Below are 57149 nucleotides of genomic sequence, written 5' to 3' on the forward strand. Positions count from 1 at the left end.
CCGACAGGACCATGCGCTGGCCGGCATAGTCGATGGAATAGGGATTGTCGCATTGCAGGGCCCGGGCCTCGGGCAGGTAGCGCAGCTGCAGATAGGGCGCGGTCTTGGCGCGCGCGCCGCCCATCACCGGCTCCAGGAACTGCGCCACGTCCAGCGTCAGCCGCCGCGTGCCGCGATTGGCCAGCCGCAGCCCGATCACCCGCAGGGGCGCGTCGGGAAGCAGGCTGTGCAGGGCGGTGATCTCCAGTTCGCCCGACCAGGCGGCGAATTCGGAAAAGCCGGCGCCGTGGCGGCATTGGTAAAGCGCCTCGCGCTGGCTCGACAGCACCGCATAGGGGGTATGGATGGCGCCGGTGCCGACATCGCGGATCAGGATCCCCTCGCCCGGCGGATTGCTGACCGCATCGTTCGACCAGGGCGTCAACTGGTGGTCGCGCGAATTGGCCGACCAGGAAAAGCCCGCGCCCTCGGCCGAGATGTGGAAGCCGAAATCGCTGCGGGCCACGACATTGATCCAGGGATTCGGCGTCGCCTCGCCATGGCGCAGGCGCACGACATAATTGCCCTGCGCGTCGAAGCCGCCGGTGCCGTTCCAGAACTGCAGTTCCTCGGCCGGGAAGTCGGGATGCAGCGCCGGACGCTGCAGCGGGCGCGAGGGCGGGCGGGTGATGCCGCGCCGCAGCTCGGCCGGTTCGAGCCGCTGGACCTGCTCGGCCAGGTTGCCGTTCTGGGCATAGATCACCACGCGGGCCACGGCCAGCAGCGTGTCGCGGGTCTCGGGCGATAACCCGTTGGCATCGACGGCAAAGACCGAGGGGCGCGAATGCAGCAGCTGCATGCTGTGACACAGGTTGTTCAGCGCCTCGTGCAGATGCGCGGCGTAGCTGACGCGCTGCTCGTTCAGGATCACCAGATCGCAGTCGAGGCCGCGCATCCGCAGGTATTCCTGCATGCGGATCGCCTGGCGGGCCACCGGCAGCAGGTCGGGATCGTTGATGCGCAGCACCATGATCGGATTGTCGCCCGAGACCGACATCGGCCACAGCGCCGATTGCGAGCCCATGGCATGCTCGGTCTGCGAACTCAGCGCCTCGTTGGGATAGACCAGCAGCGCGGCATAGCGGCGGAACAGCGCCGCCTCCTCGGGGGTGATGTCGGCGTGATGCAGCTGCACCTGGCTGCGGGTCCAGGCCATCTGGTGCTCGTTCTCATAGGCGGATTCGTCGCTCAGCCGGGCATGCGCCTCCTCCAGCGCCGCGCGGCTGGCGGCGGCCGCGGTCCAGAAGGTCACAACCGCCTCCTTGCCCGGGTCGATGGTTAGCCGCCGGGTGAGCGAGAAGATCGGGTCGAGCGTGTAGCTTTCCCCCGGCGCCAGCCCGGCCAGGACGCCCGGGTCGTCCAGCGCCTGCGGGGCGCGGATCGTGCGGCCGCGGCCGACGAACAGCCGCCGGTCGGTGGCGGCGCCCGCGGGCACGCCGGCGCCGGTCGCCATGTGCATCAGGTGGCGGTCGGGATCCTGCGGGTTGCGCTTGTTGCGGCGGGCGAAGATCCGGCCCTGGTCCGGCTGCGCCTCGGTGGCGACGAACATGCGCGAAAACGCGGTATGGGCGCGGTCGGCATCGTTGTTGTCCAGCACGATCTCGCCATAGCTGGTCAGTTCGATCTGGCGCGGCCGGTCCGAGCTGTTGCGCAGCTTCACCCGGGCGCCGCGCGCGTCCAGGTCGTCGGACAGGATCACCTCGGTCTCGCAGAAGATGCCCTCGCCGCTGGCGATGAAATTGGCCTTGTAATCGAACAGGCGCGCGGAATAGGCGATGCCGGGGTCGAAGCCGGGCGCCGCCGTCGCCGACCACCAGCGCCCCGAACCGGCATCGCGGATGAACAGGAACTCGCCCCAGGCATCCGCCGCCGGGTCGGGGCGCCAGCGGGTGATGGCGGTGCCGTCCAGCCGCAGCCGGCCGGCACCGCTGGCATCGAGCAGCATCGACAGCCGGCCGTTCGACATGACCGCGACGGTATGCGGGGCCGAGGCGGCATCCGCGACCTCGACGATCTCGGTCTGGCCCAGCTCGGACGGGCCGGGCAGCCGCCGCCGCACCGTCTCGCGCCGCAGGGGCGAGACCTCGCGCGGGGTCTTCTGCTGCAAGAGCGTCGAGACGCTTTCGATCACCGGGTCGGCGTTGAAGCGGTCGCGGTGCAGCCCGTCCATCAGGCAATTGGCGATGGCCAGCAGGCTCATGCCCTGGTGATGCGCCATGACGCTGCGCACCACGGCGGATCTGCGTCCCTCGGGCAGCCGCGAGGGGGTGAAGTCCACCGCGTCGAAAAAGCCGTATGCGCCGCGCGCGCCCAGCCGCGCCAGCCGACGCAGGTTCTTCAGCGCGCTGCGCGGGCGGAAAGCGGCGGCGATGAAGCTGGCATAGGGCGCCACCACCTGATCGTCGCGCAGCCAGCGCCGCAGCGCCAGTTCCGGCACGCCGAAGGCGTAATACTGATAGTTCATCTGCGCGTCGCGGGCGTTGTAGGCGCTTTCCGACACGCCCCAGGGCCGGCCGGCACGCCAGCCGTCGCGGATCTGCGCCTCGACCGCCACATCGCAGGAGCTGTAGAGGATCGAGCCCGGCGGCTCGTCCATGATCAGCGGCGCCATCAGGTATTCGAACATCGAACCCGACCAGCTGACCAGGGTCGAGCCATAGGGCATGGCGGTCATCGGCCGGCCGAGCCGGTTCCAGTGCTCGGTCGGCAGGTCGCCCTTGGCGATGGCGAAAAGCGAGGCCAGCCGCGCCTCGGAAGCCAGCAGGTCGTAGAAGGACTGGTCCAGCGCGCCCTCGGCGCAGTTGTAGCCGATGGCGAGCAGCTGGCGCTCGGGGTCGTAGAGGAAAGCGAAATCCATCTGGAAGGCGACGGCCCGGGCGCGCTCGGCCAGCGCCGCCATGCGCCGGGCCGAGACGGCCACCTCGTCGGGGTCGATGCGGCCCAAGCTCTCCATCTCGTCGCAGGTGCCGACCAGCCGGCTGGCCCACCAGTCCAGCTCGCGCGCGGCGTCGGTCGGCACCTCGGTCACCAGGCCCTGGATCAGCACCTGCAGGTTGGCGGCGGCGCGGGCATAGCTTTGCACATGCAGCGGTGCCAGATGCGGCGCGTCGGCGCAGGCCATGCTGCGCCACAGGCCGGTGATGCGCTCGTCGATGCGGTTGCGCAGCGGGTTCAGGCTGCGCCGCTCGCGCGGGATCGCCGCATGCAGCCGGCGCATCACGGAGAGGATGTCGACCGCGCCCGACAGTTCGGGCAGCAGATACAGCGCCGGACTGCGCGCCCATTCCTTCAGCGTCGAGGACAGGGTGATCAGCTGCCCGGCCAGGTTGCCGCTGTCCACCGCCGAGATGTAGCGCGTGCCCAGCGGCTCCAGCGTGTCGGTCGCATACCAGTTATAGAGATGGCCGTGGTGCCGCTCCAGCCGTTCGACGGTCGAGAGCGTCGCCTCGATGCGGTCCAGCGCCTCGCCCAGGGTGATCCAGCGGAATTCATGCGCGGTGACGGTCGAGAGCAGGTAGAGCCCGATATTGGTCGGCGAGGTGCGCTCGGCCAGTTTGGGCTGCGGATCGTCCTGATAGTTGTCGGGCGGCAGGTGGTGGGTGCGCCCGGTCACGAAGGTCTCGAAGAAGCGCCAGATCAGCCGCGCCTCGGCCCGCCATTCCAGTTGCTCGTCGCCGGTCAGGGCGCGCGCGCCCTCGTGCTTGATCGGGCGGGCGCTGACCCAGGCGATCAGCGGCGCCCCCAGCCACAGGACGCCGAGCGCCAGGGCCGGCGCCAGATTCTCGGGGCGCAGCAGCGCCACCAGCGCGACGAAGCCCAGCCCCAGGACCAGCCCGCCGCGCATCAGCGCCAGATAGCCCAGCGGCGTCTCGTGCCCGCGGCTGGCCACGGCATCGGTGGTGGTCCATTCCAGCAGGCCGCGCCGCGACAGATAGACCCGGCACAGGCTGCGCGCCGTGGCGTCCACCATGCTGAAGGCCATCTGGGGCAAGAGCGTCAGCCGCATCATGAAGGCCATGACCTGGTCGATCAGCTCGTTGCCGATGACCAGCATGTGGCGCAGCGGCGCCACCCCGGACTGCCGCGGCATCAGCCCCATCAGCCAGCCCAGAAGCTGCGACAGGCCGGCCGAGACGCCCAGCAGCCCCAGCCAGAACATCGCATCGGCATGCGGCAGGCCGATCAGCGCCACCAGCGCCGCCAGCATCAGCCCCACCGGCAAGAGGCTGCGGCGCAGGTTGTCGACGATGCGGAACCGCGCCAGCGCGTCCAGCCCGTTGCGCAGATCCAGAAGATAGGGCAGCAGCTGCCAGTCGCCGCGCGCCCAGCGGTGCTGGCGCGACAGGTCCACGTCGAAGCGCTTGGGATAGTCCTCGATGAAGTTCACGTCGGTGGCCAGCGCCGCGCGCAGCCAGGCCCCCTCGATCAGGTCGTGGCTCAGCACCGAGTTCTCGCGGATGCCGTCCTGCGCGGCGGCGATGAAGGCATCGACGTCATAGATGCCCTTGCCGGTATAGGTGCCCTGGTCGAACAGATCCTGATACAGGTCCGAGACGGTAAAGACATAGGGGTCCAGCCCCTTGTCCTGCGACAGGATGCGCTGGAAGGGCGAGGTCTGGCTGCCGTGTTTCAGAAGCGAGGTCACGCGCGGCTGGATCAGCCCGTGGCCGCGGGCGATGCGCTGCCGCGCCGGGTCATAGACCGGCCGATTGACCGGATGCGCCATCATGCCCACCAGCATCCGCACGGTGTCGCGCGGCATCCGGGTGTCGGCGTCCAGCGTCACCACATAGCGGATGGCCTCGGGCGGGCGCGGGCCGGTATCGACGAAGCTGGTGTCGTGGCTGCCGCGCAGCAGCGCGTTCAGCTCGACCAGCTTGCCGCGCTTGCGCTCCCAGCCCATCCAGATGCCCTCGGCCTCGTTCCATTGCCGGCGGCGGTGCAGCAGGTAGAAGCGCTGCCCGGTATGGGCATATCGCCCGGACAGCGCGGCGATGCCCTGGCGGGCATAGGCCAGCAGTTCGGCGTCGCGCGGCGTCGTTTCCTCGGTCGCGTCGGTGAAATCCGCCAGCAGCGCGAAGCTCAGCGTCGGGTCCGGGTTGGCCAGGTAATGCACCTCGAGATTGCTGAGCAGGTCGTCGATGGTGTCCAGGCTGGTCAGCAGGCAGGGCACGGCCACCAGCGTCGCATGTTCGGGCGGGATGCCGTCCTTGAACCCATAGGCGGGCAGTTGCGACGGCGCGATCAGCCGGCTGGCGACGAAGCGCAGCAGCGCCAGCGAGGCGTCGAGGAACGGCGCCAGCGACAGCAGGATCAGCGCGGCGGCCAGAAAGCCCCCGGTCTGCGAGGGCACATAGGCCAGGCACAGCCCCAGGGCCAGCGCCATCAGCGCCGCCAAGGGCACCACCAGGGCAAGGACGCCCTGACGGCGCAGCAGCCGGGCCAGCCGCTCGCGCCAGACCGGGCGATAGCCGCATTCGGCCTCGAAGCGGGCCGCGTCGTCGCCCAGCAGCACGACCGAGGCCGGGATGCCGCGCCGCACCGCCGCCGCCAGCGCCCGCTCGGCCACCTCGGGTTCGGACAGCTCCGAATGGCGCGCGATCATCTCGATGCGGTTGCGGGTGGCGTTGCGGCTCTGCGGGGCCAGCCGCCGGTGGTCGGGATCCTCGCGCAGGATCGCCTCGGTGCGGCTGGTGGCCTCGAACCATTCGCGCCAGTTGATCTCGTCCAGCCGCTTCAGCGCCCGGATGACATGCGCGGCGGTGACGTTGTTGGCGGTCTGGCGCAGCTGCTCGCCGGTCATCATCTGCTCGGCGGTGTGGCCCTGCGCCTCGAGCCGCCGGGCCAGTTCGGCGGTGATGGCATGGGTGCGGTCCAGCCCGGCATGGATGCGATAGATCACATGCGCCACGAAGGCCGGATTCTGCAGCGAGGCGCCGGGCACCACCAGGTCGAAATCCGCCGGGCCGGGATCGTCCTTGGCCATCAGCCGGTCCATGGCGGCATTGGCCTCGCGCCGGCCACGGCGGGCCTGCTCGGCCTCCTCGCTCAGCCGCAGCATCCGCAAGAGCAGCGCATAGCGCAGCATCGAGGGCAGCGACCACAGCTCGCCGATGGTCAGCCATTCGACCTGCTGCGCGCCGGCGATGAAATCGGCGAAGCTGCGCTCGCGCAGGTCGCCGTCGGTCATCGCGACATAATCCCAGGCCAGCGCCAGCACCCGCGGAATCGGCTCGGCCGCCGGCCGGAAGCGGCCGCGCGGCAGCGAGCGCAGGAAATCCGGACGCAGGTCGCGATGCAGGTGGCGATAGGTCTCGGCGATGGTGTGGTAATTGTCGAGCAGCCAGCGCGTCGCGGTGGTGATGTGCTCGTCCTCGGCCTCGGCCCGCAGCGCGGCCTGGTAAAGCATGCGCTGGTCGCTGTCGGCCTGTTTCAGGTCGAAGCGCGCGGCGCGTTCGTCGAAATGCGCCGCCTGCAGCGCCCCCCGCCGCAGCACCTCGCGGCCCGCGGCCTCGAAAACCGAGGCGGCGGTCATGCCGGTCCGGCCGCCTTCCGCGATGCCACCCCCGTCGGGCGCGCCCCCGTCTGGCTGCATGGTTTCGCTCTCCCCTTGCCGGGCCCCCTTCATGAAAAGGCTGCGGCCGGGCAGAGGTTCCCAAAAACTCGCGCCGTCTCTTTCGCCGGTTTCCGGGCGCCGGCCTGCGGGGTCTGGGTCTGGGCCGCGGTCAGGCCCCGCGTGGCCGGCCGATCCGCGGGGGACGGCCTGGTGTTCATCCTTTCTCCCCTGGCTCCTCCGCGCGGCCGGGGCGGGCCGACCCTGCCGCCGGGCCGGATGCTCCAGCTTTTGCCGCGCGTCGGACCCATGGCGGTGTCGGGATGCGCGGGCATGGACGCCGCCCTCGACTCGTCCCGTCCCGACGGCTAGACTGCCGCCATGACCAGTTGCTTCCCCCCGCGCAGGAGCCGGTGCCATACCGGTGTGCTGCTGACGCGCCTTCTGCCCCGGGCAGAGGCGTTGCCGCGCTGACCTCGCGCCCGGGGTTCCCCCATCCAGCCCCCCCTTGCCCGAACGGCCGCATTCCGGCCGGGGCGCCGCATGAGATTGCCTGAAGGAGCCGACATGGCCAAAACATCGCGACCGCCGGTCATCATCGCCAGCGAAACGCTCGACCGGCTGGAACGCCTTGCCGAGGCGGCAATGGCGCGCAACCCCGAGCTTGCCGACCGGCTGCTGACCGAACTGGCCCGCGCCCGCACCCTGCCGCAGGCGCGGATGCCCGAGGACGCGGCCGGCATCGGCAGCGCCGTCACCTTTCGCGACGAAAGCACCGGGCGCGAGCAGACGGTGGTGCTGGCATGGCCCGAGGATGCCGACATCGCCGCCGGCCGCGCCTCGGTGCTGACGCCCATCGGGGTGGCGCTGATCGGGCTGCGCACCGGCGCGCGCTTCACCTGGGACACCCGCGCGGGCGAAACGCGCGAGTTGACGGTGCTGGCCGTCGATCCGGCCGCGCCGGCAAGCCCCGCCGCGTGACGGAGCCGGCAGGATGCGACGGAACCCCAGGTTTTCGCTTCCGGACCACGGCCCCGCGCCGCGGCCGGCGCTGCCGCATCCTTCGGCGATCTTTCCCCTGCTGATCGGTTTCAGGGCCAACAATGTGCCGGGGTTGTCCGCGCGCTGACGCCGGGCAACCCGAGGCCATCTTCCGAAACCGTCACGCAATCGCCGGGCGGCCGTCGGCCGGCCCGCTGTCAGGGAACGATCATGCCCCTCTGGAATACTCTGGCCCGCGCCGCGACGGCGGCGGGCGACGAAATCCTGCTGCGCCAACGCGGCGCCCTTTACGAGATCCGCTTCAACGGGCTGGAGCTGATGTCGAATCTCAACCACCAGTCCGAGACCGTGCTGGCCGAGCGCAGCCTGCGCCTGCATGGCCGCCCCGAGGCGCGCGTGCTGATCGGCGGGCTGGGCATGGGCTTCACCCTGCGCGCCGCGCTGGAGCTGCTCGGGCCGGCGGCGCGGGTCACGGTCTGCGAGCTGATCCCCGAGGTCGCCGCCTGGAACCGCGATCGCATCGGCCATCTGGCCGGCGATCCGCTGCGCGATCCGCGCGTCGATCTGCGGGTCGCGGATGTGATGGAGGTGCTGCTGGAGCATCGCGCCGGTTTCGACGTGATCCTGATGGACACCGACAACGGCCCGGATTTCACCGTGCGGCCGGCGAATGGCCGGCTTTACGGCGATGGCGGCCTTGCGGTGTTGCGCCGGGCGCTGCGGCCCGATGGCCTCGCCGCCTTCTGGTCCGCCACCGCCTCGGAGCCGTTCGAGCGGGTGCTGGACGCCCAGCCCTGGCATTGGCGGCGCGACGACATCCAGCTGATCGGCGGCCGGGTGGATGCCTTCCACCACATCTACCTGGCCAGCGCCGTGCCGGAACGGGTGGGCGCGCGTCGGGCGGCGCCCGTGCCTGCGCTGGCCGCGCCCTGACCGCATAGGCGGGGCGCGCGGGTGCGCTGCCCCGCGGCATGCGGCATTTTCGTCGCGGCGCCCCGCCGGCATGGCGGCTATGGTGGGGTGCTGCGCATCGATTCGCGCCGCCGTTCCCATCGCGGAGGTCGTCCATGGCAAGCAAGGCAGGATCCTGGTGGGGCATCGCCGCCGCGGCGGCGGTGCTGGCCGTCATCGGCTGGCTGGCCTGGCAGGGCTTCGCGCGCGAGGATCGGCTGGTCGGCATCGCCTCGGGCAACGGCCGGATCGAGGCGACCGAGATCGACATCTCGGCCCTGTCCGCCGGGCGCATCGCCCGCATCCATGCTGCCGAGGGCCAGGTGGTGCGCAAGGGCGAAATGCTGGTGCAGATGGACACGCTGCAGCTCGACGCGCAGAAGCGCCAGGCCGAGGCGCAGTTGCGCCGCGCCCGCATCGGGGTCGAGACCGCGCAGAGCCTGGTGACCCAGGCCGAGGCGCAGCACCGGGCGGCCGAGGCTGCGGTCGAGCAGGCGCGGGCGGCGGCGGATGCGGCCTCGGGCCGGCTGGCGCGCACCGAAAGCCTGGCGCGCAGCAATGTCGCTTCGCAGCAGGCGCTGGACGACGTGCGGGCCTCGGGGCGCGAGACGCAGGCGGCGCTGGCCTCGGCCGAGGCCAATCTGGCCGCCGCCGAGGCCGGGATCGGCACCGCCCGCGCCCAGGTCGTCGATGCCGAGGCGGCGGTGGACGCGGCCCGGGCGGCGATCGAGGCCATCGAGGTGCAGATCGGCGACGCCACCCTGGAATCGCCGCGCGACGGCCGCGTGCAATACCTGATCGCGCAAGAGGGCGAGATCGTCGCCGCGGGCGGGCGCATCCTGAACCTGATTGATCTGGAGGATGTCTACATGACCTTCTTCCTGCCCACCTCGCAGGCCGGTCGCGTCGAGGTCGGGGCCGAGGCGCGGCTGGTCATGGACGCCGCCCCGCAATCCGTGATTCCGGCGCGCATCTCGTACGTCGCGGATGTGGCGCAGTTCACGCCCAAGACCGTCGAGACCGCCGAGGAGCGCGAAAAGCTGATGTTCCGCGTCCGCGCCCAGGTCGATCCGGGGCTGCTGCGCAAATACAGCAATTACGTCAAGACCGGCCTGCCCGGCACCGCCTATCTCCGCATCGACGCCGAGGCGGGCTGGCCCGACAGCCTGTCCAACCTTGTGGAATGACCGCCCTGCCCGACCCTGCCGACGGCCCGCCGGTCGCCGAGATCGCCGGCGTCTCGCTGCGCTATCGCCAGGCGGTGGCGCTGGACGGGGTGACGCTGGCCATTCCCGCCGGCCGCATGGTCGGGCTGATCGGGCCGGACGGGGTCGGCAAGTCCAGCCTGCTGTCGCTGGTCGCCGGGGCGCGGGTGATCCAGCAGGGGCAGGTCCGGGTGCTGGGCGGCGACATGGCCGACGGCCGCCACCGCGCCCGTCTCTGCCCGCGCATCGCCTATATGCCGCAGGGGCTGGGCCGGAACCTTTATCCCACGCTTTCGGTGGCCGAGAACCTGGATTTCTTCGGCCGGCTTTTCGGCCACGGCCCGGCCGAGCGCGCGCGCCGCATCGACACGCTGCTGGCCGCGACCGGCATGTCGCCGTTTCGCGACCGCCCCGCTGCCAAGCTCTCGGGCGGGATGAAGCAGAAGCTGGGCCTGTGCTGCGCGCTGATCCACGACCCGGACCTGCTGATCCTGGACGAGCCGACCACCGGCGTCGACCCGCTGTCCCGCCGCCAGTTCTGGGAGCTGATCGGCCGCATCCGCCGCGACCGCCCGGGCATGAGCGTGATCGTCGCCACCGCCTATATGGAGGAAGCCGCCGGTTTCGACTGGCTGGTGGCGATGGATGCGGGCCGGGTGCTGGCCACCGGCAGCCCGGCCGAGCTGCTGGAGCGCACGGGGGCCGAGGATCTCGACCGCGCCTTCATCGCGCTGTTGCCCGACAGCGAAAGGCGGGGGCATGAGCCGGTCCGGATCCCGCCGCGCCGGGCCGACGACGGCGAGACCGCCATCGAGGCGCGGCACCTGACCATGCGCTTCGGCGATTTCACCGCCGTCGATGACGTCAGTTTCCGCATCGGCAAGGGCGAGATCTTCGGCTTTCTCGGCTCGAACGGCTGCGGCAAGACCACGACGATGAAGATGCTGACCGGCCTTCTGCAGCCCAGCGAGGGCACGGCGCAGCTGTTCGGAATGGAGGTCGATCCGTCCGACATGGCGGTGCGGCGCCGGGTCGGCTTCATGAGCCAGTCCTTCTCGCTTTATGCCGAGCTGACGGTGCGGCAGAACCTCGACCTGCACGCACGGCTGTTCGGCATGGCGGCCGGGGCGATCCCGGATCGTGCCCGGCAGATGATCGAGCGGTTCGGGCTGGCGGGCGTCGCGGACGAATTGCCCGACGCCCTGCCCCTGGGCATCCGTCAGTGCCTGTCTCTGGCCGTGGCGATGATCCACGGTCCCGAGATCCTGATCCTGGACGAGCCGACCTCGGGCGTCGATCCGGTGGCCCGCGACGCCTTCTGGCGCGTCCTGGGCGAGCTGTCGCGCCAGGACGGGGTGACGATCTTCGTCTCGACCCATTTCATGAACGAGGCCGAGTGGTGCGACCGCATCTCGCTGATGCATGCCGGCCGGGTGCTGGTCAGCGACACGGCCGGGGCGATCAAGCGGGTCAAGGGCGCGGCGACGCTGGACGACGCCTTCGTCGCCTATCTGCAGGAGGCGATCGGCGACGAGCCCGCGCCCGCCCCGCTTGCCGATGCGGCCGAGACGGCGGCCCCGACCGGTGGCTGGTTCAGCCTGCGGCGGATGCTCAGCTATTCCCGGCTGGAATCGCTGCAACTCGGGCGCGATCCGATCCGGCTGACGCTGGCGCTGGTCGGCAGCCTGATCCTGATGTTCGTCATCGGCTACGGCATCAACATGGATGTCGAGGATCTGAGCTTCGCCGTGCTCGACCGCGACCAGACCGCGACCTCGCGCGACTATGTTCTGGACATCGCCGGCTCGCGCTATTTCACCGAAACCGAGCCGCTGGCAGATTACGACCAGATGGACGCGCGGATGCGCAGCGGCAACTTGGCACTGGCCATCGAGATCCCATCCGGCTTCGCCCGCGACCTGGCGCGGGGCGGCGCGGTGCAGGTCGGCGCCTGGATCGACGGCGCCAACCCGACACGGGCCGAGACGGTGCGTGGCTATGTGCAGGGCATGCATGCCGACTGGATCATGCGCAAGACCCGCGAGGCGCAGGGCGATGCCGCCGTGCAGGGCAGTTTCGAGCTGGTGACGCGGTTCCGCTATAACCCGGACGTGAAAAGCCTGGTCGCCATGGTGCCGGCGGTGATCCCGCTGCTTCTGCTGCTGATCCCGGCGGTGCTGACCACGCTCAGCGTGGTGCGCGAGAAGGAGCTGGGCTCGATCATCAATTTCTACGTCACGCCCGTCACCCGGTTGGAATTCCTGATCGGCAAGCAGCTGCCCTATGTGGCGCTGGCGATGCTGAACTTCGGGCTGATGACGGCTTTCGCGGTCTTCGCCTTCCGGGTGCCGCTGACCGGCAGCTTGCCGGCGCTGGCGCTGGCGGCGGCGCTGTACGTCACCGCCACCACGGCGATGGGGCTGCTGATTTCGTCCTTCATGCGCAGCCAGGCGGCGGCGCTGTTCGCGACCGTGCTGCTGACCATGATTCCCGGCGCGCAATTTTCGGGGCTGCTGGACCCGGTCTCCTCGCTGCAGGGCGTCGGCCGCGCCATCGGCGAGGTCTATCCGACCGCGCATTTCATCACCGCCTCGCGCGGGGCCTTTTCCAAAGGGCTGGGTTTCGGCGACCTGGGCATGGCCTTCGCGGCGCTGGCGGCGGCGGGGCCGCTGATCCTGGGGCTGAGCGCGCTGTTGCTGAGGAAACAGGCGAAATGAGGCTGCGCAACGTCTGGAACCTGGGCATCAAGGAGCTGCGCGGGCTGTGGCGCGACCCGGCCATGCTGCTGCTCATCGTCTATGCCTTCTCGCTGTCGATCTATACCGAGTCGAAGGCGATGCCGGAAAGCCTGTCCAACGCCGCCATCGCCGTGGTGGACGAGGACCGCTCGGCCCTGTCCGGGCGCATCATCGGCGCCTTTGCCCCGCCCTATTTCGGCACGCCGCGCCTGATAACCACCACCGAGATGGACCGCCGCATGGATAAGGGGCTGGACACTTTCGCGCTGGACATCCCGCCCGATTTCCAGCGCGATCTGCTGGCCGGCCGCCATCCGGCGATCCAGCTGAACGTCGACGCCACCCGCATGAGCCAGGCCTTCACCGGCAGCGGCTATGTCCAGCGGATCGTCGGCGCCGAGGTGGCCGAGTTCCTGGCCGGCCACCGCGCGGAAACCGCCCCGCCGGTCGAGCTGGCGCTGCGGGCGCGCTACAATCCGGCGCTGGACGCAGGCTGGTTCGGCGCGATCAACAGCGTCATCGACGCCGTGACCATGCTGTCGATCATCCTGACCGGCGCCGCGCTGATCCGCGAAAAGGAACATGGCACCGTCGAGCACCTGCTGGTCATGCCGGTGACGGCGGCCGAGATCATGCTGTCCAAGATCTGGTCCATGGGCCTGGTGGTGCTGCTGGCGTCCAGCTTTGCGATCACCGTGGTGGTGCAGATGGCCTTGCAGGTGCCGGTGGCGGGCTCGGTGCCGCTGTTCGTCGCCGCGGCGGCGCTGATGCTGTTCGCCACCACCTCGATGGGCATCTTCCTGGCCACGGTGGCCGGGTCGATGCCGCAATTCGGCCTGCTGCTGATGCTGGTGCTGTTCCCGCTGCAGGTGCTGTCCGGCGGCATGACCCCGCGCGAGAACATGCCCGACATCATCCAGGCGCTGATGGCGCTGGCGCCCAACACGCATTTCGTCATCCTGTCGCAGGGCATCCTGTTCCGCGGCGCCGGGCTGGGGGTGGTCTGGCCTCAGCTTCTGGCGCTGGCGGTGATCGGCAGCGCGCTGTTCTGGCTGGCGCTGCGGCAGTTCCGCCGCTTCCTTGCCTGAAAGCGGGCTTGCCGGAAACGCCTCAGCGGTCCTGCATCCCCTTGCCGGCCAGGATGCGCGGCGCGGCCTTTTCGATGCGCGCGGCCCGGGTCGCCGATTGCTTGGCCTGCGAGAAATGCAGCACCCAGCCGCGCCTGCGGCCCGGCGTCAGCGCCTCGAACGCCGCCTTGAACCCGGAATCGCCGTCCAGCCGCTGGACCAGTTCCTCGGGATAGTCCAGGTCGTCCTTGGGGAAATCGACCTTCAGCCCGGCCTTCTCGATCTCGATGGCCTCGTCGATATAGGCGCGCAGCACCGGCGCCAGCTTCCTGACCCGCGCCGGATCGGTGAAGTCGATGGTGCGGGACGAGCGCGAGTTCTCGCCCGGCGGCTCCAGGACGCCCTCGGGATCCTTCAGCAGCACGCCCTTGAAGAAGCCCAGCGTCGCGCGGTCCTTGAAGCCCCAGATGATCGCGACATTGTGGCCGTCCCAGGTATAGACCGGCGAACGCCACTTGAATTCCTCGGTCAGCGGGCTGGCCAGAAGGATCGCCCGCAGGGCCTCCAGCTCCTGGCGCCAGTCGGTGAGTTCATCGAACAGCGCATCGACCTCGGGGTGCCTGGCGGCGGTCTGCTTGTCGGGCATCGTCGGCTTTGCCTTGCTGGTCCGGTCGGCGGCGATTGTGGCGCGGTTCGGTCCGGCTGTCGAGGGGGTGGGGCACCCCGCCCACGGGCCGGGGCGACGGCGCCGGCGGACTGGGCTATGATGGCTGCCGATGCAACCAACCAGGAGAGCGGAAGATGTCCAGGAAATTCGCGATCGGCGATCATGTCCGCTGGAATTCCGAGGCCGGCCGCGTCTCGGGCACCATCATCGCCATCCATACCAGCGATTTCGACTACAAGGGGTACCGGCACCGCGCCTCTGAGGACGACCCGCAATACGAGATCAAGAGCGACAAGACCGATCACATCGCCGCCCACAAGGGCAGCGCGCTGGATCCTGCCTGAACACGCCAGCGGCAAAGGCCGCGGCCTGAAACCGGCGGCGCGACACGGCCGCGCCGCCCGGGGTCAGCCGATCAATAAGGGCTGTCCTCGAAATAGAACTTATCGGCGTTCTCGGGGGTGATGAGCTCCGAGGTCAGGATGAACTCGCCGCTCATCGGCGCCGCGCCGGTCAGGCCAAGCGCGGTCATCTCGATCGCGGTCGAGATCATCGAGGGCGGATAGGTCACGTTCACTGGCACCGCCTTGTCGCCATTGCGGATGCGGTCGACCATCTCCTTCATGCCGGCGCCGCCGACGACGATCATCTCGCCCTCGCGCCCGGCCTGCTCGATGGCGGCCAGCGCGCCGACCGCCTGGTCGTCGTCGGCCGCCCAGACCGCGTCGATTTCCGGGAAGCGCGACAGGTAGTCCTGCATCAGGTTGAAGGCGTTGTCGCGGTTCCAGTTGGCGTGATCCATCGCCAGCACCTCGATGCCCGAACCCTCCAGCGCCGCCTGGAAGCCCGCCACCCGCTCGTTGTCCACGGTCGAGGCGATGCCGCGCATCACCACCACCTTGGCGCCGTCCTCCAGCGTGTCGGCGAAATACTTGCCGGCGGTGCGGCCGAAACTGTCATTGTCGCCGGCGACATACAGGTTCTCGATGCCCTCCTGGCTCAGGCCGCGGTCCACCACCGTCACCCAGACGCCGCTTTCGGCGATGCGCTGCACCGGCGCGGTCAGCGGCTCGGATTCGAAGGGCAGCACCACCAGCGCGTCGATGTTGCGCGTGGCCACCATGTCCTCGAGGTCCGAGACCTGCTGGCCCGGGTCCGAGGTGGTGGTCAGCACGAAGTCGAGGTCGGGATTGGCGGCCTTGAGCCGCTCGACCGTGCGCTCGGCATGGAAGTTCAGCGCCCCCGCCCAGCCATGCGTCGCGGCCGGGATCGAGATGCCGATGGTCTCGGCCAGCGCCGGCCCGGCGCACAGGCCGATCAGCGCCGTGGTGGCGATCAGGGTTTTCTTCATGATGGTTATCCCTCCCTCAGGTTAAGTTCAGCGGGCCGCGCCGGTATTGCGCTGCAGCACGACCGCAAGGATGATGACGACGCCCTGGATGGCCCCGTTCAGATAGGGGCTGACGAAATCGGTCAGGTTCAGCAGGTTGCCGATCAGCGACAGGATCAGCACGCCGACCACCGTGCCCCAGACCCGGCCGAAGCCGCCCTTCAGCAATGTGCCGCCGATGATGACCGCGGCGATGGCCTCCAGTTCCCACAACAGGCCGGTGGTGGCCGAGGCCGAGCCGAGCCGCGGCACATACATCACCACCGCGATGCCGACCAGCAGGCCCAGGATCGCATAGGTGGCGAGCTTCACCCGCGCCACCGCGACCGAGGAATAGCGCGCCACCTTCTCGTTCGAGCCGATGGCGGCGCAATGCCGGCCGAAGGCGGTGTGGCGCATCACCACCTCGCCCAGCACCGCCAGCAGGGCGAAGACGATGATCGGCCAGCTGATGCCGAACAGCCCGCCGTAATAGACCGGGCGGTAAAGCTCGCGCAGCTGATAGCCCAGCGACAGCGTGCCGCCATCGGCCAGCCAGGTGACCAGGCTGCGATAGATGCCCATGGTGCCCAGCGTCAGGATGAAGGCCTCGATCCCCGCCCGGGTGATCAGGACGCCGTTGATGAACCCGGCCGCCAGCCCGGCCAGCAGCGCCAGCGCGACGCCCAGCAGCAGCACCGCCAGCCCGTCGCCCATGCTGCCGGCCAGCAGGTTCATCACCAGGATCATCAGCCCGGCGACGAAGGCCGCCATCGAGCCCACCGACAGGTCGAGCCCGCCCGCCGTGATCACGAAGGTCATGCCGATGGCGATGATGCCGATGAAGGCCGAACGCGCCAGCACGTTGGTGATGTTGGCATAGCTGAGGAAATTCGGGTTCAACGCCATGCCGATCAGCACCAGCACCACCAGCGCCACCAGCGGGCCGATGACCCGCAGGTCCGGTCGGCGGGCGCCCCTCGCCCGGTTTTTCGTGATGCTGGCGGTGCCGCTCATGCCGCATTGTCCTTTGCTGTCTGCTCCATGCCCATCGCCAGGCGGACGATGCCGCCTTCGGTCACCGCCTCGCCGGCCAGCTCGCCCGCCTTGCGGCCGGCATGCATGACCACCACCCGGCTGGCGAGGCCGATGAGTTCCGGCATCTCGGACGAGATGACGATGATGCTGCGGCCCTCGGCCGCCAGCCCGGCGATCAGGCCGTAGATCTGCTGCTTGGTGCCGATGTCGATGCCGCGCGTCGGCTCGTCGATGATGATGACGTCCGGGTCGCTCAGCAGGGTCTTGGCCAGCAGCAGTTTCTGCTGGTTGCCGCCCGACAGGTTGCCCACCGCCATGCCGCGTTCCGGGGCGCGGATGGCGAAATCGGCGATGGCGCGGTCCAGCGCCGCCTCTTCGCGCCTGCGGTCGATCAGCGGCCAGCCGAAGCGTTCCAGCAAGGGCAGGGTCAGGTTCTCGCGCAGGGATTTTTCCAGCAGCAGGCCGGCGCCCTTGCGGTCCTCGGTCAGGTAGACCAGCCCGGCCCGCATCGCCTCGGCCACGCGCTCGGGCGCCAGCTCGCGGCCCTTCAGCCGCACCGTGCCGCTGCGCGGACGCAAGCCGGCAATGGCCTCGGCCAGCTCGGTCCGGCCCGAGCCGACCAGCCCGCCGATGCCCAGAACCTCGCCGCGGTGCAGGGTTAGGCCGACCCCCTCGACCAGGCCGGGCACGGCCAGATCCTCGACCTCCAGCACCGGCTCGGCGCCGCCGGCGGCCTTGGCGGGGTAAAGATCCGCAAGCTCGCGTCCGACCATGGCGGCGGCCATGTCGTCCTGGGTCAGGTTGGCGGCCAGATCGGATCGCACCATGGTCCCGTCGCGCAGCACCGTCACCCGGTCGGCGATGCGGCTGACCTCGCCCAGCTTGTGCGAGGTGTAAAGGATCGCCACGCCCTCGCCCCGCAACCGCTCGATCTGCTTGAACAGCACCTCGGTCTCGCGCTCGGTCAGCACGGCGGTCGGCTCGTCCATGATCAGCACCCGCGCCTGGCGCGACAGCGCCTTGGCGATCTCGACCATCTGCTTGTCGGGGACCGAGATGCGCCAGACCGGCTCGGCCGGATCGACGCGGCATTCCAGACCGGCCAGCAGCTCGGCGGTGCGGGCGCGCATGGCCTTGTGGTCCAGCAGCCAGCCCCGTTTCAGCTCGCGGCCCAGAAAGACGTTCTGGTCGACGGCAAGATGCTCGGCCAGGTTGAATTCCTGGTGGATCATGATGATGCCCAGATCCTCGGCCTGATCCGAGCCGGCAAAGCGGATCGGCTTTCCGTCCAGCAGCACCTCGCCCCCGGTCGGGTCGAGATAGCCCGAAAGAATCTTCATGGCGGTGGACTTGCCGGCGCCGTTCTCGCCGATCAGGGCATGGACCTCGCCGGGGTGCAGGGCGAAATCGACGCCGTGCAGCACCTCGATGGGGCCGAAGGACTTGGTCACGCCGCGCAGGGCCAGGATCGGGGCGGTCACGGCATCACCTCGACGAAGGCCGCGTCCCGGGCGTGCGAGCGCAGGCAGGCGTCGATGAAGCAAAGCCCCTCCAGCCCGTCCTCGATCCCCGGCAGCGCCAGATGCCCGGGCAGCGGCCGGCCGGCCTGCCGGGCGCGGATCGCCTCGGCCGCCTCGGCATAGAGATTGCCGAAACCCTCCAGATAGCCTTCGGGATGGCCGGGCGGCACGCGGCTGAGGCGGTCGAGCCCGGGCGCGGTGCCCGGCCCGGCGCGGCGCAGCTTCTGCGCCGGCTGGCCGAAGCGGGTGAACCACAGCGTCTCGGGCGTCTCATGTGCCCATTCCAGGCCGGCCTTGTCGCCGTAGACGCGCAGCTTCAGCCCGTTTTCGGTCCCCGGCGCCACCTGAGAAACCCACAGCATCCCCTTGGCACCGTTGGCATAACGCATCAGGACATGCGCATTGTCGTCCAGCCGGCGACCGGGCACGAAGCTGGACAGGTCGGCCGCGATGCGCTCGGGCCGCATGCCGGTGACGAAGCGTGCCAGTTGGAAGGCATGGGTGCCGATGTCGCCGATCACGCCGCCCGCCCCGGCCCGTGCCGGGTCGCCGCGCCATTCGGCCTGCTTGCTGCGGCTTTCCTCGGTCAGCCAGTCCTGCGCATATTCGACCTGCACCAGCCGCAGCCGGCCCAGGTCGCCGCGCGCGATCATGGCGCGGGCCTGACGGATCTGCGGATAGGCCGAGTAATTATGCGTCAGCACGAACAGCGCGTCCGAGCCGCGCGCCAGTTCGGCCAGCTCGCGGCCCTGCTCCAGCGTAGCGGTCATCGGCTTGTCGCAGATCACATGGATGCCCTGGGCCAGAAAGGCGCGGGCGACGGGGAAATGCAGGTGGTTCGGCGTGCAGATTGCCACCGCCTCGATCCCGTCCGGACGCGCCGCCTCGGCCCGCGCCATCTCGTGGAAATCGTCATAGCTGCGGGCGATCCCGGCCTCGGCGGCGCTGGCCGCCGCCTTTTCGGCGGTCGAGGACAGCGCGCCCGCCAGCAGCCGGAAGCGGTTGTCGAGCCGCGCCGCGATGCGGTGCACGTTGCCGATCATGGCGCCGGCGCCGCCGCCGACCATGCCCAGCCGGATGGGGACATGCTGCCGCATTTCAGCCCCCCAGCCCCAGCATCCGCAGGTTGGCGGCCCGGTCGGCGCCGCCATCGGCGAAATCGTCGAAGCTGCGGTCGGTGACGCGGATGATGTGGTCGCGCACGAAGGCCGCCCCTTCGCGCGCGCCGTCCTCGGGATGCTTCAGCGCGCATTCCCATTCCACCACCGCCCAGCCGTCGAAATCCATCGCGGCCAGCTTGGAGAAGATCGCCCTGAAATCGACCTGGCCGTCGCCGGGACTGCGGAAACGCCCCGCCCGGTTGAGCCAGGGCTGATAGCCGCCATAGACGCCCTGCCGGCCTGTCGGGTTGAACTCGGCATCCTTGATGTGGACCATGCCGATGCGTTCGGCATAGATGTCCAGATTGGCAAGGTAATCAAGCTGTTGCAGCAGATAATGCGAAGGATCGTAAAGCATCTTCGCCCGCGGGTGCTGGTCCACGCGGTCCAGGAACATCTCGAAGCTGGCGCCGTCGTGCAGATCCTCGCCGGGATGGATCTCGAAGCAGATGTCGACCCCGCGCGCATCGGCATGGTCGAGGATCGGCCGCCAGCGCGCCGCCAGCGCGTCGAAGGCCGCCTCGACCAGCCCCGCCGGGCGCTGCGGCCAAGGGTAGAAATAAGGCCAGGCCAGCGCGCCGGAAAAGGCCGCCATCCGGTCCAGGCCCAGATTGGCCGAGGCGTCGATGGTCTTGCGGACCTGATCCACCGCCCATTCCTGCCGCGCCGCCGGATTGCCGCGCAGCGCCGCCGGGGCGAAACCGTCGAAAGCCTCGTCGAAGGCCGGATGCACCGCGACCAGCTGGCCCTGGATATGGGCGGAAAGCTCGGTGATCTCGACCCCGTTCTGCGCCGCCCTGCCCCGCAACTCGTCGCAATAGTCGCGCGAGGACGCGGCCCGCTCCAGGTCGATCAGCGCCTCGGCCCCCGACGGCAGCTGCACCCCCAGAAAGCCGCAATCCGCAGCCCATGCGGTGATGCCGGCAAAGCTGTCGAACGGTGGCGCACTGCCGACGAACTGGGCCAGGAACAGCCCGGGCCCCTTGATTGTCCTCATCTTCCCCCCAGACGGATTCACTCGGGACCGACCATGATGTAATCGGTTTCAGATGAAGGTCTCACAAGATGAAATGGTTTACAACGGGGTTTTTTGCGCTATCCATCAGGGAAAATCGCGATTGCGCAGGACCGAGTGACCAGAACCGGCAGACCGCCCCGAATCCAGGATGTTGCAAGGCTTGCCGGGGTTTCGGCCGCCACGGTCAGCCGCGTGCTGTCGAATCCCGCCATCGTGGCCGAGACCACCCGCCTTGCGGTCGAGGAAGCCATCGCCGAAACCGGCTACACGCTGAATGTGACGGCGCGGAACCTGCGCCAGCAGCAGGTGGGTGGCGTGCTGGCGCTGGTTCCCAACCTGGCCAATCCGTTCTTTTCGCAAATCCTGTCGGGGATCGCCGAGGTGCTGCGCGGCAACGCGCTGAACCTGCTGGTGCTGGACACCACCGCGCGCGGCAGCGCCGGCCCCGAGGCGATCGGCGCCTATCTGACGCGGTCGCACTCGGACGGGGTGATCGTGCTGGACGGCAACCTGGATGCGGCGCTGTTCCGGCAAACCAGCTGCCCGCCGGTGGTGCAGGCCTGCGAATGGATCGGGGGGTTGTCGGCGCCAAGGGTGCTGGCCGACAATGCCGAGGGCGGGCGGCTGGCGATCCGGCACCTGACCGGGCTTGGCCATCGCCGCATCCTGCACCTGACCGGCCCCGAGGGGAATTCGCTGACCGTCTCGCGCCGTGCCGGGGTTCTTGCGGGGCTGGAGGCGGCGGGCGTGACGGCCGGTATCGCGCTGCCGGGGGATTTTTCGCTGCGCTCGGGCCATGCGGCGGCGCAGCGCATTCTGGCGCTGGCCGAGCCGCCGACGGCCATCTTCTGCGACAATGACGAAATGGCCATCGGCCTGATCAACGGGCTGGTGCAGGGCGGGTTGCGGGTGCCCGAGGACATCTCGGTGGTCGGTTTCGACAATATCGAGATGTCCGCCTATACCCTGCCGCCGCTGACCACGATCCGGCAGCACCGGGCGCGGCTGGGCCGCCATGCCGCCAACGCGCTCTTGGCGCTGATCGACGGCCAGCCCTGCCCCGAGGAGGAGATCCTGCCGGTCGAGCTGCTGGTCCGCGCCAGCACCGCCGCCCCGATGGCCGCCCCCGCCTGACCGACCTTCCATGACAAGGCGGCCGGCTGTGACGCCGGCCGCCCGTTTCGAGGAATCGCCGCTTACCAGTTGAAATCGTCGCCGCTAAGCTGGTTCATCCGGGTGTTTTCGATCACCAGCTGGTCGGCGCCGGCCCGGATCACCACGTTGTCGCCGACCTGCACCGCCGCGCCGCGGATATCCGCCCAGCTGTCGAACCGGGCATAGGCCGACAGGTCGATCACGTCGTCGTCGCGGTCGAAATCCGTCACCCGGTCGCGGCCGCCATTCCAGACGAAGACATCCGCGCCCTCGCCGCCGGTCATGGTGTCGTTGCCCAGGCCGCCGTTCAGCGTGTCGTTGCCCTCGTGGCCCCACATCCGGTCCGCGCCGGCTTCGCCGAAGATGCGATCGTCGCCCTCGCCGCCATAGACGATATCATTGCCGGCACCGGCGCGAACGGTGTCGTTGCCCTCGCCCGCCGCGATGGTGTCGCGGCCGACCCCGCTGACCGAGAGATCGTTACCCTCGCCCAGAGCGATCGAGTTGTTGCCGTGCCCGGCGCGCACCACGTCGTTGCCCGAGCCAGCGGCGATCACGTCATTGCCGCCGCCGGCGTCGATGACGTCGTTGCCTTCGCCGCCGAAGACGCGGTTATGGCCCTGGCCGGCATTGATGCGGTCGTTGCCCTCGCCGCCGTCGATGGTGTCGTTGCCCTGGTAGCCCAGGATGGTGTCGTCGCCGGACATGCCCCAGATGCGATCCGCAAGGCTGGTGCCGTTCAGGCGGTTGTCGTCGTCGTTGCCACGAATGTTGGCCATGGTTCTTCTCCGTCACTTTCGTTGCACCGGCATGGTGTGGAAACGGCCCCCGGGGGCCGTGCCCCGCACTCCGGCTGCCGGTTCGGCCGGGGCGGAATGGCGCGCGCCTCAGGCGCGGGCGCGGGTGGCCAGGCGCTCGCCGACCAACAGCATGCGCATGGCGTTCTCGGCCGCGGCGCGCAGCAGCTTGGCGCCTTGATCGATGGCCTTGTCCAGCGAGCAGGGCCGGCGCATGATCGAGGCATAGGCGCCGATGCCGTGTTCATAGGTCTGGCGGGCGCCCTTGCCGATGCTACCGGCCAGGGCGATGGTCGGGATGCCAAGCGCCTCGGCGCGGCGCGCCACCTCGCAGGGCACCTTGCCATAGGGGCTTTGCCCGTCCAGCGCGCCCTCGGCGGTGATGACCAGATCGGCGCGCGACAGCAGCCGGTCGAACTCGAGGTAATCCAGCATGATGTCGAAGCGCGGATGCAGCGTGGCGCCGGCCAGGCCCGCCAGCCCGGCCCCGAGCCCGCCCGAGGCGCCGGCGCCCGGCATCCCGGCCACGTCGCGGCCGGTCGCCGCCAGGATCGCGGCGGCATGGCGGGTCATGCCGCGGTCCAACTGCTCGACCTGTTCGGGCGTCGCGCCCTTTTGCGGGCCGAAGATCCGGGCCACGCCGCGCGGCCCCAACAGCATGTTGTGCCAGTTCACCGCCGCGTCGATCCGCACCCCGGCCAGCCGGGGATCGAGGCCGGTCACGTCGATGCGGTCCAGACGCTCCAGCGCGCCGCCGCCCTCGGGCAGCTCGCGCCCCTCGGCATCCAGCAGCCGGGCGCCGAGCGCCCGCACCATCCCGGCGCCGCCATCGTTGATGCCGCTGTCGCCGCAGCCGATCAGGATGCGCTCGACACCATGGTCCAGCGCCTGCAGGATCAGCTCGCCCACGCCGCGGCTGGTGGTCAGCGTCGGGTCGCGGCGGTCGCGGGGCACCAGCGACAGGCCGGCGGCGGCGGCCATCTCGATCACCGCGCTGCGCGGGCCGTTGCCGCCCATCAGGCCCCAGAAGCTGGCGACGGGCTCGCCCACCGGTCCGGTGACGGTGGTGGCGATCATCCGGCCGCCGGTGGCGGCGACCAGCGCCTCGGTGGTGCCCTCGCCGCCATCGACCATGGGGGCGGTCAGGATGGTGGCATGGGGCGCGGCCCGGCGCACGCCGCGGGCGATGGCGTCGGCCACATCCTTGACCGAGAGCGATTCCTTGAAGCCCGAGGGCGCAATCAGAACGGTCAGAGACATTTCGCATATCCTTTCCTGCTATCTGATGGGATTACGACCCCGGCCCCGGCCTTATTCCCGCCCGAGGCGAAAAATTTGCGACGCGGATGAAAAAAGGCGGCAGAAGCCGCCTTTTTTACTGTTTTTCCGTGGTTTACCGAATGATGATGCGAAACCCCACCGGTCGCAGGATGCGGTTCAACTCCTGCAGTTCCTGCGCGGGCCGGCGCTGCGGCTGGGCTTTGCGCGGCCGGGCCGGCGCGGCCAGGCGGCGTTCCGGGCGGGACAGCGGCCGGGCGGCCTCCATGGCGGTTTTTGTGGCAGTTTCTGTGGCGGCCTCGGCCTCGGCGGCGGCGGGGGGCGCCGGCGGGCTCAGCGCCACGGCCGGGGCGACCAGCATGGCGGCGGGGACCAGCCGCGGCGGCGCCTCGGCGCGCATCATTTGCAACTGCGCCGGCCAGACCAGCAGCGCAAAGCCGATCAGCAGCGCGGCGACCAGCGGCGCCAGCGGCAGCGCCAGCCGCATCAAGTCGGCCTGCACGAAACCCGCGCCCTCGGCATTGCCGAAGATCGCCACCGGCTTGGCCGAGGCCATCATGCTTTGGCAAAACCCGGTGCCCATGATCGCGACCAGGATCAGCAGCGCCGGATCATGGCCCAGCCCGGCCAGCGGCAGCGCCACGGCCGGGATCAGCACCGCCGCGCGGGCCGAACGCGAGGTGATCGCCAGATGCGCCGCGACCGCCACCACGGCCAGCAGCGCCACGACCGCCGGCAGACTGCCGGCCAAGCTCGGCGGCAGTGCAGAAAGCGCATGGCCGGCCAACCAGCGGTCGGCGCCGGTTGCGGTCATCGCCTCGGCGATCAGCACCGTGGCGGCCATGTAAAGCAGCAGCTCCACATCGACGGCGCGGAAGATCTCCTTGGGCTTGCGGCGGGTAAAGGGCGGGGTCAGCAGCAGCAGCGCCCCGGCCAGCGCCACCAGCGCCATGCCGATGCCGTGCAGGTCCGCCGTCAGCCACAACCCCACGACCAGCGCCAGCACCATGCCGATACGGCGTTGACGGCGGCGGGTGGCGGCGTCCGGCATCGGCGTCTCGATCCGCGGCAGCGGCGCCATCAGCGCCGCGCGCGGCACGAACAGCCACAGGATCAGCCCCGCCCCCGCCAGGCTTGCCGCCAGCGAGAACGGCAGGCCGAGCGCCGCCCAGCCGAGATAGCCCAGATGCAGCCCGGTGGCGCTGCGGATCGCCTCGGCCGCCAGCAGATGCGCCCCGGCCCCGATCAGCGAGGCGCCGGCGGACAGCAGGATCACCGTGGGAAACAGCAGCGCCAGCGGCCGCGCCAGCCTCGGATCGGGCAGCACGGCGGTGATGGCGGCAAAGACCGGCAGCAGCAAGGCCGCCCGCCCCGAGGTCGAGGGCAGGACGAAGGCCGTCGCCGCGATCGCCAGCGTCAGCACCAGCGCGAAGGGCGCGAAGCGCATGCCCCGGCGCAGCAGCGGCGCGACCAGCCGTTCGGTCAACCCGGCCTCTTTGGCGACGGCGGCGATGACGAAGGCCGAGAGCAGCAGCCAGATCAACTCGTTGCCAAGCGCGGCAAAAAGCTGCGCCTCGCTCAGCACGCCGCCCAACACCAGCGCCAGCACGGCCGCCAGCGCCACCAGGGATTCGGGGACGCGCGTGCCGACCCAGCCCAGGATCGCCAGGGCCGAAACGGCCAGCGCCACGCGCGGCGGCTGCGTCAGGGCGCCCGGCAGGCAAGCAGCGGCGACGATCAACCCGGCCAGCGCCGCCAGCACGACATGGCGCCGGCGCGGCAGCGGCAGGGCGGGGATCGGTGCGAGGGTTCGGGCAGTCATCGCGGTTCTCCTGTGGCGGTTTCGCGACAGGATTACGACGCAGCGCCGGATCTATTCCCGCAGCGCCTGCGCTTCTTCCTCGGGGGTCATCGGCGCGCCGGCGCCGATTGCCGCCAGTGCCGCGTCGATCGAGGTCTCGCCCGAGGCGGGGCGGTAGTCCGCGCCGGCGCCGGTCGCGGTGGCGGCGAACCGCTCCTGCCAGCCGGCGGTGCCGCGGCAGGCCAGGACAATGCGCTGCGCCTCGCCCCGCACGGTTTCGTATTCGCGGCAAAGCGCGCCACCCTCGGCCCGGAACGAGGCGATCATCGCCAGTTCCCCGCCATCCGCAAGCGGCTGGACCTGCCCCGAGGCCATATTGTCCAGCGCCGCCAGTTCCGCCTCGGCCAGCCCCGTGGGCGCGTGCTCGGGCCATTGCCACCAGCCGAGGCCGATGGCCACCACGGCGACCGAGGCCGCCGCCGCCATCCACGGCCGGCGGTTGAGGTTGGCGGGTTGGGGTGCCGCAGCCGGCGGCGCCTTGGCGGCGGCGGCGCGGATCATCGCGGCCAACGGATCTTCGGTTCCGGTGCCGGTGCCGGTGCCGGACCCCCTGCCGGTCCCTGCCCCGCCGCCTTGGCCGCGCAGTCCCGCCAGCAGGCGGCGGGTCTCCTCGAAGCGGCGCAGGCGGGCCTGCAGCTCGGGGTCGGCGGCGACCGCGCGCAGCACCGCCTCGGCCCGGCCGGGGTCCAGTTCGCCGTCGGCCAGCGCCATCAGGGTTTCGTCGTCGATCTGCATGGGCCCATCCCTTCGCGGTCTTTCCTGCAATACGCGCCGGCCGTCATCTTATTCCCAACCGATCCGCCAGCGCGAGCCGTGCCCGCGACAGCCGGCTCATTACCGTGCCCATGGGAATGCCGAGAATGCGCGCGGTCTCGGCATAGCTCATCTCCTCGACGCAGACGAGATGCAGGATCTCGCGCTGCTCGGGGGGCAGTTCGGTCATGGCCGCCTCGACGCTTTGCAGCATCAGCCGCGCTTCCAGCGCCGGGCCGGGATCGGTCGGCAGCGCCTCGGGCATGTCGTGGATATCCACCTGGACCCCGGCGCTGCGCTGGCGCCGGGTCTGGTCGATGAAGGCGTTGCGCATGATGCGGAACAGCCAGGGCTCCATCCGCTGCCCGGAATCGAAGCTGGCGGCATGGGCGATGGCGCGCTCGACGGTGATCTGGACCAGATCGTCGGCCTGGTCCGGGCGTCGGGTCAGCGACAGCGCATAGCGCCGCAGGTTCGGCAAGAGCGCGATCAGAGTTTCGCTGAAAGCCGCATCCATGGAACCTCCGCGACGGATGATGTTGACGACAAGCGGGAATAATAGAATCTGCCTGACGTAGAATGTCCAGAAACGCTCTGGAAGGAGAATGTCGTGCCGACCCGCCTGCTTGTGTTCCTGATCGTCGCCCTGGCCGTGCTGAGCGCCGACCTGCGTCCCGATGCGCCGGGCTGGGCTGGCTCGGCCGCCTGGGCGGATGACGATGATGACGGCGACGACGGCGACGACGATGATGACGACGACGACGACGCCCCGCGCCGGCGTCGGCCGGCGCCGCAGGCCCGCGTCGCACCGCTGCCGCTGCGCGCCCCGAACGAGGTCATCGCACAGGGCCTGGGGCCGCAGGACCTGCAGGCGCTGCGGGCCGAGGGCTTCCGGGTGCTGCGCGAGACCCGGCTCGCCTCGGGCACGCCGCTGGTGCGGCTGCGCAAGCCCGATGCGATGACCATGGATGCGGCGCGCGACCGGGTGCGGGCCCTCGGCTCGGCCGATGCGGCGGATTTCAACCATTTCTACCGCCCCGGCAACGCGCCGGCGGCGGCATGCCAGGGCGCCGACTGCCCGGCCCGGCAGATGATCGCCTGGCCGGCGCGGACCTTGGGCTGCGGCAATCCGCCGCGGATCGGCATGGTCGATACCGGGCTGAACCCCGGCCATGACGTGCTGAAGGATTCGCGGATCACCGTGCATCGCATCAAGGCGGGCAAGGGCGTCGCGCCCTCGGACCGCCTGCACGGGACGGCGGTGGCGGCGCTGCTGGTCGGCCGGGCCGACAGCCGCACTCCCGGGCTGGTGCCGCAGGCCGAGCTGATCGCCGTCGACGCTTTCCACAAGCAGCGCCAGGATGAACGTGCCGATGCCTTCGCGCTGGTCGAGGCGCTGGACCATCTGGCGGCGCAGGATGTCGATATCGTGAACCTGTCGCTGGCCGGTCCGCCGAACCAGGCGCTGGCGCGGCAGATCCGCCGGATGGACCGGCAGGGCGTCGTGCTGGTCGCGGCGGCCGGCAATGGCGGGCCGGCGGCGCGGCCGGCCTATCCGGCCGCCTATGATCCGGTGATCGCGGTGACGGCGGTGGACCGCCGGGCGCAGGTCTATCGCCGGGCCAGCCGCGGCGGTCATATCGACCTGGCGGCGCCGGGCGTGGATGTCTGGACTGCCGCCTCGATCAGCGGCGCGCGGACCAAGACCGGCACCTCGTTTGCGGCGCCCTTCGTCACCGCCGCCGCCGCGCTGCTGCTGCAGGCCGAGCCCGAACTGACGCCGGCCGAGGTGCGGCGCCGGCTGCAGAGCTCGGCGCGGGATCTGGGCAAGGCCGGGCCGGACGAGGTCTTCGGCCATGGCCTGGTCCGCCCCGACGATCCCTGCGCCGCCACCCGGCCCTGAGCGGCTTGTCGCCGCGATGCCGGGCGGCGCGTCCCGCGCCCCGCCCGGCCTGGCATCAGGCATCAGGCGTCAGTCCAGGCTGACATTGGCGTCCTTCACCACCGGCTCCCATTTCGCCATCTCGGCCTTGACATGCTCGGCCAGTTCCTCGGGCGTCGAGGCGACGATGGTGGCCGAGAACTCCTGCATCCGCTCGGCCACCGCCGGGTCGGCCATGGCGGCGATGGCGGCCTTGTTCAGCGCCGCGATGGCCTCGGGCGGGGTGCCGGCCGGGGCGAACAGCGCGTTCCAGCTATAGGTCTCGTAGCCCGGCAGGGTCTCGGCGATGGCCGGCACGTCGGGGAAGCTGGGCGCGCGCTCGGTGGTGGTCACGCCCAGGGCGCGCAGCTTGCCGCTGGAGATGTGGCTGGAGGCCGAGGGCAGATTGTCGAAGATGATCGGCACCTGGTTGCCCAGCACGTCGGTCAGCGCCGGGCCCGAGCCCTTGTAGGGGATATGGGTGATGTCCACGCCGGCCATCGACTTGAACAGCTCGCCCGACAGGTGCAGCGGCGTGCCGTTGCCGGAGGAGGCATAGGCCAACGCCCCCGGATCCTTCTTCGCCATGTCGATCAGTTCCTGCACGCTGTTGACCGGCAGTTCCGGGTTCACCGCCAGCACGTTCGGTACCAGCACCAGAAGCGAGACCGGCGCGAAATCCGCCACCGGGTCATAGGGCTTCTGCTTCAGGATCAGCGGGTTCAGCGCATGGGTGGCGACCGTCGCCATCAGGATGGTGTAACCGTCGGGATCGGCCTTGGCGACCTGGGCCGCGCCCAGGCTGCCGCCGGCGCCGCCGACGTTCTGCACGATGACCTGCTGGCCCAGTTCCCGGCTCATCCGGTCGGCGACGATGCGGCCGACCACGTCGGTCGAGCCGCCGGCGGCGAAGGGGATCACCAGGGTGATCTGGCGTTCCGGAAACTCGGCGGCGGCGGCGCCGGCCAGGCCAAGCGCCATGGCCGCGCCCAGCAGCAGGCGGCGGGTGATGGATGGTGTCATGGGTTTCCTCCCTGTTGGTCAGGCGTCGCTTTCGGTGAAGACCTCGTCGCGGCGTTTGCGGATCTGCGGCATGAAGACCAGCACCAGCACCCCGACCGACAGCAGCAGCAGCACCAGGCTGATCGGGCGGGTGACGAAGGTGGTGGGATCGCCCCGCGACAGGATCATCGCCCGGCGCAGGTTCTCCTCGAGCAGCGGGCCAAGCACGAAGCCCAGAAGCAGCGGCGCCGGCTCGCAGCGCAGCTTGGACATGATATAGCCCAGCAGCCCGAAGGCGGCGACCGCGAACAGGTCATAGGTGTTCGAGGCCACCGAATAGACCCCGATCGAGCACATGGCCATGATGATCGGGAACAGCACATAATAGGGCACGGTCAGCAGCTTCACCCACAGCCCGATCAGCGGCAGGTTCAGGATCACCAGCATCAGGTTGCCGATCCACATGCTGGCGACGATGCCCCAGAACAGCTGCGGCTGCTCGGTGACCACATTGGGCCCCGGCACGATGCCCTGGATGATCATCGCCCCGATCATCAGCGCCATCACCGGGTTGGCGGGAATGCCCAGCGTCAAAAGCGGGATGAACGAGGTCTGCGCCCCGGCATTGTTGGCGCTTTCCGGGCCGGCGACCCCGGCCAGCGCGCCCTTGCCGAATTCCTCGGGGTGTTTCGAGAGCTTCTTTTCCACCGTGTAACTGGCAAAGGCGGCCAGGATGGCGCCGCCGCCGGGCAGGATGCCCAGCACGGAACCCACGCCGGTGCCGCGCAGCACCGGGCCGATCATCTGCTTCAGTTCGGCGCCGGTCGGGAACAGGCGGTTGATGTTCTTGGTCATCACCTCGCGGTCATGCTCGTCCTCGAGATTGCGCAGGATCTCGGCGATCCCGAACACGCCGACGGCCACGGCGACGAAGTTCAGCCCGTCGGCATAGTTGGTGATGCCCAAGGTGAAGCGCGGCGTGCCGGTATAGATGTCGGTGCCGACCAGGCCCAGCAGCAGGCCCAGCACCACCATGGCCAGCGCCTTCAGCACCGAGCCATGCGCCAGCGCCACCGACATCACCAGGCCCATGACCATCAGGCTGAAATATTCGGCCGCGCCGAATTTCAGCGCCACCTCGGTCAGCGGCGGGGCGAAGATCGCCACCAGGAAGGTGGCGACGGTGCCGGCGAAGAACGACCCCAGCGCCGCCACCGCCAGCGCGGTGCCGGCCCGGCCCTTGCGCGCCATCTGATAGCCGTCGATGGCGGTCACCGCGGACGAGCTTTCGCCGGGCATGTTGATCAGGATCGCCGTGGTCGAGCCGCCATATTGCGCACCGTAATAGATCCCCGCCAGCATGATCAGCGAACTGACCGGTTCGAGCTGGAAGGTGATGGGCAGCAGCATGGCGATGGTCGCGGTGGCGCCGATGCCGGGCAGCACCCCGATCAGCGTGCCCAGAATGACCCCGATCAGGCAGAAGGCCAGGTTCGCCAGCGACGAGGCGACCGAGAAGCCCATGGCGAGATTGCCGAGCAGATCCATGGCGGCCTCACATTCCCAGCCACGGGCCGAAGCGCCGGAACGGCAGCCCCAGACCGTAGCTGAAGATCAGGGTGGACAGGACGGTGACCCCGACCGCCAGCGCCAGCGCCGCCAGCGGCCGCATCCGCACCGACGCCTGCGAGGCGATCAGCGTGGTCACGAACAGCGCCGGCACGAAGCCCAGGCCGCGCACGGTCAGGCCGAAGAAGATCGGCGCGGGCAGGATGAACAGGATGCCGCGCCAGGCGATGGCGCCGAAGGGCTCGTCATCCTCGCGGCCGAAGGCGCGCAGCAGGATGATCGCCCCCAGCAGGAACAGCAGCCCCGACAGCACCATCGGGAAATAGCCCGGCCCCATGCGCAGCGAGCTGCCGATCTCGAGCCCGGTGGTCTGCCAGCCGAAAAATCCCGCCGCCGCCATCAGCAGCAGCCCGGCCGCGATGTCGGTCTTGTCCTTGGGTTTTGTGGACATGTGTTTCCCCCGCTTGAAGCTGCCCCGCCGCGGTCGCGGCGGCGGGGCCGCAGGATCAGTCGGCGTAGACGCCGGCCGCCTCGATCACCGGCTTCCAGCGCGCGATCTCGGCCTCCAGCTTGGCCTTCAGCGCCGCGGGGGTCGCATCCTCGGCCGAGGAGGGCGCGGTGCCCAGATCGGCCATGGCCTTGATCACGCCTTCGTCCGCCAGCGCCACCTGCAGGGATTTCGACAGCCGCTCGTTGATCGCGGCCGGCGTGCCCTTCGGCGTATAGATGCCGTGCCAGATGCCGAATTCCAGCGTCTCGAGCCCGCTTTCCTTGGCGGTCGGCAGGTCGGGGAACAGCTTCAGCCGCTCGGGCGAGGTCACGGCATAGGCCTTGATCGTGCCGCCCTTGATCTGCTGGGTGGTGTTGGTGGTCTGGTCGCACATGATGTCGGTCTGGCCGCCCAGCAAGTCGGTCATCGCCGGGCCGGTGCCCTTGTAAGGCACCGTCACCAGCGGCGTTTCCAGCGCCTGCATCAGCAACATGCCGCACAGGTGGCTGGCCGCGCCGATGCCGGCATTGGCCAGCGTCAGCTCGTCGCCATGCGCCTTGACATAGTCCATGAAGCCCGCGAAATCGGTGGGCTCGAAATCCTTGCGCGCCGTGACCACCATCGGCACCTCGGTCACGAGGCCGACATATTCGAAAGCGTTCAGCGTGTCATAGGCCAGATTGCGGTACAGCGTGGCCGAGGTCGCCATGCCGATATGGTGCAGCAGCACGGTATAGCCGTCCGCCTCGGCCTTGGCGACCTGACCCGCGCCCAGCGTGCCGCCGGCGCCGCCGACGTTCTCGACCACGATCTGCTGGCCGAGGTCGGCCGACATCTTCTCGGCCACCAGCCGCGCCACGGTATCGGTGGGCCCGCCGGCCGAGAAGGGCACGACCATGGTGATCTGCCGGTTGGGATAGTCCTGCGCATAGGCAGCGGTGGTGAATGTCAGCGCCGCGGCAAGCGAGGCCACAAGCTTTGGATAAGCCATCTTTCCCTCCCTGATTCATGAACCTTGGGCCGCGCGCTCCTCAACGCGCAGCCGATGGCCTCAGGTTGGGCGCGCAAAGGGGTTTCAGACAAATGCTAATGCGCCGGCCCGGCGCGGATTCGAAACCGGCCGGCGGAAAATGGGTGGAAAAGGTGACAATGGCGGCAAGGGATGGGCGGAAATCCACCCAGGATCAGGATTCCTCATCCGCCGCCTCGACGATCAGCCGCCGGTCCAGCCCGTATTTCTGCATCTTCTCGTAAAGCGTCTTGCGCGAGATCCCCAGCGTCTCGTAGACGGCGCGTAGCCGTCCGCCATGGGCGGCGATGGCGCCGGCGATCAGGCTGCGCTCGAATGCCGCCACCCGGTCGGCCAGCCGCGCGCCCTGTGCCGGGCCGATCTCGGCGCCTTCCAGCCCCAGCACGAAACGCTCGGCCAGGTTGCGCAGCTCGCGCACGTTGCCCGGCCATTCCCGCGCCGCGAGACCGGAGAGGAAGGCCGGCGGCGCCTCGCGCTCGGCGATGTTGTGCCGCGCAGCGGATTCGCGCAGAAGCTGCAGGAACAGCAAGGGAATGTCCTCGCGCCGGGCCGAAAGCGGCGGGACATGCAGCACCGCGACGTTCAGCCGCCAGTAAAGATCCTCGCGGAAGGCGCCGCGCGCCACCAGATCGGCCAGATCGACCTTGCTGACGGCGACGAAACGCACGTCCAGCGGCACCGGATCGTTCGAGCCCAGCCGGGTGATCACCCGTTCCTGCAGCACCCGCAACAGTTTCGCCTGCAATTCCAGCGGCATCGAGCCGATCTCGTCCAGCAGCACCGTGCCGCCGCGGGCATGTTCGAACTTGCCGAAGCGCGGGCGCAGCGCGCCGGGAAAGGCCCCGGCCTCGTGGCCGAACAGCTCGCTTTCGATCAGCGCCTCGGGCAGGGCGGCGCAGTTGATGGCGATGAAGGGCCGGCCGGCGCGGGTCGAGATGTCGTGCAGGGTGCGGGCCGCCACCTCCTTGCCGACGCCGGTCGGGCCGATGATCAGCGCATCGGCATCCGAGGCGCCGATGGCCCGCAGCCGGTAGCGCAGCTCGACCATGACCTGGGTGCGGCCGGGCAGCCGCACCTCGACATCGTCGCGCTTGCCGGCGACGGCGCGCAGACGGCGGTTCTCCAGCACCAGGGCGCGATGGTCGATGGCGCGGCGGATGACGGTGGCCAGCTCCTGCACGACGAAGGGCTTCTCGATGAAGTCATAGGCGCCGCCGCGGATCGCCTCGACCGCCAGCGGCACCTCGGCATGGCCGGTGACCAGGATGACCGGGATGTCGGGATCGACCTCGCCCAGCCGGCCCAGCAGGGTCATGCCGTCCATGCCGGGCATGCGGATGTCGCTGACCACCGCGCCGGCGAAGCCCGGCCCGGCCAGCGCCAGCGCCTCCTCGCCCGAGGCCAGCGGCTCGACCGCGAAGCCGGCCAGCTCCAGCGCCTGCGCGGTCGAGCTGCGCATCTGTTCGTCGTCGTCCACCAGCAGGACACGGGCGGTCATGCGGCGGTCTCCCGGGCGTCGGCGGCGGTGGCCGCGGGCAGGACCACGCGGAACTCGGCGCCGGGCCCGGCATCCTGCACCGAGATCTCGCCGCCGAAATCGCGCACGATATTGGCGGTGATCGACAGGCCCAGCCCCAGCCCCGCGCCCATGCCCTTGGTGGTGAAGAACGGATCGAAGATCCGCGGCGCGACCGTCTCGGCCACGCCCGGGCCGCGGTCGCGCAGGGCGATGGTGACGCGCCCGCCTTGCGCGCGGGCGGAAAGCGTGATGCGGCGGTCCTGCGCGGTCTCGACCGCATCGGCGGCATTGGTGATCAGGTTCACCAGTACCTGCTGCAGCCGCGTCGGCCCGGCGCGCAGCGCCGGCAGGTCTGCGGGGATGTCGCATTCCAGCACCGCGCCGCTGGCCGCCAGCCGGGCGCCGACGATGGTCTGCGTCTCGCGCAGCAGGGGGGCCAGCGCCACCGCGCCCAGCTTGTCGTCGGGCTTGCGCGCCGCCTGCCGCAGGTGCTTGCCGATGGCGGCCATGCGGTCCACCAGCGCCAGGATCTCGGCGATGTTGTCGCGGGCGCGGGCATAGTCGCCGCGCTCGATCAGGATGGCGGCGCTGTCGGCATAGTTGCGCGCCGCCGCCAGCGGCTGGTTGATCTCGTGGCTCAGCGAGGCCGACATCTGCCCCAGCGCCGCCAGCTTGCCGACCTGCACCAGGCTGGTCTGGGCAGCGCGCAGCTCGACCTCGGTGGCGCGGCGCTCGGCGATCTCCTGCTCAAGCTGGCTGTTCACGCGCGCCAGGTCGGCGGTGCGCTCGACCACGCGGCGCTCCAGCTCGGCGGTGGCGGCAAGGCGCTCGGCGATGCGGGCGCGGCGCTGGCGCAGCATCAGCGCCCCGAACAGCGCCGCCGACAGCAGCAGCACCAGGCTCAGCACCATCAGCCGCGCCTCGGCCCGCAAATCGGCGCTGTCCAGCAGCACATGCACCGTCCAGCCGGCATCGGCCATGTTCTGCGAGGCGGCGATATAGTCCCGCGTCCCCGCCGCCGCATCGCTCAGCGAGGCGGGCAGGCGCAACAGCTCGACCCCGCCGCCGTCCAGCCGCTGCAGCGGAAACTCGGCCAGCGGCGTCTCGGCATAGCGGCGCGAGGCCGCGGTCCGCGCCAGCCGGTCGGCGGTCAGCGGATAAAGGCTGTGATAAAGCCAGCTCGGCTCCGAGGACAGGAAGGCCGTGCCGTCCGGGTCGGTCACCAGCACCCGGTATTCGCCGCCGCGCCAGCCGGCCTCGATCCGGTCCACGCCGATCTTGACCGCCACCACGGCGATGATCCCGCCCGCCGCGTCCCGCACCGGGGCCGAGAAGAAATAGCCCCTGACCCCCGAAGTGGTGCCCACGCCGTAGAACCGCGCCGGCCGGCCCCGCATGGCGTCGATGAAATAGGGCCGATAGCTGAAGTTCTGTCCGACGAAGCTGAGTTCCTGGCCGTGGTTCGAGGCGGCGATGGTCTCGCCGTCCGGCAAGATCAGATAGATGTCCGAGGCATGCAGCGCCGCGTTCTGCGCCGCCAGCCAGCGGTTGGTGGCATCGCGCAGCGCCATGTCGCTGGGGTCGGCGGCCAGTTGCCGGATCAGGTCCAGGTCGCCGATCAACTGCGGCATGACCTCGTAGCGCGCCAGATCGGCGGCCAGCGCGTTCACCGTCAGCCGCAGCGCCGTCTCGGCCCGCGTATAGCCCTGGGCCAGCGAATGCCGATGCGCCAGCACGCTGCCCACCCAGACGATCAGGGCGATGGCGGCACAGGCCAGCGCCGAAAGCGCCAGCCTGCGCGGGGCCCAGGCGGTTCTCTGCATCCTCATGGGCAAAATCTGACAGCAAGCGGGCCGCGGCGCAACGGGCCTCGGTCGGCGCGCGCTCTTGCGCATCGGCCGCGAAAAGGCTGTCCTGCAGCACCGGCAGACCGGAGGCGAGCATGGCACTGACACTGACCGACGTGATGACGCTGGACACCACCCGGATCTTCATCGGCGGGGCATGGCGGGCCCCGGCCGGCGAGGGCACGATCCCGGTCGAGGATCCCTCGGTCGGACAGGTGATCGGCGAGATCGGCCGCGGCACCCCGGGCGATGTCGATACGGCCGTCGCCGCGGCGCAGGCGGCGATGGAGGGGGAATGGGGCCGGATGCCTGCCGCCGAGCGCGGCCGCCTGCTGATGCGCATGGCGCGGATCGTACAGGACCGGGCGGCGGAACTGGCGATGATCGAGACGCTGGATGTCGGCAAGCCGCTGCACCAGTCGCGCAACGATTCACGCGCCCTGGCCCGCTATTTCGAGTTCTATGCCGGCGCGGCCGATATGCTGATGGGCACCACGATCCCCTATCAGCCGGGCTTCACCGTCTACACCCTGCGCGAGCCGCACGGCGTCTGCGGCATCATCATCCCCTGGAACTATCCGATGCAGATTCTGGGCCGCGGCCTGGGGGCGGCGCTGGCGGCGGGCAATGCGGTGGTGGTGAAGCCGGCCGAGGACGCCTCGCTCTCGACGCTGGCCATCGCGCAGATCGCCGCCGAGGCCGGGCTGCCGCCGGGGGTGCTGAACGTCGTGACCGGCTATGGCGCCGAGGCGGGGGCGGCGCTGGCCGGGCATCCGGGCATCCAGCACCTGTCCTTCACCGGCTCGGTCGGAACCGGCGTCGCGATCCAGACGGCGGCGGCAAGGAACGTGGTCCCGGTCACGCTGGAACTGGGCGGCAAGTCGCCGCATGTGGTCTTCGACGACGCGGATCTTGAACAGGCGATGCCGGTGCTGGTCGGGGCCTGCATGCAGAACGCCGGCCAGACCTGCTCGGCCGCCTCGCGGGTGCTGGTGCAGCGCGGCATCTATGACGAGGTCCGGCGGCGCATGGTGGACATCTATCGCGGGCTGGTGGCGGGACCGGCGGTCGATTCGCATGACCTGGGCCCGCTGGTCTCGGCGAAGCAGCAGCGGATCGTCTCGGGTTTCATAGACCGCGGCAAGGCCGAACTGACCCTGGCGGCCGAGGGCCGGCTGCATCCCGACGCCGCGCCGGGCGGACATTTCGTGCTGCCGGCGCTGTTTTCGGATGTCGATCCCGGCCATGCGCTGGCCCAGCAGGAGATCTTCGGCCCGGTCCAGGTGCTGATCCCCTTCCGGGACGAGGCCGAGGCGATCCGCATCGCCAACGGCACCGAATACGGGCTGGTCGCCGGCATCTGGACCCGCGACGGCGCGCGCCAGCTGCGCCTGGCCCGCAGGATCCGCAGCGGCCAGGTCTTCGTGAACAATTACGGCGCCGGCGGCGGCATCGAGCTGCCCTTCGGCGGGGTCGGCAAGTCGGGCCATGGCCGCGAGAAGGGCTTCGAGGCGCTTTACGGCTTCACCCGTGTCAAGACCGTGACCGTCGCGCATGGCTGACCCCGGCTGAGGCCGGCACTCAGCGCGACCAGTCGCCCCGATGCGGCTCGGGCCGGATCTCGGCCAGCGGCAGGCCGGCACCCTCCCAGGCCTCGACTCCGCCGGGAAACCAGCCCAGGTTGGCATAGCCGCGCCCGGCGATGCGCTTGGCGGCATTCCAGCTGAGCCAGCAATCCACCTTGCAGAACAGGATCAGTCCCGTCGCGCGGTCGCCGCCGGTGATCCGCTCCAGGCTGGCGTCCAGGTAATCGCTCTGCCAGGGTTTCAGCCGGCCCCAGCCCACCACCGGCAGCCAATGCGCGCCGGGGATCGAGCGGTGCCGCTCGGGCAGGATCCATTCGCCGTCGGCGCCGATATCAAAGGCACGGGCGCCCATCACGTCGACCGGGATCCAGCCCTGGCCGATCAGCGCCCGCACCTGGGGCAGGTCAAGCGTCCTTGCCCCCGGAGCCGTTTCGGGAACCGGAGCGCGATAGCTGTCCAGACGATAGCCGCTCTGGTCGAACAGCACCGGCTGCTCGGCCGCGACGGCCATGGGAAAAACCCCTGCCAGAAGCAGGAGAAATGCCCCGATTCCGGGGCGGCAACGCAGGCTTCGGGCCCTGCGGAGGGTGCGCAATACGACCATGGCACAATTTACCCTTTCTCGATCTCAAGGAAATTTGACCAGGACGGAACGCACACCGGAAACGCGCGGAAGGACTTTGGAACATGACCAGCAGGATAAGCAAGACATTTCCTCTTGCCGTCTCACTCGCCCTCTGGGCACCGATGGCGCTCGGCCATGGCGACACCGCACCGCAGGCGGTGGATACCACCGGCCTGCCGGAACTGCCGGCCGAAATGGCCAGCGAGAACCCCTGGCGCGAGGCGGATGGCGCGGTGCTGTTCAAGGCCGTCGAGATCGGCGCCAAGGGCTTCAACAGCAATTGCGCGCGCTGCCACGGGCTCGAGGCGATCTCGGGCGGGCTGGCGCCCGACCTGCGCTTTCTCGAGGCCAGCGACTTCGGCGACGAATGGTATCTCGACCGCATCCTGCACGGCTATGAACAGAACGGCGCGGTCAAGATGCCGCCCTTCGAGGGCATCCTGAACCAGCAGGCGATCTGGGCGATCCGCACCTATATCGAGACCCGCCCCGATGCCGATGAACTGGCGGCGCAAGGCACCGAGATCGCGGCGCTGCACGACAAGGTCAAGGCGCTGCCGCCCGATGCCGGCGCCGACGAGGCCCAGGCGCTGGCTGCAGAGCTGGAAAGCGCCGGCAGCGGCTTCGAGGCGCTTTCCGGCGCGCCGCGCGCCGTGACCGTGCTGGACCAGGCGGCGCACATGCTGCGCAGCGGCGCCTCGCACGCGCCGGCCGCCGCCGAGCTGATCCATGGCGTGCTGAGGAAATAGGGCGATGGCGCTGCTGACCGATAGCTTGCCCGGCGCCGCCTCGCCGCCGCTGCTGACCGGCAGGACCGGATCGGCGGCGGTGGGGGGCGATGCGTTCGACAGCGGCATGTGGCCCTCGCACCGGCAGGAATTCCTGGGCGATCCGGCGGTCTGGCGCAACGATCCGGCCGTCACCGTGCTGGCGCCGCGCGCGGCCGAGGATTCCAGCCATGTGCCCTTCCTGATCGACGCCACCGCCGTCGCGCAGCCGATCCGGCGCATCGTTGTCACCATCGACTACAGCCCCTTTCCCAAGGCGATCGTCTTTCGCCCCGGTCGCGCCCTGCCCCTGCTGGGCTTCGGGGTGAAATACGAGGTCGGCGGCGCATTGCGCGCCTCGGCCGAGACCGGGGCGGGCGAATGGCTGGTGGGCGCGGCCTATGTCAGCGCCCTTGGTGGCGGATGCAGCGCGCCCTCTGCCACGCATCAGCGGCCGGACTGGCAGCAGGGTTTCGGCGAATTGCGCGCCCGGCTCTGGCCCGAGACCGGGCGGCTGCGACTGCGGCTGCGCCACCCGCAGGATACCGGCCTGGCGGACGGGGTTCCGGCGCATCACCTGACCGAGCTTGCGCTGCTGGATGCGGCCGGCGCCGAGATCGCCGCACTGGAACTGCACGAGCCGCTGGAGGAGAACCCGACGCTGACCTTCCTACTGCCGGCCGATCTGGCGCGGGGGCCGGTCGCGATCCGGGCGCGCGACAACCTTGGATACGCCTTCGAGGGCCGGGTGGAGGGCGCGACATGACCGCCCTGACCCGCCGGGGGCTGCTGGCCGGGGCAGCCGCCTTGGTGCTGCCCTTGCCGACCTTTGCGCAGGCTCGCAAATATGATCTGCAACCATTTGAAATCGCTGATGGCGTCTGGATGATCGAGGGGCGGCGCGAGGTCTTCACCCGCGAGAACGGCGGCGACATCGTCAACGTGGCGCTTCTGGCGACCGAGGCGGGGGCGCTGGTCTTCGACAGCGGCTCGACCGCCGCGATGGGGGCCGAGATCCGCGCTTTCGCCGACCAGCGGCTGGGCGGGCTGGCGGCGACGATCAACACCCATCACCACCCGGATCACTGGTTCGGCAATGCCCCGCTGGCCGACCGGCCGGTGCTGGCGCTGGCGGCCACGGCCGCGACCTGCCGCGAATACGCCCAGGACTATGCCGAGACGCTGTATTCGATCCTCGGCAGCTGGATCTCGGCCACCAAGGCCGTGCCGGCCACCGGCAGCGTCGAGGCCGGGGCGCGCGCTTTCGGCGGCCGGGCGCTGCGAATGATCCCGCTGGCCGGGCACACCGCCGCCGATCTCGCCATCATGGACGAGGCGACGGGCGTGCTGATCGCCGGAGACCTGGTGTTTCTCGACCGCGCGCCCAGCCTGCCGGACGCGGATTTCGCGACCTGGCTGGCGGCGCTGGACCAGTTGGAAGGACTCGGTGCCGCCGGGGTGGTGCCGGGGCATGGCCCCTTCCACCGCGCGGGCGAGGGCATCGCGCAGACCCGCGCCTATCTGCGGGCGACGCGCGACCGGCTGGCGATGGCGGCGGATCTGGGGCTGACCGCCATCGAGGCGATGGCCGCCGGGCCGGTCCCGGAATTCGCCGGGCTCGGCGCCAATCCCGAGGAATACCTGCGCTCGGTCGTCCGACGTTTCGGCGACCATGAAACCGGGGCGCTGCCGGTCGTCGGCGGCGCCTGAAGCAAGGACCGACAAGGCATCAGACGCGGGCAACCCCGTCGTTCATGTATATGGAGGAGACTGCATGAATCGCTTTCTGAAACTGACCTCGGCCAGTGTTCTGGCCCTCGCCTGCGTCGCGGCGATGGGCCATGCCGAGACCGGCCCCGTCACCTGGGAGGACATCCTCAACGACGCCGAGACCACCGACGACGTGCTGATGTATGGTCTGGGGGTGGACGCGCAGCGCTATTCCTCGCTCGACCAGATCAACGCCGAAACGGTCAAGCATCTGCGTCCGGCCTGGTCGTTCTCGTTCGGGGACGAAAAGCAGCGCGGTCAGGAAAGCCAGGCGCTGGTGCATGACGGGGTGATCTATGTCACCGGCTCTTATTCCCGGATGTGGGCGCTGGACGCCAAGACCGGCAAGCGGCTGTGGAAGTTCGAGGCCCGGCTGCCCGAGGACATTCGCCCCTGCTGCGACGTGGTGAACCGTGGCGCCGCGATCTATGGCGACAAGGTGTTCCTCGGCACGCTGGACGCCAGCATCTATGCGCTGAACAAGGACACCGGCAAGGTGGTCTGGCGCCAGAAGTTCGAGGACCACAAGATCGGCTATACCATGACCGGTGCGCCGACCATCGTGAAGGACAAGGAAACCGGTCGCGTCATGCTGATCCATGGCAGCTCGGGCGACGAGTTCGGCGTGGTCGGCAAGCTCTATGCCCGCGATGTCGAGACCGGCGAGGAAATCTGGATGCGCCCCTTTGTCGAGGGCCACAAGGGCACCCTGGCCGGGGCGGACGGCACGGCGACCGGCGATCCCGCCGCGCCGAGCTGGCCGAACAATCCCGACGGCAGCAAGGTCGAGGCCTGGAGCCACGGCGGCGGTGCGCCCTGGCAATCGGCCAGCTTCGATCCCGAAACCAATACCATCGTCGTCGGTGCCGGCAACCCCGCGCCCTGGAACACCTGGGCGCGCACGCCGGGCGACAGCCTCTATACCTCGGGCCAGGCCTATGTCGATCCCTCGAACGGCGAGCTGATCGGCTTCTACCAGCACACGCCGAACGACGCCTGGGACTTCTCGGGCAACAATGAGATCATCCTGTTCGACTACAAGGACAAGGACGGCAAGACCCATCGCGCCGGCGCCCATGCCGACCGCAACGGCTTCTTCTACGTCACCGATGTCGAGGCGCTGTCGAAGCGCGGCGGCGAGATCAACCGGCCGACGGCGCTGCTCAACGCCTTCCCCTTCGTCGACGGCATCACCTGGGCCAAGGGCATCGACCTGGAAACCGGCCGGCCGATCGAGAACGAGGGCCAGCGCCCGCCCCTGCCCGCCGAGGGCGAGACCAAGGGCGCCAGCATCGAGGTCTCGCCGCCCTTCCTGGGCGGCAAGAACTGGAACCCGATGTCCTATAGCCAGAAGACCGGGCTGTTCTACGTCCCGGCGAACCACTGGACCGAGGATTACTGGACCGAGAACGTCACCTATCAGGCCGGCGCCGCCTATCTGGGCCAGGGCTTCCGCATCAAGCGGCTTTACGACGACCATATCGGCACGCTGCGCGCCTTCGACCCGACCACCGGCGAGAAGAAATGGGAGCACAAGGAGGAATTCCCGCTTTGGGCCGGCACGCTGGCCACGGCCGGCAACCTGGTCTTCACCGGCACCTCGGACGGTTTCGTCAAGGGCTTCAACGCCGAGACCGGCGAGGAGCTGTGGAAGTTCAACACCGGCTCGGGCATCGTCTCGTCGCCGATCACCTGGGAAATGGACGGCAAGCAATATCTGGGCATCGCCTCGGGCTATGGCGGCGCGGTGCCGCTTTGGGGCGGCGACATGGCCACGCTGACCACCCAGGTCAGCCAGGGCGGCTCGTTCTGGGTCTTCGAGATCCCCGACGACCTGCTGACCGCCTCGAAGTGAGGCGGCGCTGAACCGAACGGGCGGGGCCGGCCCCCGCCCGGCCTTCACCCTCGATCCAAGGGAACCCGAGATGCTCAGAAGCCTGACCATCCTTGCCGCCCTGGCCCTCGCCTCCGGGGTCCATGCGGCCAATTCTGAACAGACCGGCGGCGGCTGGCCGGTCATCGTCGATGAACCCACCCCGCGCGAGGGGCCGCTGGTCATCGGCGGCTGCGAGATCAAGCCGGGCGCGGCCTGCCCCGGTGCCGATCTGCGCCATGCCGACCTGCGCGGGTTGAAGCTGAACGGCATCGACCTGAAGGGCGCGAACCTGATGCGGGCCAATCTGTTCGGGGCCGAGCTGAAGGGCGCCGACCTGACCGGGGCCGACCTGCGGGGCGCGACTTTCCGGATGGGGCAGTTGCAGGGCGTGGTCATGCGCGATGCCGACCTGACCGGCGCCGACCTGGACTATACCCGGCTGGCCGGCGCCGACCTGTCGGGCGCGGACCTGACCGCCGCCTCGCTCGAGGCGGCCATGGCGCCGAAGTCGAAATTCGTCGGCGCGAAGCTGGTCGGCGCGAACCTGATGGAGGCCAAGTTCTACAACGCCGATTTCGCCGAGGCGCTGCTGGAGGGCAACCACGCCCCCTATGCGATCTGGGAGGGGGTGCATATGGAGAACTGCACGGGATGCCCCGTGGACTGGTGATCCTGGCGGCGGCGGCGGTGCTGGCGGGCACGCCGGCGCCGGGCTTCGACCTTGCCGCCGCGCTCGGCGCCTGCCGGGCCGAGGCGGACGGAACCCGGCGGCTGGCCTGCTACGACCGGCTTGCGGCCCGGAAACCGGCGGTGGAACATCGCGGCGCCGGCAACCGGGTGCTGCCGCGCTTCGACCTGAACGGGCCGACGCGGCTGGTGTTCGAAAGCATGGATGCGATCATGGTGGTCTATCTGCTGGACGCATCGGGCGCGGTGATCCAGAATTTGCATCAGGCCGGGGCCGGCTCGGGTTCGTTCCTGATCGAGGGGCCGGGTCGCTACGGCATCCAGGTCAATGCTTCGGGCGGCTGGCTGATCCGCCTGGAAGACCCGGGGTGACGGGCCGCGCCGCCGCGCTTCACAGGCCCGCCGCCCGCCCCTAGAATCGACCAACCTTCCAGCCGAGGCAGCGAGATGAGCAGAACGATGGAACAAGCCCAGCAACCCCCGCCGGCGATCCGCCCGCTGAACACCGCGCTGATCGTGGACGACCACCCGCTGTTCTGCGACGCGCTGTCGATGACGCTGACGGGCCCGGTGGGCATTGCCCGGGTCGAGGCCGTGGGCAGTCTGGCCGAGGCGCTGGACCGCATGGCGCGCGAGCCGGTGCCCGACGTGATCGTGCTGGACCTGCACCTGCCGGACGTGAACGGGCTGGAAGGGGTGGTGCGGATGCGCCAGGCGGCGGCCGAGCGGCCGATCATCGTGGTCTCCTCGATGGACGAGCGCCGGGTGGTGCGCGGCGCGCTTCTGGCCGGGGTCAGCGCCTATGTGCCCAAGCACGCCCCGCGCGAGGCGTTTCGCGAAGCCTTCGCCGCCATCGCCAGCGGCGAGGTGCATTCCAGCCGGCTGGCGCTGGACAACGCCACCCCCAGCCTGGCCGAGGAGGCGCTGGCGCGGCTCGCCTCGCTGACCCGGCAGCAGGCGCGGATCCTGCAGCTGATCAGCGCCGGATTGCTGAACAAGCAGATCGCGCATGAGCTGTCGATCGCCGAAACCACGGTCAAGGCGCATGTCACCGCCATCATGCGCAAGCTGCGGGTGCAGACCCGCACCCAGGCGGTGCTGTTCGCGCAGGACATCAGCTTCAACGCCATGACCTCGGAGGCGGGCGCAGGCCAGAACGCCGCCGGCCATGACAGCGGCGGAATGAACCGCTAAGCCTGACGGCAGGGAATGCGCAACATCGGAAGGGAGGCCGGGGTGAGTGCAGCGCAGGATTGCATCGCGCGGGCCAGCGCGCCGGCGCAGGATGCCGACGTGACCGGCCGGCTGGCGCAGGCGCTCGGGCCCGGCCCCTTTGCGCTGGTCATGCTGTTCGTCTCGCCCCGGGCCGATGTCGCGCGCATCGCCGCCGAGACCGCGGCCCGCCTGCCCGCCACCCATGTCGTCGGCTGCACCACCGCCGGCGAGATCTCGGAGGCCGGCTATGACGAGGGCGCGGTGCTGGCGCTGGGTTTCCCCGCCCGGCTTTTCGCGGCCGAGGTGCTGGAACTGACCGATCTGGACCGCCTGTCTCGCAGCGCGGCGGCGGCGGCCTTCCTGCAGCTCCGCCAGGACCTGGCGGGCGCGCAGGCGCATCTGCCGCATGAATTCGCGCTGCTGCTGGTCGACGGGCTGTCGCTGCGCGAGGACGATCTGGCCTCGGCGCTCGCGGCCGGCTCGGGGCATGTGCCGCTGATCGGCGGATCGGCCGGGGACGGGACGCGCTTTCGCGAAACGCTGGTCATCCATCGCGGCCGGACGCTGCGCAACGCCGCGGTGCTGTCGGTGCTGCGTGGGCTTTGCCCGGTGCGGGCGCTGAACATGGACCATCTGCACCCGACCGAGCGGCGCATGGTGGTGACCCGGGCCGACCCCGCCGCCCGCGTCGTGCAGCGCATCAATGCCGAGCCGGCGGCGCGGGAATATGCCCGCATCCTGGGCAAGGACCCGGCGCTGATCGACTACCTGACCTTTGCCTCGCATCCGCTCGCCGTGCGCGTGGGCGGCCGCTATCATGTGCGCGCGGTGCAACGCGTGCTGCCGTCGGGCGATCTGCTGTTCTTCTCGGCCATCGACGCCGGGGTGGTGCTGGCGCTGACCGAACCCGAGGATCTGCCCTCGCATCTGGACCGGCGGCTGTCGCAGCTTGCCCAGCCGGTGCCGCCGGTGGCGGTGCTGGGCTTCGACTGCGTGCTGCGCCGGATCGAGGCCGAGCACAAGCAGCTGGGCGGCGCCGTCTCGGAGGTGCTGCGCCGGCATCGCGTCTGGGGCTTTTCCACCTATGGCGAGCAATTCGGCCCGCTGCATGTCAACCACACCCTGACCGGCTGCGCGATCTATCCGCCCGGCACCCGGCTGGCGGGGGCCGGCTGATGGCGGGGCGCATCTCGGACTGGCTGATCGACCGCAACGACGATGCGGCGCAGAACCTGGAAAAGCTGCTGGTCATCGCCGAGGCGCTGATGCGCCATTCCGAGGAGCGCCGGGACGAGAACAACGCCGCCTTCGAGGAGTTCCGCCGTGCCGCCCTGCTGGAGGAGCGCGTCCGCCAGCGCACCCGCGACCTCGAGGCGACGCTGGAGCGGCTGAACGCCGCCAATGCCACCGCCGAGCGCGCCCGCCGCGACCTGTCGCAGGCCATCGAGGCCATCGAGGAAGGCTTTGCCTTGTTCGACGCCGAGGACCGGCTGGTGCTGTGCAACAGCCGCTTCTGCGCCGACCTGTCGGACGTGCATCAGGCGCTGGCCCCCGGCATCGGCTTTGCGACCTATGTCGGGCTGCTGGGCCGGTCGCGGCAGGTGCTGCTGCCCGAGGGGCTGTTCCCCGAAGCCTGGATCGCCCAGCGGATGCAGCGGCACGAGCAGCCGCAGCATTTCAACATCGGCCTGACCGGCGACCGCTGGATCCAGATCAGCGAGCAGCGCACCTTCGACGGCGGCACGGTGGTCCTGCATACCGACGTGACCCGCATCATCCGCGCTGAGCGCATCGAGCATGGCAAGCTGCTGGACAACCAGGCGCGGATGATCCGCGCCACGCTGGAACATATCAACCAGGGCGTCGGCATCTTCGACGCCTATGGCGCGCTGATCGGCTGGAACCAGCGGCTGGCCGACCTGCTGGAGATCCCGGCGGCGCTGATGCATCGCGGGCTGAGCTTCGAGCGGCTGGCGGTGCGGATGCTGTATCAGGCCCGCTTCAACGAGGGGTTCTCGGCCTCGCAGCTGCGCGAATGGGTGCGGATGCGCGGCGCGCGCCTGCCGCTGTCCTTCGAGCTTTGGCACGCCTCGGGCGTCATCCTGGACGTGCATGGCCGCGAGATGCCCGAGCGCGGCTTCGTGATGTCCTTCACCGATGTCACGCGTGAGCGTCTGGCGATCCATTCCATGCTGCGCGCCAAGGCCACGCTGGAAGCCCGCGTCACCGCCCGGACCGAGGAACTGGCCGCGGCCCTGGCCAATGCCGAGCGCGCCAATTCCGCCCGCGTGCGCTTTGTCGCGGCGGCAAGCCACGACCTGCTGCAGCCGCTGTCGGCGGCCAAGCTTTTCGTCGCCTCGGCGCGCGACGATGCCGGCGACAGCGCCCTGCGCGTCACCCTGGAAAAGGCGCATAACGCGCTGATCAGCGTCGAGGGCATCCTGGGCGCGCTTCTGGACCTGTCGCGGCTGGAATCCGGCGGCACCGAGATCGAGATCGCGCCCCTGTCGATGGAGCTGCTGCTGGCGCAGCTGACCGACGAATTCGCGCCGCTGGCCGCGGCCAAGGGGCTGGGGCTGCGCATCATGCCCTGCCGGCTGGCGGTGGGAAGCGACGCGGCCTATCTGCGGCGCATCCTGCAGAACCTGATCGGCAACGCCATCCGCTATACCCAATCCGGCCGGGTCCTGGTCGGCGTGCGCCGCCAGGGCGGCAGCCTGCGCATCGAGGTCCACGACACCGGCCCCGGCATCGCTCCCGAGCACCAGCAGGCGATCTTCCGCGAGTTCCACCGCGTCGAGGGCACCGCCTCGGCCGCGCAGGGCATGGGGCTGGGCCTGGCCATCGTCGAGCGCGCCTGCGCGCTGCTGGACCACCGGCTGCGGCTGCATTCCGTGCCGGGTCGCGGCACCCGGTTCTCGGTCGAGCTGCCCCTGGCGCCCGATCTGCCCTCGGCCGGTAGCAAGTCCCCCGCCGCCGCGCCCTCGCCCGAGGCGGGCATGGACCGCATCGTGCTGCTGGTCGAGAATGACGAGGAGCTGCGCAGCGCCATCGCGCAGCTGCTGGAACGCCGCGGCGTCGAGGTGGTCGAGGCCGCCAGCGGCGGCGAGGCCCTGACCCTGGTCGAGGAGATGGGCGTCATCCCCGACATCTACCTGCTGGACCAGCAACTGGGAGACGGTCCCAGCGGCGTCGAGACGGCCCAGGCGCTGCACCGCCGCTTCGGCATGCGCCCGACCCGCATCATCACCGCCGACCGCAGCCCCGAGACCGGACGCGCCGCCGGTCAGGCCGGGCTGCAGATCATCTTCAAGCCCATCGACCCCGAGGCGCTGGAGGCCTTCGTCTGCCAGCCCGGCTGAGCCGGGACGAAAGCCTCAGCCCGCCGCGCGGCGGCCGAAGCCCAGCAGCTGGTAGAGCAGCAGCGCCGCGAAGGTCGAGGTGCCGATGCCGCCCAGCGAGAAGCCGCCCAGCGTCACGGTAAAGTCGCCGGCGCCGAAGATCAGCGCCACGCCGACGGTGAACAGGTTCCTCGGGTCCGAGAAATCCACCCGGTTGTCCACCCAGATCCGCGCCATGGCCGAGGCGATCAGGCCGAAGACCGAAACCGCCAGTCCCGCCAGCACCGGCGCCGGGATGGTCTGCAGCATGGCGCCGAATTTCGGCGACAGGCCCAGCAGGATGGCGATGGCCGCGGCAAGGGGAAAGATCAGCGTCGAATAGACCTTGGTCATCGCCATGACGCCGATATTCTCGGCATAGGTGGTGACGCCGGTGCCGCCTCCGGCGCCGGCCAGCATCGTCGCCAGCCCGTCGCCCAGGAAGCCCCGGCCGATATAGCGGTCCATGTTCCGCCCGGTAATGGCGCCCAAAGCCTTGATATGACCAAGATTCTCGGCCACCAGCACCACGGCGACCGGGGCGATCAGCCCGATGGCGCCCCAGTCGAAGCGCGGCGCGGTGAAATGCGGCAGACCGAACCAGGGCGCCGCGGCGACGGCCGCGAAGTCGATGCCGGGCACCAGGCCCATCCCGTTGCCAAGGATCAGCACCAGCGCATAGCCGAAGATCAGCGCGATCAGCACCGCGACGCGGCTGGTGGCCTGCCGGCCGTAGACCGAGACCGCGGCCATGCACAGCACCGTCGCCAGGGCGATGCCCAGATGGGCGAAGCTGCCGGCCAGCTGCTTGACCGCCACCGGTGCCAGGTTCAGTCCGATGGCCATGCCGATGGCGCCGGTCACCGCCGGCGGCATCAGCTTCTCGACCCAGCCCGAGCCGATGGCCATGACCACCAGCCCGATCAGCGCGTAAAGCAGCCCGGCGGCGATGATCCCGCCAAGCGCCACGGCGATGTTGGGGTTCGGGCCGCCGCCGGCAAAGCCGGTCGCCGCCATGATCACCGCGATGAAGGCGAAGGACGAGCCCAGATAGCTGGGCACCCGCCCGCCGGTGATGACGAAGAACAGCAGCGTGCCGATGCCGGAAAAGAACACCGCGACATTCGGGTCGAAGCCCATGATCAGCGGCGCGAGGATGGTCGAGCCCGACATCGCCAGCAGGTGCTGCAGGCTCATCGGCACCGCCGCGGCCAGCGGCAGCTTCTCGTCTGGTAGAACCGTGGCGCCGGTGGCGCGGCGCCAGTCAGGAAAATAGCCCATCATGTCTCTCGGATAGCGATCTTTGTCAGGGTGATGGCGGGCTTCGCGGGAAAATGCCAGCGGCAACTGCGGCATGGCGCCAGCCTGTCGGCCACGGCCGCGTCGGCGATGCGGGATCACTGCCGTGCCAGATTGATGTTTCGCAACAGCGAATGGTCCTGTGAAAGCTGCGGGCGATTTCGTAGGGGGGCGGGTGACCGGCTTGCAGGATGGCAGGCCGTCGCGCCGGCTCGGTCCGGGCGGCGGCACCGCAATGCCCGCCGGCTGAAGGGCACGCGGATCACCAAGATTGACGGCCGGGAACGGCCTTGCGGCCAGCCGGGCCGGTCGCTGGTCGCCGCCGGCCCGCGCGGCATCGCCAGCCATCGCGGCCATGCGCTGAAAGCCATCGAATCCGGCCGACGGCTGGCACGGTCCGAGGCGTCGGCGACCGACCCGGCGACCGACCCGGCGACGGGCGCCGCGGGTTGCGCGATCCGGGCCTATGCCGCACAGTCCTTGATAAGGCCCGCGCGGCCGCCGCCGAAACCCTGACCGGCCGGACACCCGGCTCCGCAGGGCGTGAAGCCACAGGAGACGGGATGCCCTGGCCCAGCACACCCTCGTCCAGCAAGCCCCCTGCCGGCCCGCCCCCCGCCGGCCCGTCCTCGTCCGGCGGGGAGGGGCCCGAGCCGCCGCACAAGCAACGGCTGTCCGGCTTTCTGGCCGCGGTCGCCGGCGACGACACGCGCGAGCGGATCAGCGTCGCCGACCTCTTGGCGCTGCTGAAGGGGCGGGCCATCGCCGTGCTGCTGGTGCTGTTCGCCTTTCCCAACGCCCTGCCGGCCCCGCCGGGCACCTCGGGAATCCTCGGCTTGCCGCTGATCTACCTGTCCTTCCAGATGATGGCGGACCGGCCGCCCTGGTTGCCGGGCTTTATCGCCGGCCGCTCGGTGGCGCGGGCGGATTTCGCTTCGGTCGTGGCGCGCTGCGCGCCGTTCCTGGCCAAGGCGGAACGGCTGCTTTCGCCGCGCCTGCCCGCGCTGACCCGACCCGTGGCCGTGCGGCTGACCGGCGCGCTTTGTCTGGGCCTGTCGCTGGTGCTGCTGTTGCCGATCCCCCTGGGCAACATGCTGCCGGGGCTGGCGATCTGCGTGCTGGCGCTTGGGGTGCTGGAACGCGACGGGCTGTGGATCATCGTCGGCCAGTTGCTGGCGCTTGCCGGCTTTGCCGTAGTCTGGGGGGTGATCTGGGCATTCCTGCGCGCTTTCGCGCTGCTTCTGGCCGCGCCCGCCGAAGCCGCGGCGCCGATGGTCATATGATTTGCATTGCAATTCAATTCATATCTGCTACAAGCGGCACATGCACAACAATCCGTCCTCTCCCCGCTTCCGCTTCGGGATCCGCTTCTCGTTGCTGGCCCGGCGCTGGCGCCGCGCCATCGACGCGCATCTGGCCGCGGCCGGGTTGACCGACGCGACCTGGGTGCCGCTGATCCATCTGCAAGAAACCGGCGGCGGCATCACCCAGAAGGAACTGGCGCTGCTCGTCGGGGTCGACGGTTCGAGCCTGGTGCGCGTCCTCGACATCCTGGCGCGGCAGGGCCTGGTCGAGCGCCGGCCCGACGCAAGCGATGGCCGCGCCCGGCTGATCCACCTGACCGATTTGGGCCGGCAGCGCGTGGCCGAGATCCGCCGGACGCTGGCGGCGGGCGAGGACGAGCTGCTGGCGGACCTTTCGGATGCCGAGATCGCGGCGATGCTGGGCCATTTCGACCGGATCGAGCAGCGCCTCGCCTCGCGCCAGCAGGAGGAGGCGCAGAAATGACCGCGCCCGGGTCCACCGTCCCCTTGCCGGCCCGCCGTATCGACGCGGCGCGCCAGTTGCTGCGCCGGCACCACCTGCGCGACAGCTTCGCGCTGAACCGGCAGCCTTCGCTGCGCAATGCCGTGCTGGCCGGATCGCAGGCGGCGATCACGATGGCGGTGGCCCTGCCCCTTGTCCATGTCTCGCCCTGGTCGCATCTGATCGGCTTCGCCGCGCTGGGGGCGCTGGTGGCGCTGTTCGGGCGCTTCGCGCCGCAAGGCCGCCGCAACCGCATCCTGCTGCTCAGCGGCTTCTGGCAGGTGCTGGCGGTGCTGGGCATGTCCATGGCCGCCTGGCTGGGCGCGCCGCTGGTGTTGCAATTCGTGCTGCTGGCGCTGGCCTGCGGCGGGTTCTTCCTGGCCGCCGCCACCAGCCGGCTGGGGCCGCCGGGACCGCTGATCTTCGTCTTCGCCGCCGGCGCCGCGATGGGCCATGTCGGCACGTTGCAGCAGGTGGCCGAACGCGCGGCGGCCACCGCCGCTGTCGCCGCGCTGGCCCTGGCCGTCTGCGCGCTGACCGAGACGCTCCGCCATCCCGCCACCCCCGAACGCCGCTTTCCCGTCGAGCCGCTGCAGCCCCTGGCCGATCGCCTGATTGCTGCCGGGCGTATCGCCCTGGGCGCCGCGGTGGCGATCTTTGCCAGCCATGCCGTCGGCGCGGCGCATCCGGCCTGGGCTGCCCTCGGGGCGTTGGCGGTTATGCAGGGCCCGCAGCTGCACATCAACCTGAGCCGCGCCCTGCAACGGATGGCGGGCACCGCCGTCGGAGCCCTTCTGGCCTGGCTGGTCCTGCATCAGGCCCCCTCGGTCTGGAGCCTGATCGCTGTCCTGACGGCGCTGCAATTCGCGACGGAAATGATCATCGGCACGAATTACGCGCTGGGGCAGATCCTGGTCACGCCCATGGCCCTGCTGATGAGCCATCTTGCGGCGCCGGATGCAGCCGGCGCGGCCATGGCGCCGGAACGGGTGCTGGACACGCTGCTGGGCGTCAGCATCGGCCTTGTCGCCGCCGTGCTGCTCTCGACCCTGGACGACAGGCGCGACCTCGCCCGCCGGCAACTGGCGCGCGACGCCGGCCGGACCGGTGGTGCGGGATTGCACATCCCCGGCAGGTAGCGCTAAATCTGCGCCGCAAAAGGGGAAGGGATTCACGATGAAACACATCTTTGCCGCTGCGCTGGCCGGCGCGATCCTGGTCACGCCCGCGTTCGGGCAGGAGATCAAGATCGGCTATGCCCTGGCCGAGGACAGCCATTACGGCGCCGGCGCCAAGGCTTTCGAGGCCTCGCTCAAGGAAAGCCTGGGCGACCAGTTCAGCTTTCGCCACTTCCCCTCCTCGGGCCTGGGCGGCGAGCGCGAGGTGATCGAGGGGCTGCAGCTCGGCACTGTCGAGATGACCATCGCCTCGGACGGCACGCTGACCAATTTCGTGCCCGAGGTCGGGGTGCTGGGCGTGCCCTTCCTGCTGCGCGACAAGGACCATGCCCGCAAGGTGCTGGACGGCGAGATCGGCCAGGAGATGCTGGCGAAATTCGAGCCCGCCGGCCTGCACGCGCTGGCCTGGGGCGAGCAGGGCTTCCGCCACATCACCAGCAATCGCGGTGCGGTCGAGACCCCGGCCGACCTGGACGGGCTGAAGATCCGCACCATGGAGAATCCGGTGCATATCGAGGCGTTCCGCGCCCTTGGCGCCGCCCCCACGCCCATGGCCTGGCCCGAGGTGATCGGCGCGCTGGAACAGGGTGCCATCGACGGGCAGGAGAATCCGCTGTCGGTGATCGTCTCGGCCAAGCTGAACGAGGTGCAGAAATTCCTGACCCTTGACGGCCATGTCTATTCCTCGACCGTCATCCTGGTCTCGCCCACGCTGTGGAACGGCCTGGACGACGCGCAGAAGGCGGCTTTCGACAAGGCGGCCAAGGACGCGGTGGCGGCGATGCGCGGCTATGTCGACGATGTCGACGCCTCGGGCGTCGCGGCGATGAAAGAGGCCGGGATGCAGGTGAACGAGCTTTCGCCCGAGCAGAAGGCAGCCTTCCGCGCGGCGCTGGCCGAGCCCTACAAGCAGTATGAGGCCCAGTTCGGCAAGGAGCTGATGGACCGCATCCAGGCGGTCGAGTAAGCCGCGATGCGCCGAATCGAACGCGCCTTCGTCACCCTGAACGGGGCCGTGCTGGTCCTGGGACTGGCAGCCATGTCGGTGATCCTGGGCTGGAACGTCGCCGGCCGCTACCTGACCGGCAATTCGCTGACCTGGGCCGACGAGGTGGCGCGTTACGCGATGATCTGGCTGACTTTCCTGGGCAGCGGGCTGGCGCTGCGCGAGGGCGCCCATGCCGCCATCACCAATGCCCAGGACGCGCTGCCCAGCCGCGGCCAGCGCGTCCTGCGCGCGGTGATCCTGCTGGTGCTGTTCGGCTTTTTCGCCTTCATGGTCTGGGTCGGCATCGACTACATGAACCGGATGGCGATCCAGAAATCGGCGGCCCTGCAGGTGCCGATGAAATGGATCTATGCCGCGATGCCCGCCGGCTTCGCGCTGATGATCCTCCATCTCGCGCTGATCGCACCGCAATACCTGCGCGCCGGGCTGCAGCATTCCGACGAGGCCCCCCTTGGTTGAGATCCTGGTCGCCGCCTTCCTGATCCTGATGCTCATGGGGGTGCCCATCGCCTTCGCGCTGGCCATGGCCGCCTTCGCGGCGGTGGGCCTGTCGGGCCGCTATCCGCTGGTCGTGGTGGTCAAGGAGATGTTCACCGGGCTTGACAGCTTTCCGCTGCTGGCCGTGCCCTTCTTCATCCTGGCGGCCGAGATCATGTCCACCGGCGCGATCTCGCGCATGCTCTTGCGCTTCGCCTCGCAATTCGTCGGCCACCTGCGCGGCGGTCTGGGCTATGCCAACGTGCTGACCGGCACGCTGTTCGCCGGCATCTCGGGCTCGGCGCTGGCCTCGGCGGCGGGGCCGGGGGCGATGATGGCGCGGATGATGGAGCGCAGCGGCTATTCCAAGGCCTATGCCGGGGCGCTGACCATCTCGGTCGCGGTGATCGACCCGATCATCCCGCCCTCGATCACCATGATCATCTATGCGCTGCAGGACCGCAACACCTCGGTCGGCTCGCTGTTTATGGCCGGGATCCTACCCGGCATCCTGATCGCCGGGCTGCTGGCGGCGGTGAACTGGTGGATCAGCCGCAAGCGCAACTATCGCAGCCTCGAGCCGCGGCCGCCGGTCGGGCAGATGCTGCGCAACAGCTTCGCCGCCCTGCCGGCGCTGCTGCTGATCGTGCTGATCGTCGGCGGCATCCGCGGCGGGTTGTTCACCCCGACCGAAGCCTCGGTCGTCGCGGTGTTCTATGCCGTCCTGACCAGCGCCTTCGTCTATCGCGGTTTCACGCTGGCGGACCTGTGGGGGGCGTTCCTGCGCTCGGCCATCATGTCGGTGGCGGTGCTGATGATCCTGGCCGCCGCCCGCGCCTTCGCCTGGGTGCTGATCATCGAGGGCGTGCCGCAGGCCATGGCCGATGCGGTGATCGCCATGAACCTGTCGCCCATCGCCTTCCTGCTGATGGTGAACCTGCTGCTTCTGGTCTTCGGCATGTTCATGGACCCGCTGCCGGGGGTGATGATCCTGGTGCCGATCCTGGCGCCCATCGCCCATAACCTGGGCATCGCGGCGGATCATTTCGCCATCATCGTCATCGTCAACCTGACCTTCGGGCTGATGACGCCGCCGGTCGGCGGGCTGATCTTCGTCGTGGCCTCGGCCACCAAGCAGAAGCCCTCGGCGCTGATCCGCGAGCTGCCGCCCTTCTTCCTGGCGGCGCTGGCCGCGCTGCTGATCCTGACCTTCGTGCCGGCGGTTTCGACCTGGCTGCCGCAGGTCAGCGGGTTCGCGCGCTAGCCGGCATCGCCCTTCAGGCGGACGGACCATCGACCGGCGCCGGAAACGGCGCCGGCCGTTTTCATGGCGCCCGCGGCGGCCTTGCTTCCGGCCTCGACTCTAGCCTCGACTCCGGCGCGGAAATCCTGTATCAATCGATTGATTGAAACCATCGTGACCGGCATGGACGCGCATCCCACCCGCATGGCGCTGATCCGGGCCGCCCTGCAGCAATTCGGGCGCGGCGGGTTCGAGGCGGCCTCGACCCGGGCGATCGCCGCCGGGGCCGGGACGAACATTTCCTCGATCGCCTATCATTTCGGCGGCAAGGACGGGCTGCGCCTCGCCTGTGCCGACGCGGTGGCCGAGCGGGTCGAGCATGTCGCCCGGCCGCTGCCTGCCGGGCCGGGCGTCATGGATTCCGTGCGCGCGCGCCTGCTGCTGCGGCGGTTGGTGCGGCGGATCGTCACCTTCATGATCCTGAGCCCCGGGGCCAGCGATGCCGTCGCCTTCGTGCTGCGCGAACTGGCGCAGCCGGGCAGCCCGGTTCTGGACCGGCTCTACGCCACGCTGATCGAGCCGCGCCACCACGCGCTTTGCGCGCTGTGGTCGGCCGCGACCGGCACGCCGGCGGAATCCGAAGAGGTGAAGCTGGCCGTGTTCTCGCTTGTCGGACAGGCGGTCTATTTCCGCATCGCCGCGCCCATCGTCCAGCGCCGCATGGGCTGGCGGCACTATGCGCGGCCCGAGGCGCGGGCGATCACGCGGCGGATGCTGACCAATCTGGACCGGATGATCGGGGACGGGCATGGCTGATCTTTTGTGTTCGTTCGGCTTCCTGGCGGCGCTGTTTGCGCAATGCGGCCCGCCGCCGCCCCTGGGCACCGGCTATGTCGAGGGCGAGTATGTGCAGATCGCCCCGGTGGCGGCGGCGCGGGTCGAGACGCTGGCGGTGCAGCGCGGCGACCGCGTCGAGGCCGGACAGGCCGTGGCAATGCTGGAGAGCCGCGACGCCGCGCTGGCGCTGGCCGCGGCCCGCGCCGCCGAATCCCGCGCCGCCAGCGAGCTGGCCAATCTGGAAAAGGGCGGACGCCAGCCCGAGATCGCGGCCATCAAGGCGACGCTGGCTGCCGCCCGCGCCAATGCTGAACGCGCCGCGCGCGAGGCGGCGCGGCAGGAACGGCTGCTGGCGCAGCGCGTCAGTTCGTCGGCGCAGCGCGACGAGGCCCGCGCCGCCGCCGACATGGCCGAGGCGGCGGTGCGCGAGGCCGAGGCGCGGCTGGCCGTCGCCCGCCTGCCCGCCCGCCCCGATGCCGTCGCCGCCGCCCGCGCCGCCCTGGCCCAGGCCCGGGCCGAGCGGCAGGTGAGGGAATGGCAGCTGCAGCAGCGCCGGCTGACCGCACCCGCGCCCGGCACCGTGACCGACATCCTGCGGCATCCGGGCGAGCTTGCCGGCCCGTCGGCCCCGGTCCTGACCCTCCTGCCCGAGGGTGCCGTCACGCTGCGCTTCTACGTCGCCGAGGCCGAACTGGCCGCGCTGTCGCCGGGCGCGCGGCTGCGGGTCGGCTGCGACGGCTGCAGGCCGACCGACGCCAGGGTCTCGTTCATCGCCGACGAGGCCGAGTTCACCCCGCCGGTCATCTATGCCCGCGACACCCGGCAGAAACTGGTCTATCTGGTCGAGGCCCGCCCCGCACCGGGCGGCGGCCTGAAACCCGGCCAGATCGTCGAGGTCTGGAAGGCGCCATGACCGCGGCCACCGCCATCGACGTGACCGGGCTGACGAAATCCTTCGGCGGCCGGCGGGTGGTCGACAATGTCGCGCTGCGGGTGGCCAAGGGCGAGATCGCCGGCTTCCTGGGCCCGAACGGCTCGGGCAAGACCACCTGCATCCGCATGATCTGCGGCCTGCTCACGCCCGATGCCGGCAGCGGCACGGTGCTGGGCCTGGACCTGCGCCGCCAGCAGCGCGCCATCCGCCGGCAGGTCGGCTACATGACGCAGAAATTCTCGTTCTACGAGGATCTGTCGATCGAGGAGAACCTGGCCTTCGTCGCCGGGCTCTACGGCCTGCCGCGGCAGGCGGTGCGCGACACGCTGGAGGATCTGGGCCTGACCTCGCGCCGGACGCAGCTGGCCGGCAGCCTGTCGGGCGGCTGGAAGCAGCGGCTGGCGCTGGCGGCCTGCATCATGCACCAGCCGCGGCTGCTGCTGCTGGACGAGCCGACCGCCGGCGTCGATCCCAAGGCCCGGCGCCAGTTCTGGGACGAGATCCACGCCCGGGCGCTGGGAGGCATGACGGTGCTGGTCTCGACCCATTACATGGACGAGGCCGAGCGCTGCCACCGGATCAACTACATCGCCTATGGCCGGCTGGTGGTCTCGGGCAGCGTGGCCGAAGTGATCGCGGGCGCCGGGCTGGTCACGCTGACCGTGCGGTCGGCGCGGCCGGGCGCGCTGGCCGAGCGCCTGCGCCGGGCGCCGGGCGTCGGCCAGGTCGAACCCTTCGGCACGGCGCTGCACGTCACCGGCACCGACCGCGCGCAGCTCGAGGCCGCGCTGGCCGCCGAGGGCGTGACCGGCCAGCCGGCCGAGACCAGCCTCGAGGACGTGTTCATCCGGCTGATGGAACTCTCCGAGGATAATGTCCGATGAGCCTTTCCCCGACACGGCTGCGGGCGC

49 protein-coding genes (2 of these 49 running past the window's edge) are annotated in these 57149 nt (G+C 70.1%); 29 read left to right on the forward strand and 20 right to left on the reverse strand.

Annotated features, from left to right (window positions below; all coding sequences use genetic code 11):
* On the reverse strand, window positions 1-6634 hold the 5' portion of the coding sequence (locus NBE95_RS19190; protein ID WP_289896059.1) for a glucoamylase family protein. It extends 1709 nt beyond the left edge of the window; only the first 6634 of its 8343 coding nucleotides appear in the window; its start codon is at window positions 6632-6634; the stop codon falls past the left edge of the window.
* 525 nt (window positions 6635-7159) lie between these two features.
* Here NBE95_RS19190 and rnk point away from each other — a divergent pair.
* From rnk to NBE95_RS19215, 5 genes are all read left to right on the forward strand, one after another.
* Window positions 7160-7573, forward strand: a complete 414-nt coding sequence (rnk, locus tag NBE95_RS19195) for a nucleoside diphosphate kinase regulator (RefSeq protein ID WP_289896060.1) — start codon at window positions 7160-7162, stop codon at window positions 7571-7573.
* 231 nt (window positions 7574-7804) lie between these two features.
* Window positions 7805-8527, forward strand: a complete 723-nt coding sequence (locus NBE95_RS19200) for a hypothetical protein (RefSeq protein WP_289896061.1) — start codon at window positions 7805-7807, stop codon at window positions 8525-8527.
* A gap of 134 nt (window positions 8528-8661) precedes the next feature.
* The gene (locus tag NBE95_RS19205) at window positions 8662-9732 is read left to right on the forward strand and encodes an HlyD family efflux transporter periplasmic adaptor subunit (protein ID WP_289896062.1); all 1071 of its coding nucleotides are present in this window, start codon (window positions 8662-8664) and stop codon (window positions 9730-9732) included.
* A complete protein-coding gene (gene rbbA / locus NBE95_RS19210; protein ID WP_289896063.1) occupies window positions 9729-12467 on the forward strand; it encodes a ribosome-associated ATPase/putative transporter RbbA in 2739 nt (912 codons plus the stop codon). The genes NBE95_RS19205 and rbbA overlap by 4 nt, the downstream gene beginning before the upstream one ends.
* Entirely contained in the window at window positions 12464-13576 is a 1113-nt protein-coding gene (locus tag NBE95_RS19215; RefSeq protein WP_289896064.1) for an ABC transporter permease, read from the forward strand. Before rbbA ends, NBE95_RS19215 begins: the two co-directional genes overlap by 4 nt.
* A 22-nt stretch (window positions 13577-13598) precedes the next feature.
* On the opposite strand, the gene NBE95_RS19220 is transcribed toward NBE95_RS19215, so the two are convergent.
* The gene (locus NBE95_RS19220) at window positions 13599-14201 is read right to left on the reverse strand and encodes a YdeI/OmpD-associated family protein (RefSeq protein ID WP_289896065.1); all 603 of its coding nucleotides are present in this window, start codon (window positions 14199-14201) and stop codon (window positions 13599-13601) included.
* 155 nt (window positions 14202-14356) lie between these two features.
* Between NBE95_RS19220 and NBE95_RS19225 the strand changes: the two genes are divergently transcribed.
* Window positions 14357-14566: a DUF2945 domain-containing protein gene (locus NBE95_RS19225; RefSeq protein ID WP_289896066.1), complete on the forward strand. Its 210-nt coding sequence runs from the start codon at window positions 14357-14359 to the stop codon at window positions 14564-14566.
* 71 nt (window positions 14567-14637) lie between these two features.
* On the opposite strand, the gene NBE95_RS19230 is transcribed toward NBE95_RS19225, so the two are convergent.
* The 5 genes from NBE95_RS19230 to NBE95_RS19250 are packed head-to-tail and all read right to left on the reverse strand — an operon-like array spanning window position 14638 to window position 20306.
* A complete protein-coding gene (locus NBE95_RS19230) occupies window positions 14638-15573 on the reverse strand; it encodes an ABC transporter substrate-binding protein (RefSeq protein WP_289896067.1) in 936 nt (311 codons plus the stop codon).
* A gap of 27 nt (window positions 15574-15600) precedes the next feature.
* Complete coding sequence (locus tag NBE95_RS19235; RefSeq protein WP_289896068.1) at window positions 15601-16608, reverse strand: ABC transporter permease; 1008 nt, start codon at window positions 16606-16608, stop codon at window positions 15601-15603.
* The gene (locus NBE95_RS19240; RefSeq protein ID WP_289896069.1) at window positions 16605-18110 is read right to left on the reverse strand and encodes a sugar ABC transporter ATP-binding protein; all 1506 of its coding nucleotides are present in this window, start codon (window positions 18108-18110) and stop codon (window positions 16605-16607) included. The genes NBE95_RS19235 and NBE95_RS19240 overlap by 4 nt, the downstream gene beginning before the upstream one ends.
* Window positions 18107-19246 (reverse strand): Gfo/Idh/MocA family oxidoreductase, encoded by a 1140-nt coding sequence (locus NBE95_RS19245; protein WP_289896070.1) that lies wholly within the window; start codon window positions 19244-19246, stop codon window positions 18107-18109. Before NBE95_RS19245 ends, NBE95_RS19240 begins: the two co-directional genes overlap by 4 nt.
* A 1-nt stretch (window position 19247) precedes the next feature.
* Window positions 19248-20306 (reverse strand): sugar phosphate isomerase/epimerase, encoded by a 1059-nt coding sequence (locus NBE95_RS19250; RefSeq protein ID WP_289896071.1) that lies wholly within the window; start codon window positions 20304-20306, stop codon window positions 19248-19250.
* Window positions 20307-20441: 135 nt separating this feature from the next.
* Between NBE95_RS19250 and NBE95_RS19255 the strand changes: the two genes are divergently transcribed.
* Window positions 20442-21461 carry a LacI family DNA-binding transcriptional regulator gene (locus tag NBE95_RS19255; RefSeq protein WP_289896072.1) on the forward strand — a complete coding sequence of 340 codons (1020 nt, stop codon included), beginning with the start codon at window positions 20442-20444 and terminating at the stop codon, window positions 21459-21461.
* Window positions 21462-21523: 62 nt separating this feature from the next.
* On the opposite strand, the gene NBE95_RS19260 is transcribed toward NBE95_RS19255, so the two are convergent.
* The 5 genes from NBE95_RS19260 to NBE95_RS19280 form a co-directional block, all read right to left on the reverse strand.
* Entirely contained in the window at window positions 21524-22261 is a 738-nt protein-coding gene (locus tag NBE95_RS19260) for a calcium-binding protein (RefSeq protein WP_289896073.1), read from the reverse strand.
* A gap of 108 nt (window positions 22262-22369) precedes the next feature.
* Entirely contained in the window at window positions 22370-23539 is a 1170-nt protein-coding gene (locus NBE95_RS19265) for a glycerate kinase (protein WP_289896074.1), read from the reverse strand.
* A gap of 133 nt (window positions 23540-23672) precedes the next feature.
* Window positions 23673-25379, reverse strand: coding sequence for an SLC13 family permease (locus NBE95_RS19270; RefSeq protein ID WP_289896075.1), 1707 nt, complete (start codon window positions 25377-25379; stop codon window positions 23673-23675).
* Window positions 25380-25430: 51 nt separating this feature from the next.
* Window positions 25431-26153: a hypothetical protein gene (locus tag NBE95_RS19275; RefSeq protein WP_289896076.1), complete on the reverse strand. Its 723-nt coding sequence runs from the start codon at window positions 26151-26153 to the stop codon at window positions 25431-25433.
* 43 nt (window positions 26154-26196) lie between these two features.
* Window positions 26197-26688: an RNA polymerase sigma factor gene (locus tag NBE95_RS19280; RefSeq protein ID WP_289896077.1), complete on the reverse strand. Its 492-nt coding sequence runs from the start codon at window positions 26686-26688 to the stop codon at window positions 26197-26199.
* Window positions 26689-26781: 93 nt separating this feature from the next.
* Between NBE95_RS19280 and NBE95_RS19285 the strand changes: the two genes are divergently transcribed.
* Window positions 26782-28074, forward strand: coding sequence for a S8 family serine peptidase (locus tag NBE95_RS19285; protein ID WP_289896078.1), 1293 nt, complete (start codon window positions 26782-26784; stop codon window positions 28072-28074).
* Window positions 28075-28143: 69 nt separating this feature from the next.
* On the opposite strand, the gene NBE95_RS19290 is transcribed toward NBE95_RS19285, so the two are convergent.
* From NBE95_RS19290 to NBE95_RS19315, 6 genes are all read right to left on the reverse strand, one after another.
* Window positions 28144-29115: a tripartite tricarboxylate transporter substrate binding protein gene (locus NBE95_RS19290; protein WP_289896079.1), complete on the reverse strand. Its 972-nt coding sequence runs from the start codon at window positions 29113-29115 to the stop codon at window positions 28144-28146.
* Window positions 29116-29133: 18 nt separating this feature from the next.
* A complete protein-coding gene (locus tag NBE95_RS19295; protein WP_289896080.1) occupies window positions 29134-30642 on the reverse strand; it encodes a tripartite tricarboxylate transporter permease in 1509 nt (502 codons plus the stop codon).
* Window positions 30643-30649: 7 nt separating this feature from the next.
* On the reverse strand, window positions 30650-31114 hold the full coding sequence (locus NBE95_RS19300) for a tripartite tricarboxylate transporter TctB family protein (protein ID WP_289896081.1): 465 nt from the start codon (window positions 31112-31114) through the stop codon (window positions 30650-30652).
* Between the two features lie 55 nt (window positions 31115-31169).
* A complete protein-coding gene (locus tag NBE95_RS19305; protein WP_289896082.1) occupies window positions 31170-32144 on the reverse strand; it encodes a tripartite tricarboxylate transporter substrate-binding protein in 975 nt (324 codons plus the stop codon).
* Between the two features lie 193 nt (window positions 32145-32337).
* Window positions 32338-33681, reverse strand: a complete 1344-nt coding sequence (locus NBE95_RS19310; protein WP_289896083.1) for a sigma-54 dependent transcriptional regulator — start codon at window positions 33679-33681, stop codon at window positions 32338-32340.
* Window positions 33678-35531 (reverse strand): ATP-binding protein, encoded by a 1854-nt coding sequence (locus tag NBE95_RS19315; RefSeq protein ID WP_289896084.1) that lies wholly within the window; start codon window positions 35529-35531, stop codon window positions 33678-33680. Before NBE95_RS19315 ends, NBE95_RS19310 begins: the two co-directional genes overlap by 4 nt.
* A 113-nt stretch (window positions 35532-35644) precedes the next feature.
* Here NBE95_RS19315 and NBE95_RS19320 point away from each other — a divergent pair, with 113 nt between their 5' ends.
* Window positions 35645-37111, forward strand: coding sequence for an aldehyde dehydrogenase family protein (locus NBE95_RS19320; RefSeq protein WP_289896085.1), 1467 nt, complete (start codon window positions 35645-35647; stop codon window positions 37109-37111).
* A gap of 19 nt (window positions 37112-37130) precedes the next feature.
* On the opposite strand, the gene NBE95_RS19325 is transcribed toward NBE95_RS19320, so the two are convergent.
* Window positions 37131-37646 (reverse strand): PQQ-dependent catabolism-associated CXXCW motif protein, encoded by a 516-nt coding sequence (locus NBE95_RS19325; RefSeq protein ID WP_289896086.1) that lies wholly within the window; start codon window positions 37644-37646, stop codon window positions 37131-37133.
* Between the two features lie 176 nt (window positions 37647-37822).
* Between NBE95_RS19325 and pedF the strand changes: the two genes are divergently transcribed.
* From pedF to NBE95_RS19370, 9 genes are all read left to right on the forward strand, one after another.
* Window positions 37823-38509, forward strand: a complete 687-nt coding sequence (pedF, locus tag NBE95_RS19330; RefSeq protein WP_289896087.1) for a cytochrome c-550 PedF — start codon at window positions 37823-37825, stop codon at window positions 38507-38509.
* Between the two features lie 4 nt (window positions 38510-38513).
* The gene (locus NBE95_RS19335; protein ID WP_289896088.1) at window positions 38514-39293 is read left to right on the forward strand and encodes a quinoprotein dehydrogenase-associated SoxYZ-like carrier; all 780 of its coding nucleotides are present in this window, start codon (window positions 38514-38516) and stop codon (window positions 39291-39293) included.
* Window positions 39290-40237, forward strand: a complete 948-nt coding sequence (locus NBE95_RS19340; protein WP_289896089.1) for a quinoprotein relay system zinc metallohydrolase 1 — start codon at window positions 39290-39292, stop codon at window positions 40235-40237. The genes NBE95_RS19335 and NBE95_RS19340 overlap by 4 nt, the downstream gene beginning before the upstream one ends.
* Window positions 40238-40361: 124 nt before the next feature.
* The gene (locus NBE95_RS19345; protein ID WP_289896533.1) at window positions 40362-42152 is read left to right on the forward strand and encodes a PQQ-dependent methanol/ethanol family dehydrogenase; all 1791 of its coding nucleotides are present in this window, start codon (window positions 40362-40364) and stop codon (window positions 42150-42152) included.
* 70 nt (window positions 42153-42222) lie between these two features.
* A complete protein-coding gene (locus NBE95_RS19350; protein WP_289896090.1) occupies window positions 42223-42843 on the forward strand; it encodes a pentapeptide repeat-containing protein in 621 nt (206 codons plus the stop codon).
* Window positions 42825-43232 (forward strand): hypothetical protein, encoded by a 408-nt coding sequence (locus tag NBE95_RS19355; protein ID WP_289896091.1) that lies wholly within the window; start codon window positions 42825-42827, stop codon window positions 43230-43232. The genes NBE95_RS19350 and NBE95_RS19355 overlap by 19 nt, the downstream gene beginning before the upstream one ends.
* A 75-nt stretch (window positions 43233-43307) precedes the next feature.
* Window positions 43308-44054 carry a response regulator transcription factor gene (locus NBE95_RS19360; protein ID WP_289896092.1) on the forward strand — a complete coding sequence of 249 codons (747 nt, stop codon included), beginning with the start codon at window positions 43308-43310 and terminating at the stop codon, window positions 44052-44054.
* A 42-nt stretch (window positions 44055-44096) separates the two neighbouring features.
* Entirely contained in the window at window positions 44097-45251 is a 1155-nt protein-coding gene (locus NBE95_RS19365; protein WP_289896093.1) for an FIST N-terminal domain-containing protein, read from the forward strand.
* Window positions 45251-47437 (forward strand): PAS-domain containing protein, encoded by a 2187-nt coding sequence (locus NBE95_RS19370; RefSeq protein WP_289896094.1) that lies wholly within the window; start codon window positions 45251-45253, stop codon window positions 47435-47437. The genes NBE95_RS19365 and NBE95_RS19370 overlap by 1 nt, the downstream gene beginning before the upstream one ends.
* A 15-nt stretch (window positions 47438-47452) precedes the next feature.
* Here NBE95_RS19370 and NBE95_RS19375 read toward each other — a convergent pair whose 3' ends face one another.
* Complete coding sequence (locus tag NBE95_RS19375) at window positions 47453-48736, reverse strand: solute carrier family 23 protein (protein ID WP_289896095.1); 1284 nt, start codon at window positions 48734-48736, stop codon at window positions 47453-47455.
* Between the two features lie 33 nt (window positions 48737-48769).
* Here NBE95_RS19375 and NBE95_RS19380 point away from each other — a divergent pair, with 33 nt between their 5' ends.
* The 11 genes from NBE95_RS19380 to NBE95_RS19430 form a co-directional block, all read left to right on the forward strand.
* Entirely contained in the window at window positions 48770-49270 is a 501-nt protein-coding gene (locus NBE95_RS19380; protein ID WP_289896096.1) for a hypothetical protein, read from the forward strand.
* A 47-nt stretch (window positions 49271-49317) separates the two neighbouring features.
* Window positions 49318-50037, forward strand: a complete 720-nt coding sequence (locus NBE95_RS19385) for an exopolysaccharide biosynthesis protein (RefSeq protein ID WP_289896097.1) — start codon at window positions 49318-49320, stop codon at window positions 50035-50037.
* Window positions 50038-50077: 40 nt separating this feature from the next.
* Window positions 50078-50542 (forward strand): MarR family transcriptional regulator, encoded by a 465-nt coding sequence (locus tag NBE95_RS19390; protein ID WP_289896098.1) that lies wholly within the window; start codon window positions 50078-50080, stop codon window positions 50540-50542.
* Window positions 50539-51699 carry an FUSC family protein gene (locus NBE95_RS19395; RefSeq protein ID WP_289896099.1) on the forward strand — a complete coding sequence of 387 codons (1161 nt, stop codon included), beginning with the start codon at window positions 50539-50541 and terminating at the stop codon, window positions 51697-51699. Before NBE95_RS19390 ends, NBE95_RS19395 begins: the two co-directional genes overlap by 4 nt.
* Before the next feature lie 37 nt (window positions 51700-51736).
* Window positions 51737-52705, forward strand: a complete 969-nt coding sequence (locus tag NBE95_RS19400) for a TRAP transporter substrate-binding protein (protein WP_289896100.1) — start codon at window positions 51737-51739, stop codon at window positions 52703-52705.
* A 6-nt stretch (window positions 52706-52711) separates the two neighbouring features.
* A complete protein-coding gene (locus tag NBE95_RS19405; RefSeq protein ID WP_289896101.1) occupies window positions 52712-53206 on the forward strand; it encodes a TRAP transporter small permease in 495 nt (164 codons plus the stop codon).
* Complete coding sequence (locus NBE95_RS19410; protein WP_289896102.1) at window positions 53199-54488, forward strand: TRAP transporter large permease; 1290 nt, start codon at window positions 53199-53201, stop codon at window positions 54486-54488. Before NBE95_RS19405 ends, NBE95_RS19410 begins: the two co-directional genes overlap by 8 nt.
* A gap of 138 nt (window positions 54489-54626) precedes the next feature.
* Window positions 54627-55283, forward strand: coding sequence for a CerR family C-terminal domain-containing protein (locus NBE95_RS19415; RefSeq protein ID WP_289896103.1), 657 nt, complete (start codon window positions 54627-54629; stop codon window positions 55281-55283).
* Window positions 55276-56217 (forward strand): HlyD family efflux transporter periplasmic adaptor subunit, encoded by a 942-nt coding sequence (locus tag NBE95_RS19420; RefSeq protein ID WP_289896104.1) that lies wholly within the window; start codon window positions 55276-55278, stop codon window positions 56215-56217. Before NBE95_RS19415 ends, NBE95_RS19420 begins: the two co-directional genes overlap by 8 nt.
* Window positions 56214-57122: an ABC transporter ATP-binding protein gene (locus tag NBE95_RS19425; protein WP_289896105.1), complete on the forward strand. Its 909-nt coding sequence runs from the start codon at window positions 56214-56216 to the stop codon at window positions 57120-57122. The genes NBE95_RS19420 and NBE95_RS19425 overlap by 4 nt, the downstream gene beginning before the upstream one ends.
* Window positions 57119-57149, forward strand: the start of a protein-coding gene (locus NBE95_RS19430; protein WP_289896106.1) for an ABC transporter permease. It continues 1085 nt past the right edge of the window; 31 of the gene's 1116 nt are visible here — the first part of the coding sequence; it begins with the start codon at window positions 57119-57121; its stop codon lies off the right edge, out of view. The genes NBE95_RS19425 and NBE95_RS19430 overlap by 4 nt, the downstream gene beginning before the upstream one ends.

Origin of the sequence: Paracoccus sp. TOH (genome assembly GCF_030388245.1) — a bacterium.
Taxonomy (GTDB): domain Bacteria; phylum Pseudomonadota; class Alphaproteobacteria; order Rhodobacterales; family Rhodobacteraceae; genus Paracoccus; species Paracoccus simplex.

Excerpts from the sequence above, each read along its gene's own strand:
- NBE95_RS19290 (WP_289896079.1), bottom strand. The coding sequence starts at position 29,115 with ATGACACCATCCATCACCCGCCGCCTGCTGCTGGGCGCGGCCATGGCG.
- NBE95_RS19375 (WP_289896095.1), bottom strand. The coding sequence starts at position 48,736 with ATGGGCTATTTTCCTGACTGGCGCCGCGCCACCGGCGCCACGGTTCTA.
- NBE95_RS19220 (WP_289896065.1), bottom strand. The coding sequence starts at position 14,201 with ATGCCCGACAAGCAGACCGCCGCCAGGCACCCCGAGGTCGATGCGCTG.
- NBE95_RS19305 (WP_289896082.1), bottom strand. The coding sequence starts at position 32,144 with ATGGCTTATCCAAAGCTTGTGGCCTCGCTTGCCGCGGCGCTGACATTC.
- NBE95_RS19245 (WP_289896070.1), bottom strand. The coding sequence starts at position 19,246 with ATGCGGCAGCATGTCCCCATCCGGCTGGGCATGGTCGGCGGCGGCGCC.
- NBE95_RS19400 (WP_289896100.1), top strand. The coding sequence starts at position 51,737 with ATGAAACACATCTTTGCCGCTGCGCTGGCCGGCGCGATCCTGGTCACG.
- NBE95_RS19235 (WP_289896068.1), bottom strand. The coding sequence starts at position 16,608 with ATGAGCGGCACCGCCAGCATCACGAAAAACCGGGCGAGGGGCGCCCGC.
- NBE95_RS19370 (WP_289896094.1), top strand. The coding sequence starts at position 45,251 with ATGGCGGGGCGCATCTCGGACTGGCTGATCGACCGCAACGACGATGCG.
- NBE95_RS19395 (WP_289896099.1), top strand. The coding sequence starts at position 50,539 with ATGACCGCGCCCGGGTCCACCGTCCCCTTGCCGGCCCGCCGTATCGAC.
- NBE95_RS19260 (WP_289896073.1), bottom strand. The coding sequence starts at position 22,261 with ATGGCCAACATTCGTGGCAACGACGACGACAACCGCCTGAACGGCACC.
- NBE95_RS19405 (WP_289896101.1), top strand. The coding sequence starts at position 52,712 with ATGCGCCGAATCGAACGCGCCTTCGTCACCCTGAACGGGGCCGTGCTG.
- NBE95_RS19390 (WP_289896098.1), top strand. The coding sequence starts at position 50,078 with ATGCACAACAATCCGTCCTCTCCCCGCTTCCGCTTCGGGATCCGCTTC.
- NBE95_RS19360 (WP_289896092.1), top strand. The coding sequence starts at position 43,308 with ATGAGCAGAACGATGGAACAAGCCCAGCAACCCCCGCCGGCGATCCGC.
- NBE95_RS19225 (WP_289896066.1), top strand. The coding sequence starts at position 14,357 with ATGTCCAGGAAATTCGCGATCGGCGATCATGTCCGCTGGAATTCCGAG.
- NBE95_RS19315 (WP_289896084.1), bottom strand. The coding sequence starts at position 35,531 with ATGAGGATGCAGAGAACCGCCTGGGCCCCGCGCAGGCTGGCGCTTTCG.
- NBE95_RS19250 (WP_289896071.1), bottom strand. The coding sequence starts at position 20,306 with ATGAGGACAATCAAGGGGCCCGGGCTGTTCCTGGCCCAGTTCGTCGGC.
- rbbA (WP_289896063.1), top strand. The coding sequence starts at position 9,729 with ATGACCGCCCTGCCCGACCCTGCCGACGGCCCGCCGGTCGCCGAGATC.
- NBE95_RS19355 (WP_289896091.1), top strand. The coding sequence starts at position 42,825 with ATGCCCCGTGGACTGGTGATCCTGGCGGCGGCGGCGGTGCTGGCGGGC.
- NBE95_RS19265 (WP_289896074.1), bottom strand. The coding sequence starts at position 23,539 with ATGTCTCTGACCGTTCTGATTGCGCCCTCGGGCTTCAAGGAATCGCTC.
- NBE95_RS19275 (WP_289896076.1), bottom strand. The coding sequence starts at position 26,153 with ATGCAGATCGACGACGAAACCCTGATGGCGCTGGCCGACGGCGAACTG.
- NBE95_RS19340 (WP_289896089.1), top strand. The coding sequence starts at position 39,290 with ATGACCGCCCTGACCCGCCGGGGGCTGCTGGCCGGGGCAGCCGCCTTG.
- NBE95_RS19335 (WP_289896088.1), top strand. The coding sequence starts at position 38,514 with ATGGCGCTGCTGACCGATAGCTTGCCCGGCGCCGCCTCGCCGCCGCTG.
- rnk (WP_289896060.1), top strand. The coding sequence starts at position 7,160 with ATGGCCAAAACATCGCGACCGCCGGTCATCATCGCCAGCGAAACGCTC.
- NBE95_RS19270 (WP_289896075.1), bottom strand. The coding sequence starts at position 25,379 with ATGACTGCCCGAACCCTCGCACCGATCCCCGCCCTGCCGCTGCCGCGC.
- NBE95_RS19295 (WP_289896080.1), bottom strand. The coding sequence starts at position 30,642 with ATGGATCTGCTCGGCAATCTCGCCATGGGCTTCTCGGTCGCCTCGTCG.
- NBE95_RS19420 (WP_289896104.1), top strand. The coding sequence starts at position 55,276 with ATGGCTGATCTTTTGTGTTCGTTCGGCTTCCTGGCGGCGCTGTTTGCG.
- NBE95_RS19385 (WP_289896097.1), top strand. The coding sequence starts at position 49,318 with ATGCCCTGGCCCAGCACACCCTCGTCCAGCAAGCCCCCTGCCGGCCCG.
- NBE95_RS19345 (WP_289896533.1), top strand. The coding sequence starts at position 40,362 with ATGGGCCATGCCGAGACCGGCCCCGTCACCTGGGAGGACATCCTCAAC.
- NBE95_RS19280 (WP_289896077.1), bottom strand. The coding sequence starts at position 26,688 with ATGGATGCGGCTTTCAGCGAAACTCTGATCGCGCTCTTGCCGAACCTG.
- NBE95_RS19320 (WP_289896085.1), top strand. The coding sequence starts at position 35,645 with ATGGCACTGACACTGACCGACGTGATGACGCTGGACACCACCCGGATC.
- NBE95_RS19310 (WP_289896083.1), bottom strand. The coding sequence starts at position 33,681 with ATGACCGCCCGTGTCCTGCTGGTGGACGACGACGAACAGATGCGCAGC.
- NBE95_RS19215 (WP_289896064.1), top strand. The coding sequence starts at position 12,464 with ATGAGGCTGCGCAACGTCTGGAACCTGGGCATCAAGGAGCTGCGCGGG.
- NBE95_RS19380 (WP_289896096.1), top strand. The coding sequence starts at position 48,770 with ATGGCGGGCTTCGCGGGAAAATGCCAGCGGCAACTGCGGCATGGCGCC.
- NBE95_RS19425 (WP_289896105.1), top strand. The coding sequence starts at position 56,214 with ATGACCGCGGCCACCGCCATCGACGTGACCGGGCTGACGAAATCCTTC.
- pedF (WP_289896087.1), top strand. The coding sequence starts at position 37,823 with ATGACCAGCAGGATAAGCAAGACATTTCCTCTTGCCGTCTCACTCGCC.
- NBE95_RS19200 (WP_289896061.1), top strand. The coding sequence starts at position 7,805 with ATGCCCCTCTGGAATACTCTGGCCCGCGCCGCGACGGCGGCGGGCGAC.
- NBE95_RS19205 (WP_289896062.1), top strand. The coding sequence starts at position 8,662 with ATGGCAAGCAAGGCAGGATCCTGGTGGGGCATCGCCGCCGCGGCGGCG.
- NBE95_RS19325 (WP_289896086.1), bottom strand. The coding sequence starts at position 37,646 with ATGGCCGTCGCGGCCGAGCAGCCGGTGCTGTTCGACCAGAGCGGCTAT.
- NBE95_RS19300 (WP_289896081.1), bottom strand. The coding sequence starts at position 31,114 with ATGTCCACAAAACCCAAGGACAAGACCGACATCGCGGCCGGGCTGCTG.
- NBE95_RS19230 (WP_289896067.1), bottom strand. The coding sequence starts at position 15,573 with ATGAAGAAAACCCTGATCGCCACCACGGCGCTGATCGGCCTGTGCGCC.
- NBE95_RS19350 (WP_289896090.1), top strand. The coding sequence starts at position 42,223 with ATGCTCAGAAGCCTGACCATCCTTGCCGCCCTGGCCCTCGCCTCCGGG.